The 57,671-nt window shown below is 59.0% G+C and carries 49 protein-coding genes, 3 tRNA genes and 1 pseudogene (2 of these 53 only partly in view); 33 read left to right on the top strand and 20 right to left on the bottom strand.

Features of this window, described 5'->3' with window-relative positions; translation table 11 throughout:
- Positions 1-177: the 5' end (the start) of a MaoC family dehydratase gene (locus RCH91_RS01875; RefSeq protein ID WP_306532823.1), read on the bottom strand. Its footprint begins 252 nt before the window's first position; 177 of the gene's 429 nt are visible here — the first part of the coding sequence; the start codon lies at positions 175-177; its stop codon lies off the left edge, out of view.
- Between the two features lie 483 nt (positions 178-660).
- Complete coding sequence (locus RCH91_RS01870; protein ID WP_306532822.1) at positions 661-1,188, bottom strand: hypothetical protein; 528 nt, start codon at positions 1,186-1,188, stop codon at positions 661-663.
- Between the two features lie 223 nt (positions 1,189-1,411).
- Between RCH91_RS01870 and RCH91_RS01865 the strand changes: the two genes are divergently transcribed.
- From RCH91_RS01865 to phaC, 3 genes are all read left to right on the top strand, one after another.
- Positions 1,412-2,041: a helix-turn-helix transcriptional regulator gene (locus RCH91_RS01865; protein WP_306532821.1), complete on the top strand. Its 630-nt coding sequence runs from the start codon at positions 1,412-1,414 to the stop codon at positions 2,039-2,041.
- A gap of 304 nt (positions 2,042-2,345) precedes the next feature.
- Positions 2,346-3,647 carry a poly(R)-hydroxyalkanoic acid synthase subunit PhaE gene (locus RCH91_RS01860; protein WP_306532820.1) on the top strand — a complete coding sequence of 434 codons (1,302 nt, stop codon included), beginning with the start codon at positions 2,346-2,348 and terminating at the stop codon, positions 3,645-3,647.
- Positions 3,648-3,658: 11 nt separating this feature from the next.
- Positions 3,659-4,774 (top strand): class III poly(R)-hydroxyalkanoic acid synthase subunit PhaC, encoded by a 1,116-nt coding sequence (gene phaC, locus RCH91_RS01855; RefSeq protein ID WP_306532819.1) that lies wholly within the window; start codon positions 3,659-3,661, stop codon positions 4,772-4,774.
- Between the two features lie 84 nt (positions 4,775-4,858).
- On the opposite strand, the gene RCH91_RS01850 is transcribed toward phaC, so the two are convergent.
- The 6 genes from RCH91_RS01850 to RCH91_RS01825 form a co-directional block, all read right to left on the bottom strand.
- Positions 4,859-6,028 carry a Xaa-Pro peptidase family protein gene (locus tag RCH91_RS01850; protein ID WP_306532818.1) on the bottom strand — a complete coding sequence of 390 codons (1,170 nt, stop codon included), beginning with the start codon at positions 6,026-6,028 and terminating at the stop codon, positions 4,859-4,861.
- 38 nt (positions 6,029-6,066) lie between these two features.
- The gene (locus RCH91_RS01845) at positions 6,067-7,110 is read right to left on the bottom strand and encodes an acyl-CoA thioesterase (RefSeq protein ID WP_306532817.1); all 1,044 of its coding nucleotides are present in this window, start codon (positions 7,108-7,110) and stop codon (positions 6,067-6,069) included.
- An 87-nt stretch (positions 7,111-7,197) separates the two neighbouring features.
- Positions 7,198-10,446 carry a fused isobutyryl-CoA mutase/GTPase IcmF gene (icmF, locus tag RCH91_RS01840; RefSeq protein WP_306532816.1) on the bottom strand — a complete coding sequence of 1,083 codons (3,249 nt, stop codon included), beginning with the start codon at positions 10,444-10,446 and terminating at the stop codon, positions 7,198-7,200.
- Positions 10,447-10,601: 155 nt separating this feature from the next.
- A complete protein-coding gene (locus tag RCH91_RS01835) occupies positions 10,602-11,171 on the bottom strand; it encodes a DUF6125 family protein (RefSeq protein WP_306532815.1) in 570 nt (189 codons plus the stop codon).
- Positions 11,172-11,252: 81 nt separating this feature from the next.
- Complete coding sequence (locus RCH91_RS01830; RefSeq protein WP_306532814.1) at positions 11,253-13,232, bottom strand: cation acetate symporter; 1,980 nt, start codon at positions 13,230-13,232, stop codon at positions 11,253-11,255.
- An 11-nt stretch (positions 13,233-13,243) separates the two neighbouring features.
- Positions 13,244-13,549: a DUF485 domain-containing protein gene (locus RCH91_RS01825; protein ID WP_306532813.1), complete on the bottom strand. Its 306-nt coding sequence runs from the start codon at positions 13,547-13,549 to the stop codon at positions 13,244-13,246.
- A 457-nt stretch (positions 13,550-14,006) separates the two neighbouring features.
- Here RCH91_RS01825 and RCH91_RS01820 point away from each other — a divergent pair, with 457 nt between their 5' ends.
- Both RCH91_RS01820 and RCH91_RS01815 read left to right on the top strand, forming a co-directional pair.
- Complete coding sequence (locus RCH91_RS01820; protein WP_306532811.1) at positions 14,007-14,411, top strand: MerR family transcriptional regulator; 405 nt, start codon at positions 14,007-14,009, stop codon at positions 14,409-14,411.
- A 136-nt stretch (positions 14,412-14,547) separates the two neighbouring features.
- Positions 14,548-16,551: a transglycosylase domain-containing protein gene (locus tag RCH91_RS01815; protein ID WP_373694359.1), complete on the top strand. Its 2,004-nt coding sequence runs from the start codon at positions 14,548-14,550 to the stop codon at positions 16,549-16,551.
- 86 nt (positions 16,552-16,637) lie between these two features.
- Here RCH91_RS01815 and RCH91_RS01810 read toward each other — a convergent pair whose 3' ends face one another.
- Entirely contained in the window at positions 16,638-17,033 is a 396-nt protein-coding gene (locus tag RCH91_RS01810) for a PaaI family thioesterase (RefSeq protein ID WP_306532809.1), read from the bottom strand.
- On the bottom strand, positions 17,024-17,200 hold the full coding sequence (locus RCH91_RS01805) for a hypothetical protein (RefSeq protein WP_306532807.1): 177 nt from the start codon (positions 17,198-17,200) through the stop codon (positions 17,024-17,026). The genes RCH91_RS01810 and RCH91_RS01805 overlap by 10 nt, the downstream gene beginning before the upstream one ends.
- A gap of 184 nt (positions 17,201-17,384) precedes the next feature.
- On the opposite strand from RCH91_RS01805, the gene glpK reads away from it, so the two are divergent.
- Together glpK and RCH91_RS01795 are read left to right on the top strand one after the other, a co-directional pair.
- Complete coding sequence (gene glpK / locus RCH91_RS01800) at positions 17,385-18,875, top strand: glycerol kinase GlpK (protein WP_306532806.1); 1,491 nt, start codon at positions 17,385-17,387, stop codon at positions 18,873-18,875.
- A complete protein-coding gene (locus tag RCH91_RS01795; RefSeq protein WP_306532805.1) occupies positions 18,872-20,443 on the top strand; it encodes a glycerol-3-phosphate dehydrogenase/oxidase in 1,572 nt (523 codons plus the stop codon). The genes glpK and RCH91_RS01795 overlap by 4 nt, the downstream gene beginning before the upstream one ends.
- Before the next feature lie 140 nt (positions 20,444-20,583).
- Here RCH91_RS01795 and RCH91_RS01790 read toward each other — a convergent pair whose 3' ends face one another.
- From RCH91_RS01790 to RCH91_RS01775, 4 genes are all read right to left on the bottom strand, one after another.
- A complete protein-coding gene (locus RCH91_RS01790; RefSeq protein WP_306532804.1) occupies positions 20,584-21,402 on the bottom strand; it encodes a hypothetical protein in 819 nt (272 codons plus the stop codon).
- Entirely contained in the window at positions 21,399-22,091 is a 693-nt protein-coding gene (locus RCH91_RS01785; protein WP_306532803.1) for a peptidoglycan-binding protein, read from the bottom strand. Before RCH91_RS01785 ends, RCH91_RS01790 begins: the two co-directional genes overlap by 4 nt.
- A 148-nt stretch (positions 22,092-22,239) precedes the next feature.
- Positions 22,240-22,506 carry a hypothetical protein gene (locus tag RCH91_RS01780; protein WP_306532802.1) on the bottom strand — a complete coding sequence of 89 codons (267 nt, stop codon included), beginning with the start codon at positions 22,504-22,506 and terminating at the stop codon, positions 22,240-22,242.
- An 83-nt stretch (positions 22,507-22,589) separates the two neighbouring features.
- Positions 22,590-23,300, bottom strand: coding sequence for a M23 family metallopeptidase (locus tag RCH91_RS01775; protein ID WP_306532801.1), 711 nt, complete (start codon positions 23,298-23,300; stop codon positions 22,590-22,592).
- A gap of 618 nt (positions 23,301-23,918) precedes the next feature.
- Between RCH91_RS01775 and RCH91_RS01770 the strand changes: the two genes are divergently transcribed.
- The 3 genes and pseudogenes from RCH91_RS01770 (at position 23,919) to RCH91_RS21385 (ending at position 25,676) form a co-directional block, all read left to right on the top strand.
- A complete protein-coding gene (locus RCH91_RS01770) occupies positions 23,919-24,950 on the top strand; it encodes a hypothetical protein (RefSeq protein ID WP_306532800.1) in 1,032 nt (343 codons plus the stop codon).
- 58 nt (positions 24,951-25,008) lie between these two features.
- Positions 25,009-25,345, top strand: a pseudogene (locus tag RCH91_RS21390) (type II toxin-antitoxin system RelE/ParE family toxin).
- Positions 25,346-25,349: 4 nt separating this feature from the next.
- Positions 25,350-25,676: a DNA-binding protein gene (locus tag RCH91_RS21385; protein ID WP_373694356.1), complete on the top strand. Its 327-nt coding sequence runs from the start codon at positions 25,350-25,352 to the stop codon at positions 25,674-25,676.
- Positions 25,677-25,768: 92 nt separating this feature from the next.
- On the opposite strand, the gene hisG is transcribed toward RCH91_RS21385, so the two are convergent.
- Both hisG and hisI read right to left on the bottom strand, forming a co-directional pair.
- On the bottom strand, positions 25,769-26,644 hold the full coding sequence (hisG, locus tag RCH91_RS01760; RefSeq protein ID WP_306532798.1) for an ATP phosphoribosyltransferase: 876 nt from the start codon (positions 26,642-26,644) through the stop codon (positions 25,769-25,771).
- Positions 26,641-27,018 carry a phosphoribosyl-AMP cyclohydrolase gene (hisI, locus tag RCH91_RS01755; RefSeq protein ID WP_306532797.1) on the bottom strand — a complete coding sequence of 126 codons (378 nt, stop codon included), beginning with the start codon at positions 27,016-27,018 and terminating at the stop codon, positions 26,641-26,643. Before hisI ends, hisG begins: the two co-directional genes overlap by 4 nt.
- A gap of 359 nt (positions 27,019-27,377) precedes the next feature.
- Between hisI and recC the strand changes: the two genes are divergently transcribed.
- From recC to RCH91_RS01640, 23 genes are all read left to right on the top strand, one after another.
- Complete coding sequence (gene recC, locus RCH91_RS01750; protein ID WP_306532796.1) at positions 27,378-30,551, top strand: exodeoxyribonuclease V subunit gamma; 3,174 nt, start codon at positions 27,378-27,380, stop codon at positions 30,549-30,551.
- A gap of 2 nt (positions 30,552-30,553) precedes the next feature.
- Positions 30,554-34,156 carry an exodeoxyribonuclease V subunit beta gene (gene recB, locus RCH91_RS01745; protein WP_306532795.1) on the top strand — a complete coding sequence of 1,201 codons (3,603 nt, stop codon included), beginning with the start codon at positions 30,554-30,556 and terminating at the stop codon, positions 34,154-34,156.
- Positions 34,146-35,924, top strand: coding sequence for an exodeoxyribonuclease V subunit alpha (gene recD / locus RCH91_RS01740; protein ID WP_306532794.1), 1,779 nt, complete (start codon positions 34,146-34,148; stop codon positions 35,922-35,924). The genes recB and recD overlap by 11 nt, the downstream gene beginning before the upstream one ends.
- A gap of 75 nt (positions 35,925-35,999) precedes the next feature.
- Positions 36,000-36,076 (top strand) — tRNA-Met (locus RCH91_RS01735).
- Positions 36,077-36,161: 85 nt separating this feature from the next.
- Positions 36,162-37,565, top strand: a complete 1,404-nt coding sequence (gene tilS / locus RCH91_RS01730; protein WP_306532793.1) for a tRNA lysidine(34) synthetase TilS — start codon at positions 36,162-36,164, stop codon at positions 37,563-37,565.
- Positions 37,566-37,665: 100 nt separating this feature from the next.
- Positions 37,666-39,492 carry an ATP-dependent zinc metalloprotease FtsH gene (gene ftsH / locus RCH91_RS01725; RefSeq protein WP_306532792.1) on the top strand — a complete coding sequence of 609 codons (1,827 nt, stop codon included), beginning with the start codon at positions 37,666-37,668 and terminating at the stop codon, positions 39,490-39,492.
- The gene (folP, locus tag RCH91_RS01720) at positions 39,492-40,376 is read left to right on the top strand and encodes a dihydropteroate synthase (RefSeq protein ID WP_306532791.1); all 885 of its coding nucleotides are present in this window, start codon (positions 39,492-39,494) and stop codon (positions 40,374-40,376) included. The genes ftsH and folP overlap by 1 nt, the downstream gene beginning before the upstream one ends.
- A gap of 61 nt (positions 40,377-40,437) precedes the next feature.
- Entirely contained in the window at positions 40,438-41,205 is a 768-nt protein-coding gene (cdaA, locus tag RCH91_RS01715; protein ID WP_306532790.1) for a diadenylate cyclase CdaA, read from the top strand.
- The gene (locus RCH91_RS01710) at positions 41,202-41,597 is read left to right on the top strand and encodes a CdaR family protein (RefSeq protein ID WP_306532789.1); all 396 of its coding nucleotides are present in this window, start codon (positions 41,202-41,204) and stop codon (positions 41,595-41,597) included. The genes cdaA and RCH91_RS01710 overlap by 4 nt, the downstream gene beginning before the upstream one ends.
- A gap of 21 nt (positions 41,598-41,618) precedes the next feature.
- Complete coding sequence (gene glmM / locus RCH91_RS01705) at positions 41,619-42,974, top strand: phosphoglucosamine mutase (RefSeq protein ID WP_306532788.1); 1,356 nt, start codon at positions 41,619-41,621, stop codon at positions 42,972-42,974.
- Positions 42,975-43,694, top strand: a complete 720-nt coding sequence (locus tag RCH91_RS01700; RefSeq protein ID WP_306532787.1) for a pyridoxine 5'-phosphate synthase — start codon at positions 42,975-42,977, stop codon at positions 43,692-43,694. It begins immediately after the preceding gene.
- A 7-nt stretch (positions 43,695-43,701) separates the two neighbouring features.
- Positions 43,702-44,082, top strand: coding sequence for a holo-[acyl-carrier-protein] synthase (locus RCH91_RS01695; RefSeq protein WP_306532785.1), 381 nt, complete (start codon positions 43,702-43,704; stop codon positions 44,080-44,082).
- A complete protein-coding gene (locus RCH91_RS01690) occupies positions 44,079-45,632 on the top strand; it encodes an NAD(P)H-hydrate dehydratase (RefSeq protein WP_306532784.1) in 1,554 nt (517 codons plus the stop codon). The genes RCH91_RS01695 and RCH91_RS01690 overlap by 4 nt, the downstream gene beginning before the upstream one ends.
- Positions 45,633-45,643: 11 nt before the next feature.
- The gene (locus tag RCH91_RS01685; RefSeq protein WP_306532783.1) at positions 45,644-46,093 is read left to right on the top strand and encodes a CBS domain-containing protein; all 450 of its coding nucleotides are present in this window, start codon (positions 45,644-45,646) and stop codon (positions 46,091-46,093) included.
- Positions 46,094-46,099: 6 nt separating this feature from the next.
- Positions 46,100-46,582 carry a tRNA (adenosine(37)-N6)-threonylcarbamoyltransferase complex ATPase subunit type 1 TsaE gene (tsaE, locus tag RCH91_RS01680; protein WP_306532782.1) on the top strand — a complete coding sequence of 161 codons (483 nt, stop codon included), beginning with the start codon at positions 46,100-46,102 and terminating at the stop codon, positions 46,580-46,582.
- Between the two features lie 68 nt (positions 46,583-46,650).
- On the top strand, positions 46,651-47,868 hold the full coding sequence (locus RCH91_RS01675; protein WP_306532781.1) for an aspartate kinase: 1,218 nt from the start codon (positions 46,651-46,653) through the stop codon (positions 47,866-47,868).
- Between the two features lie 107 nt (positions 47,869-47,975).
- The gene (gene cimA / locus RCH91_RS01670) at positions 47,976-49,562 is read left to right on the top strand and encodes a citramalate synthase (protein ID WP_306532780.1); all 1,587 of its coding nucleotides are present in this window, start codon (positions 47,976-47,978) and stop codon (positions 49,560-49,562) included.
- 20 nt (positions 49,563-49,582) lie between these two features.
- Positions 49,583-50,119, top strand: a complete 537-nt coding sequence (locus RCH91_RS01665; RefSeq protein WP_306532779.1) for a helix-hairpin-helix domain-containing protein — start codon at positions 49,583-49,585, stop codon at positions 50,117-50,119.
- Positions 50,120-50,508: 389 nt separating this feature from the next.
- Positions 50,509-51,576 (top strand): bifunctional oligoribonuclease/PAP phosphatase NrnA, encoded by a 1,068-nt coding sequence (locus RCH91_RS01660; protein ID WP_306532778.1) that lies wholly within the window; start codon positions 50,509-50,511, stop codon positions 51,574-51,576.
- Positions 51,577-51,666: 90 nt separating this feature from the next.
- Complete coding sequence (gene rph, locus RCH91_RS01655) at positions 51,667-52,383, top strand: ribonuclease PH (protein WP_306532777.1); 717 nt, start codon at positions 51,667-51,669, stop codon at positions 52,381-52,383.
- On the top strand, positions 52,380-52,982 hold the full coding sequence (locus RCH91_RS01650; RefSeq protein ID WP_306532776.1) for an XTP/dITP diphosphatase: 603 nt from the start codon (positions 52,380-52,382) through the stop codon (positions 52,980-52,982). Before rph ends, RCH91_RS01650 begins: the two co-directional genes overlap by 4 nt.
- Positions 52,983-53,026: 44 nt before the next feature.
- Positions 53,027-53,104 (top strand) — tRNA-Pro (locus tag RCH91_RS01645).
- 5 nt (positions 53,105-53,109) lie between these two features.
- A tRNA-Arg gene (locus RCH91_RS01640) sits at positions 53,110-53,186 on the top strand.
- A gap of 44 nt (positions 53,187-53,230) precedes the next feature.
- On the opposite strand, the gene RCH91_RS01635 is transcribed toward RCH91_RS01640, so the two are convergent.
- The 4 genes from RCH91_RS01635 to RCH91_RS01620 all read right to left on the bottom strand — a co-directional run.
- On the bottom strand, positions 53,231-53,341 hold the full coding sequence (locus tag RCH91_RS01635) for a glucokinase (protein ID WP_306532885.1): 111 nt from the start codon (positions 53,339-53,341) through the stop codon (positions 53,231-53,233).
- A gap of 149 nt (positions 53,342-53,490) precedes the next feature.
- On the bottom strand, positions 53,491-55,599 hold the full coding sequence (gene glgX / locus RCH91_RS01630; protein ID WP_306532775.1) for a glycogen debranching protein GlgX: 2,109 nt from the start codon (positions 55,597-55,599) through the stop codon (positions 53,491-53,493).
- Between the two features lie 99 nt (positions 55,600-55,698).
- Positions 55,699-56,988, bottom strand: coding sequence for an ATP-dependent 6-phosphofructokinase (locus tag RCH91_RS01625; protein WP_306532774.1), 1,290 nt, complete (start codon positions 56,986-56,988; stop codon positions 55,699-55,701).
- A gap of 67 nt (positions 56,989-57,055) precedes the next feature.
- Positions 57,056-57,671: the 3' portion of an AAA family ATPase gene (locus tag RCH91_RS01620; protein WP_306532773.1), read on the bottom strand. It continues 74 nt past the right edge of the window; only the last 616 of its 690 coding nucleotides appear in the window; its start codon lies beyond the right edge, outside the window; its stop codon occupies positions 57,056-57,058.

Here is a 57,671-nt window from a genome sequence, read left to right as displayed (position 1 = left end):
CATGCCATGGGCAATGCGTGTTTTAAAAAAAGTCTTCTGTGCGTAGACTTCGTTTGTGTGTGCGGGATTCAAATCTCCTGTAATTCCGGCATACATGTAGATGTCGGATTCGGATACGGTCCTGGCAACTTCTGCTGCGTCTCCAACCTTAATTTCGTTGATTGTTTTTCCAATCATGCAAACGCCTTTCCTTATTTGTTAGAATATGCTGTCCGACAATTCTTCGGACAGGTACAAGCGTACAATCGTTGAGTAAAACGAGTTAGTCGAGTATAGAGCACTTTCTGGGAAAATCCAGTGAGGCACAACGTTTTGAGGGAGATAGAGCACAAGATGCCCCAAAGGGCCTGCTTGAGGATTTACCGAGCCAACGCCCATTCTCCCAGGGAAAGCCGGGATATATCCTCAAGAGCCGCTCAATCAATGAGAAGGATGTCTCGGAATCTGGTGCTGAAGGCTTGGCTGGGTTGGGGGGGAAACACTGCTGAACAGACGGGAGTTTCTTGCGAGCCTTTGCAATTGGGCTCTTAGCATGGCGGCCTGCTGTATCGGGCGGATAAAGAAAGCCCCCTGTTTGCTCAGGCCGCAATCGACCGCGATGGTCGATTGTGGCATTGGTTGCTGAGGCAGGGGGCCTGTCTTGACATATGGAACAAAGAGTTACTTGGCGGCTTTCGGCTCGGCAGTCGGGACAACAACGGAAACGTCAGCCATGATCTTCTTCGCCAATTCGAAATTTTTGTTCACGCAGCTCTGAAAGGTTTCGAAACCGCTATTGACGGAATCGTTCCAGAAGTCAACGATTGATTTCGCTTCCTTAGGAAGCTGCTTGGTGGCCTTTTCGACCAATACCTTTGTCTCATTCCTGATTTCGACGGCTTGGCTAAAAGCGTCTTTGCAGAAGGCTTCCATCGCCTCCAGGTTCTTCACTGGCGCATCCTTGGCCGTCCAATCGAGTTCCAGACCGCTTTCCGCATGCTTCTTCAGGCTGGCCAGACCCTTTTGGCCTTGCTTGAAGTAAATGCTGACGGCTTTTTTCCCTTCCTCGGGAACGGAGGGAATTGTTCCCAGAAGGGTGTCAGTGGCTACTGCGGCCTGACCGGAGAAAGCGCTCAGTGCATCGAAGCTCATTTTGATCACGTTTTTGTTGAAGGCCAAGATTTCTTTGTTGAAATTCTGTGCTTCCATTTTTTGTCTCCTTTTCTGGCTGGTTGTTTTGACTACATCTTAATTTGTCTAAACAAAACTTAAACAGGAATTAAATAATAGTCAAGGGGCAATTTGAAGAAATGTTTAAACATTGCTTTTTGGCGTGAATAAATATACAGTACGCCCAGTCTTGGCAGCTCGTAAAGGCGCCCCAGAGCAGATTTCCGTACACTATAATCACAAAGAAAGCGATTACTTGAATATGATCACCAAAGAACAGAAAGACCTCTTCCGAAAAGCGGTTGGCAAGATCCTTGAGAAACGTCGGCTGGAAAAGGGGATGAACCGCAAGGAGCTTGGCGTTGCATTGGGCTACGAAGGCAACAGCGCGGTACAGGTGGTGGCTCGTTTCGAGTCGGGCCGCGCCGGCGTTCCGAAGGCGAAGATCGAGAAGTTGCTGGAGATTCTGGAGATCACGAACAAAGATTTTGGCCTTGTCGGTTCCAAGTCGTTGAAGAATTTCATCGCCGCCAGCGGCTTTTTCAGTTCCCCGGTGGCGCCTTGGAGCAACGCCATGGTTGATTTCATGGAGGCCACCGAGGCCAGCTTAATGAAACAGGCACTCGCAGAGGAAGACAGCACAGATGAGCAGCCAACAGATTCCCAGGCCGACATGTACCAGGATGTCATCCGCATCATGAGACTTTATCGGGTGCAGAAAATGGAGGCACACCTAACCCTTTTTGAGCGGTTGGATCTGCTGGACAGCCTAAGCGAAGGAGATGAGGACAGACTTGCTGAAATGCTTGTGACCCTGAAAATTAACCCGGTTGAGGCTTATAGGGAGATCGAGGAGCACTTGATGGAGCGGTTGAAAGGGGCGAAGAAGTAAGCCTGCCTTTCGGCTCTTCGGAGGATGTAATTCCCCGTCCTTGTCTCACCATTCCGTTTCGACGTCGCTACTATCCACGACAAGAGCCGTGCACCCCTGCCATTTCACCCCCACCCGCGAAGCCTTCCCCAAAACTGCACCACCGACTGAACGTTGTTTAACCCTTGTTTTGTTTTTCCCACTTTTTGCTTGCTTAAAACAATAGTGACACCTATAATTGTTTAAATTTTGTTTATCAACCTGTCTGACCAGTGTGGATATGGTATTCAGAGACAGTCAAGATGCGATTAGAGGGGACACATACATGCAGGATTTTTTTGAACAGCAGACAGATTGGCTCAAGAAGTGGCAAGAGAGTCAGGAAAAGTTGACGAAACAGTATGCCGTGTGGAGCGAGGAGTGGACGGAAAATATGCTCGGCAACAAGAAAAACGAGCCCGATTTTTTCGAAGGCTGGTTCAAGTCCCAAAGCGATTTACAGGAACAGTTCAGAGAATTCAGCCAGCGCCTTAACGAACTGATCGCTAACGTTTGGAGTGACAAGATCCCCCCTGATGTGATGAAGTTTATGAACATCTCCTTCTTCGAGGAGTTCTACAAGAACTGGCTTTCCAACCTCGAGTTGCCGGGAGGCATAAAGAATCCCCTGGGCATGGATGGCGGTTGGCAGCAAGCAGCCAGCTTTCTTCGTTCTTTCCTGGAAAAAGATAACCCCTTTTTCTCCTCTTTCAGCAACACCAAATTTACCGACCAAATGAGCCGGGTCTTCGGGATACTGCAAGGCGCTTTGGGGCAAGAAGAAAGCGCTTTCAGCACTATTTTGACCGGTTGTCAGGATATATTCAGCAATTTGTTCGAATCCACCACGGCCCAAGGCGCAGAGAAGCTGGCCGAAGGTTTCGAGACGTGGGCGAAAGAGATGGAAAAGTATTTTTCGGCTCCGAAACTGGGGATCAACAGAGAACTGGTCCATGACATGTCCCAGGCATTGGTGATGTCACAGAATTACATTCAAACGTACATCAAAATGGCGCGGCTTGTTGAAGCAACCTCACGCAAGTCGGGAATCCGCTTTCAGACCAAATTGAGCGAATTGGCCCTCAAAAACAAACCGGTGAATAAGTTCTCCGACTTTTGTGCGCTTTGGGCGGTTGAACACGAAACCGTCTTTCTTGAGGTTATGGGGAGCGAGGAGTTTGCCAAACTTCAGGGGGATTTTGTCAACGCCGGGCATCAGCTGAAGATCCAGTGGAATAAGCTGGCAGAAAAGGCGCTGGAGCCGACCCCGATTGCCCTCAAGCGGGACCTTGACCTGGTGATTGCAGAGATACATCAACTGAAACGAGATATGAGAATCGTCCAGCGCGAGTTGAAAGAAAAGGGAAAAGAGGTGCGGGTGGCGCGCGAGGCGCAAGCCGCAGCGGAAGAAGAAGCGAAAAAAGCAATAACCGCCGCGAAAGCCGCCGAAGCTGCTGCACGAGATGAGGCAAAAGAAGCAAAGGCTGCCGTGAAAACTGCCGAGTTCGCGAAACAGGCGAAAGCCGCTAACAAAACCGCCAAAGCCGCAACCGGGGCTACCACCAAGACCAAGGCCAAGAACGTTTAGGAGAAGTTACGATGTTTACTTTCCCGGATAAAATCAAGGAATCTCTGGAAGATTTCAACACGTTCGCCGCGAACCTTAAAAAGGGGGTGGAGAACCTGGCATCGATCGATGAAATCATGGTTGGTCACTCTGATCACCATGAAAGCTGCGGAAGCTGCCGAAAGTGCCTCAGAGGCTGTACAGAAAAGGAATTGGTGTATAAGGATGGCAAGCGCAAACTGTACCGCTACAAGCAGCGTGCGAAAAAGGTTTGCCATGTGCCCATGCTGATTGTGTATGCACTGGTCAACCGTTACACCATGCTCGACCTCCAGCCCAATCGCTCCATGATTCGCAACCTGCTCGATCTTGGCCAGGATGTGTACCTGATCGACTGGGGGTACACCGACCGCATGGATCGTTTCATGACCATGGAGGATTACATCGACGGGTTTATCAATGACTGTGTTGATTTCATCCGCGCGCAGCATCAGCTTGATGCAATTAACCTGTTGGGGGTTTGCCAGGGGGGGACCTTTTCCGCGATTTATGCCGCGCTCTACCCGGAAAAAGTAAAAACTTTCATTCCAATTGTAACGCCCATCGACTTTGACACCAAAGATGGCCTGCTGAACGTATGGGCCACCTCGTTCGACGCCGATCTGATGGTGGATTCCTACGGCAACGTTCCCGGTGAATTGATGAACAGTGCGTATATGCTTCTTCAGCCCTTCACTCTCAGCGTACACAAGTACATTAACATGGTGCAGATTATGGAGGACGCTAACAAATTGGCCGACTTCCTGCGCATGGAAACCTGGATTTTCGACAGCCCCGACCAACCTGGCGAGACGCTGCGCCGCTTTATCAAAGATTTTTATCAAGGCAACAAACTGGTGAAAGGGGAGTTTACGCTGGGCGGGCGCACGGTGGACCTGAAAAACATCACCATGCCGGTGCTCAACATTTATGCCGAGCTCGATACGCTGGTCCCGCCCGTCTCCGCCAAGGCGCTGGAGAAGCACGTCGGCAGCAAGGATGTACAGGAGTTGACCTACCCCGTAGGACACATCGGCATGTTCGTTTCCGGCAAGACGCAGAAAACGCTGGCGCCGAAAATAGCCGAGTGGATCAGCGAAAGAATGTGAGTCTACTGCTGACCGTTCACACAATAAAAACCTGCGAGGCTTAAGAACCTCGCAGGTTTGACAGGCCTCTTTGGCAAGCCCTTCCTAAAGAAAGACGATATCGTCTTTCAGCTTCGTTATCCGCACACCACCGTTATCACTGACCGCAAAGTCATTCTCAATTCCGATCACCCCCAGACCGGGGAAGACGAATTTCGGCTCTATTGCTATGACCTGTCCGGCCTGCAGCGGCACTTTGAACCCCTGTGCGATGGCCGGAAACTCGTCCAGTTCCAGGCCAACACCGTGCCCGACGAACTTGGCGTTCTCCCCGGGCGCCCCCATGAAGTTTTTTGCAAGTCCTGCTTTTTCAGCCCTTTCCAGCGCGCCGGCGAATAGCTCTTCGCAGATGCAGCCAGGTATCAGGTTTTCCGCTACGTATCCCTGAATCTCCAAGGCCGTATCAAAGGCGTGCTGCATCTCCTGCCCGAGTGATCCGAAGACGAAAACCCTGGTCATGTCCACGATATAGCCGTTAAAGATGCCGGTGTAGTCCATCACGATCGGCACGTTACGCTCGATCACTTCAGCTGATGATCCAAGAGGAGAGGCGGCTGAGAGGCCGCGTCCGGTGACCGGCCCATCGAAGAAACCTGGCTGCGCGGCATGCATGCCGGATACGGCAAGCCCCTGAAACAGTTCCAGGTTGAAGGCCCGCATCCGGACATACCCTTCGCTTCCCGCCTTGCGTAGCCTGCACTCGAATTCGGCAGCCAGGTCAATCTCCCTCATCCCCGGTTTCAGGAACTGGGGAATCTGGGCAAATACCTCGCAGAGCCGGTCGCCGCTGGCATGCATCTGCTCTAGTTCCCAAGGGGATTTCACCGACCGCAGTTCACGGTTTATCGCCGAGATGTCGACAAACTCACGCCCCGGCAGGAGCTTGACATAGTAGTTGTATTGCTGCACCGGTGCCACATCGAAGGTGAAACCGACTTTCTTGACATCTTCGCCGAACAGGGCGGGGAATTCCTTGCTGGACGGGAAGGGGAGGATCTCATCGATGGGGCTTTCCTCTCGTGCCCGAATCAGGCTTTTACGCACGAAGAGCACCGGCCTCCCTTCAGCTGGCACCCACAAGGTAGCGGTCTGTCTGGTGCCGGTGAAGTAGTAGACATCGATGGGGTAGATGATCAGCGCGCCGTCGATCCCTTTGGCGCGCAGTTCCGTTTGCAGGCGGATGATCCGCTGTTCCGATTCCATTTTTGTCAGCATCGGTGATTCTCCCGTTCAGGTAGAGTTGGCGAAGAAATTCAGATCATCCGGTAGTGGCCGGCGAGGGCCTGGTAGCTCCGGTACGCCTCCAGATAGCGGGAATCTTCCCGGTAGGTGGCCGGGTAGATAGGGGGGACCGGGCGATGATTCAGTTCCCGGTCCACATTGACAAAGGTGAAGAGGCACGAGTTGGAGAGAGCATGGGCGGCGCGGTCGCGGCTGATCCGCTCGATGCTCGCCTCGACGCAGACAAAGCTCTCGTTGGTATAAACCACCCGGCTGGTGAAGTGGAGCTTGTCCCCAAGTCGCACCGGGTGGAAGAAGTTGATCCGGTTCACCGCCGCGACGATGGAGCGGTCCGGCGCCACCAGCTCGGAGCAGATGGCCGACAGCTCATAGGCCCGACGGATCAGGTAGCCGCCGAAGATCCGTTGGGGGACGTACTCCTGCTCCGGGTACATCCGTTCCCAGGCGTCGGCCACCAGCCGGCTTGCCCTGCAGCCGGCAAAACCGGGCTCCTCCTGGGCCCGGTGCAGCTGGTCAAGCATTTCGTATTCCTCCCGGCTGGGGGGCTCCCGGAGCGAAGCCTGCTGCCGGCGGTATTCATCCCGGCCGGCAATGGCCTTGGCGGCCCGCTCTTGTTCCAGATCGTCAAGGTACTCAAGGGGGGGGAGGGGGATGCTCTCGTCGGCCCCCTCGCCGCCACGGGCAACCATGGTGAAATAGCAGGAGGCGATATGGGTGACCGGGTCGCCGGCATGCTCCACCCGAATCCCCACTTCCAGGGAAGAACGGCCCACATGGTTGATCCGGGCGTGAAAGACGATGTCACGGGTAACGTCCACCACATGGCGCACCATGATATTGTCGATGGCCGCCGTAACGACCCGGGCTTCGGGATAGAAGCGCCGGACATAGGCAAGGGCCGTCTGTTCGGCGAGAATATCCAGCTCTTCCAGCAGGAGGCCGAAGCGGAAGTTGCCGGGTATATCCTCGTCGATCACCATGAAACGTCGACGAAGCTTCAGGTCGCTGCCCAGAGACAATGTCCGGTAGGATGAAGTTTCAATGGGGGTAGTCATTGGATGCCTCCAGTGTTTAATGAGTTTTGTGCCTCATCCAGTTTACCCCCCATTACTCAAACGTAAAGTAGAAACTTACCTTCCCAATCACATATTTCTCCGGTATTTGCCCCCCACTTCGTAGAGGGCATGGCTGATCTGCCCCAGGGACGCCACCTTGGCGGTCTCCATCAGTTCCGCAAAGATGTTGCCGCCGCTGATGGCAACATCCTGGAGCCGCTTCAGGGCCGCCGGCGCTTCATGCCGGTGCCGCTCCTGGAAAGCCCGCAGGTTGGCGATCTGCTGCTCCTTCTCCTCTTTGGTGGCCCGGGCCAGTTCCCCCGGAACCTGGTACCCCTCCTCACCGGCCCGGGGATTGAGGAAGCAGTTGACCCCGATGATGGGGAGCTCGCCGTTGTGCTTCTTGTGCTCGTAAAGCATTGATTCGTCCTGGATCTTGCTCCGTTGGTACTGGGTCTCCATGGCGCCCAATACGCCCCCCCGCTGGTCGATGCGCTCGAATTCGGCCATCACCGCCTCTTCAACCAGGTCAGTCAGTTCCTCGATGATAAACGACCCTTGGCAGGAGTTCTCGTTTTTCGCCAGGCCGAATTCGCGGGTGATGATCATCTGGATCGCCATGGCACGGCGCACCGACTCTTCGGTGGGGGTGGTGACCGCCTCGTCGTAGGCGTTGGTGTGGAGGGAATTGCAATTGTCGTAGATGGCCATGAGGGCCTGGAGCGTCGTGCGGATGTCGTTGAAATCCATCTCCTGGGCGTGGAGCGAGCGGCCGGAGGTCTGGATGTGGTACTTGAGCTTCTGGCTCCGGTCGTTGGCGCCGTATTTCTCCCGCATGACCACCGCCCAGATGCGCCGCGCCACACGGCCGATGACCGTGTATTCCGGGTCGAGGCCGTTCGAGAAGAAGTAGGAGAGGTTCGGGGCAAAATCGTCGATGTGCATGCCCCGGGAGAGGTAGTATTCCACGTAGGTGAAGCCGTTGGAGAGAGTGAAGGCCAGCTGGGAGATGGGGTTTGCCCCCGCCTCGGCGATGTGGTAGCCGCTGATGGAGACCGAGTAGTAGTTGCGCACCTTCTGCTCGATGAAATACTGCTGGATGTCCCCCATCATCCGGAGGGCGAACTCGGTGGAGAAGATGCAGGTATTCTGCCCCTGGTCCTCCTTGAGGATGTCTGCCTGCACCGTGCCCCGGACCGTTTGCAGGGTGCAGCTCCGGATTTCACCGTACTCGGCGTTGTTGGGCCCGCGGCCGTTCTTCTCCCGGAACTTCGCCACCTGCTGCTCGATGGCGGCGTTGAAGAAGAAGGCCAGTATCATGGGTGCCGGGCCGTTGATGGTGATGGAGACGCTGGTGTTGGGGGCGCAGAGGTCGAAGCCGGCGTAGAGCTTCTGCATGTCCTCCACGGTGCAGATGGAGACGCCGCTCTCGCCCACCTTGCCGTAGATGTCCGGCGGGTAGTCCGGGTCCTCGCCGTAGAGGGTGACGCTGTCGAAGGCCGTGGAGAGGCGCTTGGCGTCGTCGTCCTTGCAGAGGTAGTGGAACCGGCGGTTGGTCCGCTCCGGCGTTCCTTCGCCGGCAAACTGGCGCTTCGGGTCCTCCTCGGCCCGCTTGAAGGGGAAGACCCCGGCGGTGTAGGGGAAGAGTCCCGGTGCGTTCTCCAGCATGGACCAGCGAAGGATTTCCCCGAAGTCGGCATAGTCCGGCAGGCAGACCTTGGGGATGCGGGTGCCGGAGAGGGTGGTGGTGTAGAGGTCGCTGCGGATCTCCTTGTCCCGCACCCTGGTCACCAGCTGGTCCTGGCGGTAGGCCTCCTTGAGGCAGGGCCAGTCGGCGAGTATCTTCTTCGGCTCCTCGTGGAGCTTTTCCTCGTGCAGGGCGATCTGCTGGTCCAGTTCACCGGTGGCCGGCGACTGGCCCAGAACCTCCCTGGCCCCCTTCAGCTGAAACAGCCGCCGGGCAACCCCCACCTGCTCCTGTACCCGCTTGCGATAGCCCCGCACGGCGTGCACGATCTCGCCCAGGTAGTGAATCCGGTCCGGCGGGATGATGTACTGCTTGAGGCTCTCCTTCTCCGTGATGATCAGGTTCGACTGCAGTCCCGCCCCCGTTTTGGCGTTCAGGGTGTCGATCAGGGCACGGTAGAGGACGTTGGTGCCGGGGTCGTTGAACTGGGCGGCGATGGTGCCGAACACCGGCAACTCCTCATCGGCCGACTCGAACAGGTTGCGGTTGCGCCGGTACTGCTTGCGGACGTTGCGCAGGGCATCCTCGGCCCCTTTCCGCTCGAACTTGTTGAGGGCGATCAGATCGGCGAAATCCAGCATGTCGATCTTCTCCAGCTGGGTGGGTGCGCCGAACTCGCAGGTCATTACGTAGAGGGAGATGTCAGCGATGTCCACCACCCGGGCATCCCCCTGGCCGATGCCGCTGGTCTCCACGATGATGAGGTCGAAACCGGAGGCTTTCACCACATCGATGGCGTCTTTGATGGCCGCCGACAGCTCCGAATGGGATTCGCGGGTTGCCAGCGACCGCATGTAGACCTTGCTGGTGTTGATGGCGTTCATCCGAATCCGGTCCCCCAGGAGTGCCCCGCCGGTCCGCTGGCGGCTCGGGTCCACCGCCAGGATCGCCACGCTCCTGTCAGGGAAATCCCTCAAAAAACGGCGCACCAGCTCATCGGTGAGGGAGCTCTTGCCGGCGCCGCCGGTACCGGTGACCCCCACCACCGGCACGGGGCGGGTCATGGCTCGGATTTTTTCCCGCAGGAGCCCATAGCCGCCGGAGTGGTCGTGCACATCCTGCTCCGCCAGGGTGATGAGGGTGTTCACCGCCCGGATATCCTGGTGCTGCAGCTTGGCAATCTCATCGTCGATGTTTCGCTGGGGCGCAAAATCGCATTCCTGGAGCATCAGGTTCACCATCCCCTGGAGCCCCATGCGGCGGCCATCTTCGGGGGAGAATATCTTCGAGATACCGTAGTCCTCCAGATCCCGGATCTCGTCCGGGATGATCACCCCGCCGCCGCCGCCGAAGATCCGCACCTGCTCCGCCCCCCGCTCCCGCAGCTGGTCCTTGATGTACTTGAAGAACTCCAGGTGCCCCCCCTGGTAGCAGGAGACCGCGATTCCCTGGGCATCCTCCTGGATGGCGGCGGTGACGATCTCGTCCACGGAGCGGTTGTGCCCCAGGTGGATCACCTCGGCGCCGGACGCCTGCAAGATGCGGCGGATGATGTTGGTGGAGGCGTCGTGGCCGTCGAAGAGGCTCGTGGCGGTGACGAAACGGACCTTGTGGGTGGTTTTGAAGGGTGCTGCGGCAGCGGTATGCATAGCGTTTCTCCTCATTTGCAAAATGTACAGCCAGTTCAGAAACGAGGATTTTTTCGTCCTGGCAAGGCTGTCGAGAAATTGCGCGGAGGCGTAGCAGCGCTACGCCGCACAAGCGATTTCGATGACTTACGCCGCCAGGGCGGAAAAAGACCGTTTCACAGGGAGAACTCCCAGGCGCACCAGAAGGCTTCAGGGTGCCCGTCGGGAGGGCAGGCGATACAGGTTGTTTTGATGCGCGGGTCGACGGTCCTGGCAAATTCGGCGTACTCCACGAGACCGACGCTCTTGCAGGGGAAGTCGGCAAGCCCCTTGCGCCGCCGGGCCGACTGCACCCGGCAGTCGAGCATCCTGAAGACGACCCGGTTGTCGCTCTGCTCGATGACGTCCTGGAGGTTGAGGCGGGCGTAAAGCCGGTGCTTCAGGCATTCCACCAGGGCGGGGATGCCGCCGCCGGGCTGCATCCCGAGGCGCTCCATGATCCGCTTCGCCTCGATAACCGTGAAGGAGCGCCATGCATCGGTGTCCGCCTCGATAGCCACGTCGATCCCGTAACGTTTCTCCACCGCCTGGAACCAGAGGCCGTCGTGGGCGAGCCAGTTCTTGGCGTCATCGACGATAATCCGTACCAGTTCTTCCTTGCTCAGGCTGTTCAGGAGTTGAATCCCCTCGTCGCCTGCGCCGGTGGATGCCACGCTGTAGCGTTTGAAGTCGTTCTCTGTGCTCAAGGGAAGCCTCCTTACGTTTACGTGCAATGCCTATTATGGGTCAGAAAAACCCCCCGCGCCGAAGCACGGGGGGGGCTTGGCCTAGTGGTCCGAAGCCTTCGCGATGCCCAGGCCGGTAATCTGCCGAACTTCGATCTCGTCGAACATCTCCTCCGCGCGACGGTCCCTGAACAGGAATGTGCAGATAATAGCCGCCAGGAGGCCAAGGGGGAGGGAGACAATGGCCGGATTCTTCAGGGGGAAGAGCGGTGCCTTGAGGCCAACCATGGAGGTGCCACCGTCGTTTTTCTGGAGGTCTGTCCGGGCCTTGTCCAGCGCCTTGGCGTCCTTTTCAGCCAGGACAACCCCTTCAGCCTGCTTTGTCTCCAGGGTGGTGATTACCTTCTTGGCGTCATCGGCAATCTTCTGCGGATAGGTCATGACCGGCGAGATCATGACCAGCGACAAGGCCGACACGGTGCCGACCACCAGGGCGCCCACCACGCCGGCGGTGTTGAAGCGCTTCCAGAACAGCGACATCATAACCGCCGGGAAGTTGCCGGACGCGGCAACGGCAAAGGCCAGGGCCACCAGGGCGACGACGTTTTCCTTCTCGGCGGCCAGACCCATAATGATGGCGGCGATGCCGACGAACAGCGAGGTGATCCGGGCTACCCGCACCTGGGTCTGCTGGTCCGCCTTGCCATCCTTGAAGATGTTGACATAGACGTCGTGGGCGATGGCGGCCGACGCGGCAAGGACTAGGCCTGACACGACGGCCAGGATGGTGGCGAATGCCACGGCGCAGATAAAGGCAAGGAACAGATCGCCCCCCAGGGAGCCGGCTCCGCCACCCAGTTTCTGGGCCAGGAGCAGGGTCGCCATGTTGCCCCCCTTGTCCACGGAGCTGATGAGCTGCGGGGTCAGGTAGAGGGCCGCGCCGAAGCCGATGAGGTTGATGAGGAAGAAGAAGGTCGAGTTGATGAACAGGGCGACGACGATGGACTTGCGGGCCTCCTTGGCGTTGGGAACCGTGAAAAACCGCATCAGGATGTGGGGCAGGCCGGCGGCGCCCAGGGCCCAGGCAATGCCCAGGGAAATCTGGTCAAGGGGGTTCTTCAGGAAGAGGCCTGGCTCCAGGAACCGCTGGCCGTAGTCGAAGCCTTCCTTGGGAACGGCATCCTTCAGCACGTTCATCCGGACATGGTCCTGGATCATCTGACTCCCCACGATGTCTGAGAAGAAGTTGATGGGGTTCATGCCGGCCTTCACCATGACCAGTATGGCAAGGAGCACGGTTCCGGTCATCAGGAGCCCCGCCTTGATGATCTGCACCCAGGTGGTGGCCTTCATGCCGCCGAAGACCACGTAGCCCACCATCAGGACGCCGACGCCGATGACCGACACCCGGTAGGGGATATCGAGGAGAACCTGCATCAGTTTGCCCGCCCCGACCATCTGGGCGATGAGATAAAAGAGCGATACCGTCACTGTGGAGATGGCGGCGACGCCCCGAACCGTCTTGGGCGAGGCCCGGAAGGAGAGGATATCGCCGAGGGTGAACTTGCCCGCGTTGCGGCACGGTTCCGCCACCACCAGGAGGATGGCGATGAACGAGAACATGGGGCCCACCGCGTACATGAAGCCGTCAATTCCGTAGAGGGAGATGAGGCCCGACATGCCGAGGAATGAGGCGGCCGACATGTAGTCGCCGGCGATTGCCCAGCCGTTCTGGAGGCCGGTGATCCCGCCCCCCGCCGCGTAGAAATCGGAGGCTGACGTGGTCTGCTTGGCCGCCCAGATGACGACACAGAGGGTGACGGCAATGATGACCATGAACATGGAGATGGTGATGGCCCGGTTGGGTCTGACCTTTGTCGGTGTTGCGGGAGCCACCGCCTGTGCCGTCTGAGCCGATTGGCCTCCGGCCGGTTGAGAAGCGGTAGGGGGGCCGGTCTGCTGGGCAGCGGGTGCGGAGGCAACTGGTGAGGACGGGGCGGGAGACTTTGCAGGCTCGATGGCCAGGACGGCCGTAGCCAGGAACAGCGAAAGAATCAGTGCCGAAAGTGATTTTGCAAGCATACAACCCCCCCTTACTGGATTTCCCTGACGAGTTCGTCGGTCAGTCGGTCGAATTCATTGTTTGCTACCCGGGTGTAGATGAAGGCCACGAAAAACGCCGCCACGAACTGAGACAGGATGAACAGATAGCCGAAATTGACCACGCCGATGATCTTGATCTTGAACAGTTCAGGGAAATACCCCGACAGAATTGGCAGCAGAAAATAAAATGCTGACGATACTGCCCACCAGCCGAACAGAAATACCCGCTTTTTCCGCTTGAGCTCCAGATACTTCGGGTTGCGAGCGATTTCGCTCCAGTTATAGGTCGTTGCCATGTCGCATGCCTCCTTTCAGTTGTTCGTGCCGTTGCCGCCGATGGTTTCCGGCGAGGTGTTCCATGCCTTTCCGCCAGATATTCAAAACAGGGTTTGCAGGGGTGTTGTTCGGGAATTCTTGCCAGCTCAAAATGTCGCATTAACTATGCGGTTTTTACGGATTCGCATGCCATAAATTTACGTTGACGTTCCATGTCTATTGATGTGTACCGCATAACATCATGTGCTGGCTGGCTGTCGACCATTGTGGTTCGGATTTTGGTGAAAGATACATCTACTTTACGTGCATGTCAACAAATACTAAAACACTTTTATATTGAGTTGTGATGTGCGATCGAATGACCTATAATTGCAGGGTATAATGGTTCAGGGTGGCTTGTCGAATGATTGACAGGGGACGGGAATGGGCGTATTGATATTTAAATTAATTCACGTAAAGGTGAGAATGTGAGGCGTTATGGCTCCCGAACTGGAAAACGAGCAACTCATTACCATCGGTGAAGTTGCAAGAATGCTGGATGTGACCACCAGGACCCTCAGGTATTGGGAGGAGATGGGCGTGATCGAGGCCTCCCACCGTTCCGAGGGGGGGAATCGGCTCTATACTCCGTACATGGTTCGACGGATGAGGTTTATTCTTAAACTCAAAGAGCTCGGCTTGACGATCAAAGAGATGCAGGATCTCGGCACGGCGTACGGAGATGCAAAAAAAACGGAAAACATGATCCCGCGCCTGGTCGAAATACTGGACAGCCATATCAATAAGGTCGACGAAAAAATGGCAAAGCTGGCCTCTCTGCGTAAAGAGATTGTCGACTACCGCTTTCGCATGGTCGAGAAATTCAATCTCAGCAGAAAATGATTTTTTCCATTTGTGTTGGATGCAACTTGACGATCAGCAGCAAAAAAGAGCTTTACTTTCGCAATAATTTCGCCAATTCTGATGCAAAAGTGTGCATTCTGGTGGAGTTATGTGTCCGAATCCTGTTTGCAGTTCTGTGGTTTCTGGTTTGTCTTCGACATCAAAGCATTTGATATATTGTGCCTCCGTGGCCCTTTTCCTGATCTTGACTCTGGTCTCCTCGGCCCGGGCCCAGGAAAAATTTGCCACTCATCCCCTCCTGTCGTCCGGTTATTCTTCCATCAAAATCTTTGACCGCCAAGGGCGGTTCGCAGGCCGGATACTTCCCGAAAAACGATACTGGGTCTCTATCGACCGCATTCCCGCCTTTCTGCAAAAGGCTGTGGTAGCCGTTGAAGACGCCCGATTTTATGAGCATAGTGGGATTGATATTAGGGGGATAGCCCGGGCCCTGGTGAAGGATGTGGTCAAGGGAAAACTGGTCGAAGGGGGTTCGACCATCACCCAACAGCTAATCAAAAATAAATATCTGTCTGGGGAAAAAACCATTGACCGGAAGATTGAAGAAGCCCGTATGGCCATGGAGTTTGAAAAGAAATATACCAAGAAGCAGATCCTTGAGATGTATTTCAACGAAATCTACTATGGCAATGGGGCTTGGGGCATTGCCCAGGCTGCCCGTCTCTATTTCGACAAAAACCCGGAGGAACTGACCGAGGCCGAATGTTCCCTGTTGGCCGGAGTGCCCAAAAACCCGGGCCGCTACAATCCCTTGGGGGATCCATCCAAGGTTGCAATGCGGAGGGACGTGGTCCTCAAGCGGATGGCGGAGCTGAAAATGATCACTCCGCGGCAGAGACAAAAACTGAGGGCCCAGCGGGTCACCTTTACGCAACCCGGGCAGGCCCCCTATTATCTGGCCCATATCAAGAGCAAGCTGATCGAGCGGTACGGCAAGGAGATCATCGAACAGGGGGGGATGGAAGTAACCGCCGCCATGGATCTGAACCTGCAAAAGCTGGCGGAAAAAACCTTGCGTGAAGGGGTTAAACGGGTTTCCCCCCAGCTTCAGGGGGCATTGGTGAGTCTGGATCCTGCTACGGGGGACGTTTTGGCGGCCGTAGGGGGAGTTGATTTCACGAAAAGTCCCTATGACCGCGCCTTTCTTGCCAGGCGTCAGCCCGGGTCAGCCATCAAACCGCTGATTTACGCAGCGGCGCTGGAAAAGGGGGTTACTGCAAGCAGCATCTGGGATGATACGCCGGTGGCCTACAATCGCGGGAACAATCAAACCTGGAAACCTCTGAACTATGGAAGAGAGCAGTATGGTGAACTTACCCTGAGGCAGGCCCTCGCATACTCGAACAATGTCATTACGGTAAAGGTGCTGGAGGCCGTCGGAGTTCCCTATTTTGTCGATTTTGCCCGGAATATGGGGCTTCCTTTACGCCAGCACAACGATCTCTCCCTGGCTCTTGGCACTGAAGAAGTCACCTTGCATGACCTGGTACAGGCTTACACCCCCCTGGCCAACGGGGGGCTCAGGTCCGAACCACGAACCATTATCCGTATTTATGATAAAAATCGTCGTGCGTGGACGCAAAATCCTCCGTCAGTCACCCCCGTCCTTTCTCCGGCGGCCGCTTTCGTCACAACCCGGATGCTCAAGGACGTCATGGTGTATGGAACCGCTAAATCTCTGAAGAAATTGAGCCAGGAACGTCCGTCCGCCGGAAAGACCGGCACCACCGATGATTATCGGGATGCCTGGTTTGTCGGCTATACCCCCCAGGTGATAACCGGCGTCTGGGTGGGATACGACAAGCCCCGACCAGGGGGGAAAGGGTTTACCGGAGGGGCTGTCGCTGCCCCCATCTGGGAACAGTTCATGCGCCCGGCTTTGGCATCCAGGCAGGCTGTCGATTTCCCGAAGCCGGATACGGTCGTTTCCGTAACAATCGACCCTGCGACGGGATACCTGGCGACGGCTGACTGTCCGGAAAAGCGGGATGAATTCTATGTTGTGGGCACAGAGCCAACCGGCTACTGTCCCAGGCATGGCGGAGATGCTCTCAAACCTCAATCTCCGGAGCTCCCGCCACCGGACGCGGAGGGAGAGGGGGCCGACATCACTCTTTAATGCGTCTCTCTGGTATCGAATGCCGGGCATATCCTGGAGGACGCCCTCAACGCCTCGATCAATTCTCCCTTCGCGAAGCTTAACTACTAAACCGTTTTGAACATGATGACTTCGGCTTCGGCCATGAGCTGACCGTCCAGTTCGATGATCCCCCGCACGTCGATGAGCCGGCGCCGGTCGCCCACGATCTCGCCGGTCACGGTTACCTCGGTGCCGGTGGGCACCGGTTTCCGGTAGCGCAGGCGCAGTTCACTGGTCACCACCTGGAGCCCGCGGGCCATGCAGGCCTGGGCGCAGACTTCGTCCAGCAGGGCCGAGAGGATGCCGCCGTGGACCACCCCCTGCCACCCCTGGAAGTGCTCTGGAATGCGGACGCGGGTCTCGGCCCGACCCTGATCCGGATCGGTCGTGAAGACGGCGTGGAGTCCGATGGGATTGTGACTGCCGCAGATGAAGCAGTGGTTGTCATCGATTACCTGCATGGGGTCTCCTGTAGTTTCTCTGTTTGACACTCCGCAATCCAGTAGATCTGCTTGTGATGGGAGCGGGTCAGGGCAGCCAGTTGGCGTTCGGCGGCAGCGCGATCGGGATAGGCGCCGACCAGGAACCGGTTGCCGTTGTCGTCCTGGCGCCAGAGTTCAAAGGCCATGACTTTTCTCCTTGGGCTTTCACCCATTCCTACCAGAGAGTTTCCCGTGAATCCAGGCAATTTTGGTGACGGATAGCTGAATTCCGCGGAAGAAGCCGTTGAAAATATTCCCAACTCCCCTTGCGCAACCCGGCTCTTCACGGGACAATTGCGAAACTACATCCGTCTGTTCCGCGAGGTCGTCATGAGCTACATCCTTGCCCTGGATCAGGGGACCACCAGTTCCCGCGCCATTGTCTTCGACAGCGCCGCAACGATCCGCGCCATTGCCCAGCGGGAGTTCCGCCAGATATTCCCCCGACCCGGCTGGGTGGAACACGACGGCCGGGAGATCTGGGCCACCCAGGTCGGCGTCGCGGCCGAGGCCCTGACCCGGGCCGGCATCTCTCCCCGGGACGTGGCCGCCATCGGCATCACCAACCAGCGGGAAACGACGCTCCTCTGGGACCGGCGCAGCGGCGAACCCCTCCACAATGCCATCGTCTGGCAGGACCGCCGCACCGCGGAGCTCTGCGACCGACTCAAGGCCGATGGCCTGGAGCCGCTCTTCCAAAAGAAGACCGGGCTGGTGCTGGACGCCTACTTCTCCGGCACCAAGCTATCCTGGCTGCTGGACACTATCCCCGGTGCCCGCAACCGGGCCGAAGCGGGGGAGCTGGCCTTCGGCACGGTGGATTCCTGGCTGACCTGGAACCTCTCGGGGAGGCGGCTCCACATCAGCGATGCCAGCAATGCCTCCCGGACGCTGCTGTTCAACATCAGCACCCTTGACTGGGACGACGAACTGCTGGCGATCCTCGGGATCCCCCGGGCCGTGCTGCCGCAGGTGGTGGATTCCAGCGCCATTTACGGCGAGACCGCCGGGGACCTCTTTGCAGCGGCAATTCCCCTTGCCGGCATGGCCGGGGATCAGCAGGCGGCCCTCTTCGGTCAGGCCTGCGGCTCTGCGGGGATGGCAAAAAACACTTACGGCACCGGCTGTTTCCTGCTGATGCACTGTGGCGATCGTCCGGTGGCGTCCCGGCGCAACCTCCTCACCACCGTTGCCTGGCAATTGGCCGGCCGGGCCGAATACGCCCTGGAAGGGAGCGTCTTCGTGGCCGGCGCTGCGGTGCAGTGGCTGCGGGACGGTCTGGGGATCATCCGCTCCTCCGGCGAGGTGGAGGCCCTGGCGGCCAGCGTCCCGGACAGCGGCGGGGTCTGTCTGGTTCCCGCCTTCACCGGCCTCGGCGCCCCCCACTGGGACCCCTACGCCCGCGGCACCATCGTCGGTATTACCCGCGGCACCACCGCTGCCCATATTGCCCGGGCCACCCTGGAAAGCATCGCCTTCCAGAGTGCCGACCTCCTCACCGCCATGGAGGCCGACGCCGGTATCAGTCTGGCCGAACTCCGGGTCGACGGCGGCGCCACGGCTAACGGGCTCCTGATGCAGTTCCAGGCCGACCTCCTGGGGGTGCCGGTGGTGCGGCCGAGGATCAGCGAGACCACGGCCCTGGGGGCGGCCTACCTGGCGGGGCTGGCGGTGGGCCTCTGGCGCGACCGGCAGGAGATCGCCAGCCACTGGCAGGTGGAACGGGTCTTCACTCCCGCCATGGGCCGGGAGCAGGCGGCAGAGTTAAGGGGTAAGTGGGAGCGGGCGGTGGAGCGGGCCAAGGGGTGGGCGACACCATGAATCGGTCTAATCTGCTGCAGCACCTTGAGGAGGTGAAGCTCTGGGACATGCTTGTGATCGGCGGGGGAGCCACCGGCCTCGGCGTGGCGGTGGAGGGAGCCAGCCGCGGCCACCGGACGCTGCTCCTGGAGCGGGATGATTTCGGCAGCGGTACCTCCAGCCGGAGCACCAAGCTTATCCACGGCGGAGTCCGGTACCTGCAGCAGGGTAACATCTCCCTGGTGCTGGAGGCCCTTCACGAGCGGGGAATCCTGATCCGCAACGCCCCCCACCTCGTCCATAACCTCTCCTTCGTGGTCCCCCTTTACGATTGGTGGGAAGGGCCGTTCTATGGCATCGGCCTGAAGCTCTACGACATGCTGGCGGGGAAGCTGGGGCTCGGGCCGTCCCAGCTCCTCTCCCGTGAGGAGACCCTGCGCCGCATTCCCACCGTGGAGCCGGCAGGGCTTCGAGGCGGGGTCATCTACCACGACGGCCAGTTCGACGATGCCCGGCTGGCCGTGGCCCTGGCCCGCACCTGCGCCGACCTGGACGGAGTTCCCCTGAACCGGATGGAGGTGGTCGGTCTCCTCAAGGGAGGAGGTCTGGTCCGGGGGGTGGCGGCCCGGGACCGGGAGAGCGGCCGGGAGTGCGAGATCGAGGCGCGGGTGGTGGTCAATGCCGCCGGCCCCTTCTGCGACGTCATCCGACAGATGGACGAATCCGGCACTCCCCCTGTCATCGCCCCGAGCCAGGGGGTGCATCTGGTGCTCCCCCGGGAATTCCTCCCGGGCGACAGCGCCATCATGGTTCCCCACACCGACGACGGCCGGGTGCTCTTTGCCGTCCCCTGGCATGACCGGGTGATCGTCGGCACCACCGACACACCGGTGGATCGGGTCGAGGCCGAGCCCCGCCCCCTGGCGGCGGAGGTGTCATTTCTTCTGGAGCATGCATCCCGGTATCTCTCCCGGGACCCCGGCGCGGCAGACATCCTGAGCGTCTTCGCCGGTCTCCGCCCCCTGGTGAGGAGCGGTGACGCGGCCAACACCGCGGTCCTCTCCCGCGATCACACCCTGCTGGTTTCCGCTGCCGGGCTGGTCACCATCACCGGCGGCAAATGGACCACCTACCGCAGAATGGCCGAGGATGCTGTCACCAGCGCGGCCCGGCTGGCGGGGCTGGGGGAGCGGCCGTCGCGCACGGCCGACCTCCCGATCCACGGCTGGCTGGCCAGGCCGGCGTTCGACGGAGAGTGGTCCATGTTTGGCGCCGAAGCCGCCGCCCTTGAGGAACTCTGCGCCGTGCAGCCGGATTTGCGCGCAAAACTCCATCCCCGGCTCCCGTACCGGCTGGCCGAGGTGGTCTGGGGGGTGCGCTACGAGTGGGCACGAAGTGTTGAAGATGTGCTGAGCCGCCGTACCCGGGCCCTCATCCTCGATGCCCGGGCCGCCATGGAGGCGGCGCCGACGGTGGCCCGCCTGATGGCAGCAGAGCTGGGGCGGGATGAGGCCTGGCAGGCGGCAGAGGTTGCGGCCTTCCGGGCCTTGGCCGAGGGGTATCTTCCCCCTGTTGTAATAGATTTCTGACTTCTGATGCTTTTGTAAGAGATTTCCCCCCCCTCCCTTGACGGGAGGGGGCGAGGGGGTGGGTGAAGCTGGAACATGCTGAGGCTAGGGTAGCGTAGCGTACCCCCCACCCTAACCCTCCCCCGCAAGGGGGGAGGGGATCATTGTGACTGTTGCATGTTGCTGGAGACGGGAGGCAGGGTCATTCGCTTCGCCCGAAGCGTTAACGCCCCGTCGGGTCCCACGGACTCCTCCCGGCATTCAATGACGTGCACGTCGCGCCATTTCGGGTCGCGGCAGTGCCGGATTTCCGCACGTTTCCCTCCCGATCTGTCGAAAACCACCACGTCATGGAACAGGTGGTCGCCCGCCTGTTCCCGCGCGCAGTGAAAGGCGAGGCGCCCCCTTTCCGTGGCCACGGGGCCGGGGGCGATGCAGTTTTCCTCCAGCACCGTGCGGTTGCCGGTGGGGGAGGCCAGGATGACCCGCTCCCGCTTCCCTTCCAGGGGATCATCGGCCGCCGGGGAATAGGAGCGGACGATGACGATGCTGCGCCCGTCGGGAAGGGGGTGCGCAGTGGATATCCGGTCCTGCTCCTCCCAATTTACCGCACTCTCCGGGACATGAGCGATGGAGGGGTCCACCGCGGTCATCCGCAGTGCGAGCAGAGTCCCCGGTCGCGCGTCGCAGCGCTTCAGATACGCTTCCTTTGCGGTGGCGCGCATGCGGGAGAGAGCGGCGCGGGCGGCCTTGGCAGATGTGGCAACATCCGGCACCCAGGCAAAGATATTCCTCGTGTCGCCGCAGTCGCCGGTCCGGACAACGAGTCCGTCTGAGGACGTGTAGGCCAATGCCCTGGCCTTCCGCGCTATCCCCGCCGCCGTGGGGTCGCTGGCGCCGACCACGAGCCAGAGCCGCTCCCCCCATGCCGGAAGGGACATGCCGAAAATCAATGCTGCCGCAATGACGGCCCGGATCACAGGCCGCTCTCCCGCTTGACCCGGGCCAGTTCCCCGTTCGGCACCAGCTGCACGTGGGCCCAGTCCCGGAACGTCACCCAATCGCCCCCCCAGACGAGCCCCTGCTTTTTCGCCTCTTCCCCCAGGGCCTTCCAGAATCCCGTCTGCTCCGCCTCCGGCGCCCAGCCGAAGCGGCTGTCAACGACATCCGCCGCGTGGGCGTTGGGGGTGCCGTCGGGGTGCTGGGCGTTGTGGAAGCTGAACTTTACCTTGCTGTTTCCCTTGAAGTAGAGCTGCATCTGGACCGCCACGGAGCGCCAGCCGTAAAAAACCGTGGGCTGAAAGCCCCGCCCCTTGAGGGCCTGCAGCACCGCCTCCACCTTCCGGCGCAGGTCAGGGTGCATGCTCCGGAGCTTCTTCTCCTGGGGCCACCGTGCGCTGTCGCCGCTCCACTGGGAAAGGTCGGGTCTGGCTGCGCCGCCGGTGCCCGCCAGTTTGAGCCACGTCTTACGTCCCGGCTCGATGAGCCCGTCGGGGTTGCTCAGGAACGTGGCCTGGAATTTGCGGATCGCCGCAATGGTGTCCTTGCCGCATACCCCATCCACTCCCTTCGGGTCAAAGCCCTTGGATTTAAGGAGGCTCTGGACCGTCTCCACATCGCTCTTCAGATTCTTCCCCTTTTCGCCGACGGATGACTGGAGTACGCTCATGGTTGCATCTCCTCTTGGCGTGATAAATGTCGTATATGTTAATTAAATCACCGGAATGATTGCAGTCAATGGGCCGATAGCCCCGCAGCGGGACAAAAAAAGGCCAGCCCTTGCGGGCCGGCCTTTGCTGTGCGATGGAGCGGTGTTCCTACTTTTTCTTCTTGTCGGCCTTGGCCTCGATGGTGGCGGCCTTCATGGTGTACTGGACCGTGACCTTGGAACCGACTTTCAGGTCGCCGGTCACCTTGGTGTCCTTGTCCTTGGCGATTTCCCACTTCTCTTTCCCCTTCTGGATGACGATCATGTCGTCCTTCACTTCGAGGACCGGCCCGGTGGCCTGATAAGTCTTGGTGCCGGCAAAGGCCAGGGACGAGGCGAGCATCAGGGCGGCGGTGAGCAGTGCGGTGCGTTTCATGGGATTCCTCCTTGGATGATGTGGGAATTACATTGATGGTTTGTAACAATACTCAATAGAACGCTGTTGTCAATGGGAAGTTTTCACCTGCCGCGACCGGCGCCGACGAGTTCCCGGTAGGGGTTGAGGGGGAGCATCCTGCCGTTGTCGAATGAAAGCGTCATGAAGTGGAGATGGGTGGGAGAACGGCGGGGGTAGGCGTTCTTCCCGGTTCTCCCCAGGGTGCCGACGGGGTCGCCTGCCGACACGATCTGCCCCGGCGCCACCGTCACCGACGACAGGTGGGCATAGTAGTAATAGCGCTCCTCGGCGGGGCTGAAGATCCAGACGTACTTCCCGCCCCGTATGGGGCTCGGGTAGTCCCATGCGGGATTCACGGCGATGACGACCCCGCCCGTGAACGCCACGATGGTGACCGGTTTACCGTCGGCGTCATCGAGGGAATCCTGGTTCCGGTCCCGGACGAAGATATCGTGGGCCGGATGGCCGCCGTGCCGGTTTCCCTGGTAGAAGGCGTACCCCCCAGGGCGGTAGTCATTGCCGTGGCGCCCTCCGATGGCGCTGAAATCATAGCCCGCAACGGGAAAGACCTTTGCCGAACCGGCGGCAGCGGCGCCGTAGGTGTCGAGGAGAAGCCGGTGGAGTTGAGCGATGCGGGTTTTGGCGGAAGTCCGGTCAATCCGGCCGTCGCGGATCTCCTTCTCCAGAAGGTTCCAGTCATCGCAGGGGCTTGCCGCGGACACTCCGTGAAAAGCCAGGAGCACCGCGATCGCCAGGAGGATAATCCGTTTCATCGTGTCATCTCCCGATCAATGTGGATAATGGCATGTGCCAAGGCTGGACTTATAGGGTTTGAGGTGTGATTGTGCAAGGACTTTATTCTCTGAAGAGGACCCTCTGGGTGACGGGGGTCATAAGGGCCTTTCACCTCTTGTGGTCGCCGTAGCGGGATAAATAGAGCCGAGCTAAATTCAAGCATTTTAATTGAATGCCACAACGAGTAAATGTATAGTTTGCAGCACCGAAAAGAACGATATGTCCGGGGTAAAGGAATGGTGCACGCCTTAATGCCAGAGAGGAACCAAGGCACTGGACGAAGAGTATGGCGACGCCCTTGTCTGCGTGCGTTACCGTGATGATGAGACAAGCCGGATCCGCCTATGGTCAGGGTGAATTGGGGATAATGGCCAAAACGATGGGCGGGACATGGAACCCTGACGTCAAGCTCTGGTACATACAGCATGGCAAGATCAAGGGGACAGAACTGGAGAAGCATCTAACTTTAGATGCCTGAGAGATTGTCATAGGCATCTATTATTATATGCATCCCGGCATCTAAAGTTAGATGCCGGGATATAGTGTTAGATACAGGTCCTGTCCGGTCAATCACGAGTTTAATCAAAGAGATAAAAATGGAACAGATAAAATTGAATATAGCGTCATGGAATAGATTTGTTCCCAGAAATTTATCTATTCATCGTGATCTTGTAGGCTCTAAGCATGAATATATTTTTGAAGGACGTCAGATAACCATTAAACTTCCATCTGTCAGACATTTACCATCTGAACCCAATCAAGAAGGCTCCTTGTCATTCAATTGTTGGAGAGAGGTTAATGGTAATAAAATTCCTAAAGAATATCATGTACATTCGGTAGATTTAGAGGTTTCAATTGCAGAAGTAATAGCTTTGCCATCCAAAGTGTTGGAAGTGCCACCATGTGCATATGAGGTAATATCCGAGCCTCAGCAAAAATATTTGAACGACTTGGCAAATAAGCATAGTTCTATAGCAGAAAGAGCCTTTGATCTATGGATAAGGACCCTACGATGGAAATGTGATTACAGCGCAATTGGTAGGCCAGAAATTAGTGGCTGTGAGAGTGGTTGGTCCACTTACCTTGTCGCAAAACCACAAGAAAAACGGGTTTGGATTGCCTCGTCGGTAGACATGGTAAAGGGGGCTAAGACGGTTACTCCGGAAATGTGGGAAGCAGCCGGGGACTCACTTAAAGTAGGATGCTCTCCTCCCGTGTATATCGACCTGATGATGGATGCAGCTGAACACATAAAGCTCGATGATTTCCAGCGAGCAACTGTTGATATGGCCATAGCGTGTGAAACATTTCTTCGTATGCTCGTAGCCAAAAATCTACCCGACAATATTCAACCGTCTGTCGCCAGCTATATTGATGACGCAAATATCAGGCAGGTTCTCGAAAAATTCGTTCCAGAGATATTAGGCAAATCAGGCAAAACAGATCTCGGAAACATTAAAAGTAAACTTCACTCACTTTTTGATACTCGTAATGGAATAGTTCACAAAGGGCGAACGGCGCAATTGAGTAAAGAATTATGTGATACTTATCTGGAAGCCACCAGAAAGTTGCTCAGTCTTGATGTAGGCCAACAAGCTGTGGCAGACGGGCAAGCCGCTGCGCCTTGAGGGCGTTGGTCGCAGAAAAATATTTGAACAATAGTAACATATAAGGTACTATTCGGGCATGGGTTATAGAGTTGAAGAATATATCCGTGAAGATGGAACAAGCCCATATGAAGAGTGGTTTATGGGGTTGGATATGCAAAAATTGCAATTGTGAAGCTCAAGATGGAGCAAGGAAATCTCGCCAACGTAAAATGGTTTGGTGGAATCGGAGAATACCGGCTTGATTGGGGGCCTGGCTATCGCGTCTATATTGGAAAAGACGGTGACAGGTTGATCATTCTTCTCGGTGGAGGACAAAAAGGAGACAGCAAAAGGATATCAATAAAGCAGAAGCTATGTGGAAGGAATACAAGGAACGAAAGGCCAACCAGAAAAAAAATAGATGCAAGGAGTAGAAAAATGGCCCTGACAAGAGATTTCAAAGAAACTATTAAAAAACGGGTCGAGTCTGACGCTGATTTTGCCAAGTCACTGCTTCATGAGGCGATCGATTTAATGCTGGATGGCGACTCAGTAACCGCCAAGCTCGTTCTCCGCGACCTTATAAATGCAACGGTCGGATTTGAGCGATTGGCTGAAGAAGTTCAGAAGCCGAGCAAAAGCCTTCACAGGATGCTTTCTGCTTCTGGAAATCCTACCATGGATAATCTATCAGCCATCTTTGCAACCATCAAAAAAGCTCTGCATGTGAGAATTGATACCAGGGTCAATTCACTCCAAGCATAGGAAACATCACGGACAAGCCAAACACAAACGCCGTGGGCCTCATTCGCAGGGGTTCACGGCGTTTGTGCATCTGCTTTCGTCCATTGAAGTAATCACAGCACCTTGTTCAGCGAGTACTCGATGATCCCCTGGGCGCCGAGGGCCAGGAGCTCCGGCACGATCCGACGCACGTCCTTCTCGTGGAGGATGCTCTCGATGGAGACCCAGTCGGAGTTGTAGAGGTGGGCCACGGTGGGGCGGTTGAGGCTCGGGAGGATCTGGGTGATTGCCTCGACCTTGTCATTGGGGGCGTTCATCTTGAGCCCCACCATCCCTTCAGCGGCCAGGGATGCCTTGAGGAGCGTGGCGATGGTCTCGATCTTCTGCCGCTTCCAGGGATCGGCCCAGGCGGCCTTGTTGGCGATGAGGACCGGCACCGACTCCATGAGGTCGCAGACGATCCGCAGGCCGTTGGCCTTGATGGTGGAGCCGGTTTCGGTCACCTCCACGATGGCGTCGCAGAGGCCGTCCACCACCTTGGCCTCGGTGGCTCCCCAGGAGAACTCCACGTTCACCGGGATGTTGCGCTCGGCAAAGTAGCGCTTGGTGAAGCCGACCAGCTCGGTGGAGATGGTGGCGCCGTGCAGATCCTCGGGCTTCTGCACCGGCGAGTCCTTGGTGACCACCAGCACCCAGCGGGCCGGGCGGCGGGAGACCTTGGAGTAGACCATCTCGCAGACTTCGACCACGTCGGAGTCGTTCTCCCGGACCCAGTCGCGGCCGGCGATGCCGGCGTCGATGGTGCCCCGCTCCACATATTTCCCCATTTCCTGGGGACGGATCAGCTTGCAGTTCAGTTCGTCGTCGTCAACGCCGGGAAAGTAGCTGCGGGAGGAGATGCTGATCTGCCAGCCGGCCTTTTTGAAAAGGTCCACGGTGGCGTTTTCGAGGCTCCCCTTGGGGATGCCGAGGTTCAGGAGGTTGCTCATTTCTTGTAGACCTCCTTCGGATCGAAGAGGGGGTTTGAGTGCTCCACCCACTGGCCGTTCTCCCACCGCACGTAGAAGCAGCTCCGGTTGCCGGTGTGGCAGGCGGCCGGGCCGTTCTGCTTCACCTTGATGACCACCGAGTCGGCGTCGCAGTCGGTGAGGACCTCGATGACCTCCTGGGTGTTCCCCGATTCCTCCCCCTTCATCCAGTATTTGTTGCGGCTGCGGCTGAAGAACCAGGTCTTGCCGGTCTCAAGGGTCAGGTTCAGGGTCTTTTCGTCCATGAACGCCACCATGAGGACTTCGCCGGTTTCGTGGTCCTGGATGATGGCGGGAATGAGCCCACCCATTTTCTGGAAATCGATTTGAATCATGATAGTTTGCGCGCCTCCTCTTGAAAGTGTTCGTGAAAAATAACCTGTGTTTAATACCGTGGCGCCTTAGAGAGTGTCAACAGAAGAAACGCCACCCCGCAGGCTCCTCCCTTCCTTTTCTGGGCAAAAGCGTATAGTCTTATGTTTCCGGTGGCGGCGGCGTCGAGACGTATTGTGACGTATCGCTGATGAATAATCCACTAAAAGCATTGAAACACGGAGCAACGGAGCAACGGAGAAAAATCTGAGGAAATGCGTTCTGTTTCCGGTAAGAAACAAATCACGTAACGTGGTATTGATTGGTTTTCTCCGTGTGCTCCGTTGCTCCGTGTTATTACTCAATCCGTTACGGAGACCCCATGCCCCTTTCCCTCTACTCCAGCAATCGGATGGAGCACCTCGTCGCCCGGCTTGGCGAGGTGTTGCGGCGCCCCCTGGCCGATCCCCTGGCGCCGGAAGTGATCGTCGTCCAGAGCAAGGGGATGCAGCGCTGGCTGGCCATGGAGCTGGCAAAGGCAACGGGGGTCTGGGCCAACGGGGTCTATCCCTTTCCCAACTCATTTGTCTGGGATCTGTTCAGGAATGCCCTGCCGGAGCTTCCCGCCATATCCCCCTTCGATCCGGCGGTGCTGTCGTGGCGGGTCATGGAGCTTCTCCCCGGTTTCCTCGTCCGAACGGAGTTCGCCCCCCTGGCGGGATACCTGGCGGGCGGACAGCGGGAGCTGAAGCTCTACCAGCTTGCCGGCAAGATCGCCGATACCTTCGACCAGTACACCATCTTCCGTCCCGACATGATCGCCCGCTGGGAAAGGGGAGCCGAAAGCAACTGGCAGGCCATCCTCTGGCGGGCCCTCGCGGCTCAGGGGAAGGGGCTCCACCGGGAGGCGGTGCGGAGCGATTTCTTCCGGCGCCTCTCCCGGGGAGAGGTGGACCCGGCCCTTCTCCCGGAGCGGATCACCGTCTTCGGCATCTCGTACCTCCCCCAGTTCCATCTGGACGTCTTCCGGCGCATTGCCGACCTCACGGAAGTGAACCTCTTCGTCATGGGCCCCTGCCGCGAGTACTGGGCCGACATCCTCCCCGAGTGGATCATTGCCCGCCTCTCTCCGGAAGAGCGTGAGGTGCGGATCGAGGGGAACCCTCTCCTGGCTTCCCTGGGGCTCCTGGGGAAGGAGTTCTCGGACACCCTCGTGGAGTTGGGCGCCACGGCCGGCGGCGACACCGACCTCTACGGCGAGGCGACCGATACGTCGCTCCTCGGCATGGTGCAGAACGACATCCTCCGCCTGGAAGGGAGTGGCGGGGAGAAGCGGCCCGTGGACACCGCGGACCGCTCCATCCTTATTTCATCCTGCCACAGCCCCATGCGGGAGGTGGAGGTGCTCCACGACACCCTCCTGAACCTCTTTGCGACGTCAGGCGACCTCTCGCCCCGCGACATCCTCGTCATGACGCCGGATATCGAGACCTACGCCCCCTACATCTCCGCCGTGTTCGACGGGTGCCAGGACCCACGGCTGAAGATTCCCTATTCCATTGCCGACCGGAGCATCCGGAGGGAAGGGGGTCTGGCGGAGACCTTTCTGGCGATCCTCGACCTTCCCGGCAAGCGGTTCCCGGTGACAGCGGTCACGGAGATCCTGGCCTCGCCCCCGGTCCACGACCGGTTCGGCCTCGACGCCGGCAACCTGGAACTGACCCGTACCTGGCTGGAGGAGACCCGCATCCGGTGGGGGATGGACGAGGAGGAGCGGTGCCGGGCCGGATTCCCTCCCTACCGGGAGCACAGCTGGCGGGCCGGCCTCGACCGGCTCCTGCTGGGATACGCCATGCCCGAGGAGGATGGCCGGATGGTGGAGGGGATCCTCCCCTTCGACGCCATGGAAGGGGAGGGGCCGACGGTCCTCGGCCGGTTCGCGGGCTTCGTTGAGGGGCTCCACGCCCTGGTGGACGAACTGGACCGTCCCCGCACCCTGACGGAGTGGGTGCGACTCTGCCGGCGGGTTCTCGATGACTTCTTCGCCCCAGGGGATGAAGGGGCCTTCGACCTTGCCACCCTGAACGGCATTCTCGCCGAGCTGGAAGGGGTGCGGGACGAGGCGGGGTTCAGCGGAGAGGTGGAACTGTCGGTGATCCGGGCCTGGCTCCGGGGGAGGCTCGACCGGGAGGTGCGTGGGCTCGGCTTCATGACCGGAGGAGTCACCTTCTGCGCCATGCTCCCCATGCGGAGCATCCCCTTCACAGTCATTGCCCTCCTGGGAATGAACGACGGGGCATTCCCGCGCCAGAATCGTCCCCCCGGCTTCGACCTGATTGCCCGGGATCGGCGGCGGGGAGACCGGTCCCTGCGGGACGAGGACCGCTACCTCTTCCTGGAGGCCCTCCTCTCGGCCCGGCGGCATTTCATCATCAGCTACACGGGACAGAGCATCCGGGACAACAGCGTCCTTCCTCCGTCGGTCCTTGTGGACGAGTTCCTCGACTACCTGGGGCGCCGCTTCACGGACGGCTCCCCGGATTTTCCGGCGGCCCTCGTGGCGAGGCATCGTCTCCAGCCCTTCAGCCCGGCCTACTTCACCGGAGACGGACCTCTCTTCAGTTACTCGGAGGAGAACCGCCGGGCCGTGGCCCAGCGCCTGAAGGGCAGCATGACCGTGCCTCCCTTCGTCACGGAGCCCCTGCCGGAGCCCCCGGAGGAGCTGCTGACGGTCTCCCTCGCCGGCCTCCTCTCCTTCTTCGACAACCCGGCCCGCTATTTCGTGCGGACCCGGCTCGGGATCCGGCTTGACGAGCTCCCGCCCCCCCTCGACGATCGGGAGCCCTTTGCCCTGGACTCCCTCGACGCCTACAGGCTCAGAGGGGAGATGCTCGAATTGGCCCTTGGGGACAAGGATCCCCTGACAATCTTACCCGTGGCCCGGGCGAGGGGGGTGCTCCCGCCGGCCCGCCAGGGGGAGCTCATGTTCCGGGAGCTCGGCGACGGGGTGCAGGAGCTGGCCCAAAGGATCAGGGGACTGACTGGAGGGAGGGACCCCCTGGGGTCTCTTCCTGTTGACTTGGCGATTGGCCCGTACCGGATAACCGGGACCCTGGTTGACATCTGGCCCGATGCTCTCTTGCGCCATCGCGGTGCGAAACTCTCGGGGCGCGATCAGGTGCGGCTCTGGATCGAGCATCTTGTGCTGAACCTTCTCATCTGTGAGGGGTATCCGACTGCAAGCATTCTTGTTGCAACCGATACCACCATATGCCTTGAGCCGGTGAAGGAGCCCCTCACGCATCTGGAGACTCTCCTCGAACTCTACGGAGAAGGGCTCCGGGAGCCGCTCCGGTTTTTTCCCCGCACGGCGGCCGCCTACGCGCGAAAGAAGGAACTCTCCGCCGCCCGTACCGTCTGGGAGGGGGAACGCTTCCCCGAAAACGACGACCTCTATTACCGGCTCTGCTTCGGCGCCATTGATCCCCTTGACAGGGAGTTCGAGCGGATCGCCCAAGCCGTCTTCGGGCCCCTGGCCGTCCACCGGGGGGAGTAACTATGGAGACCTACAACAATCTGACAATCGCCCTCACGGGGCGCAACCTCATCGAGGCCAGCGCCGGTACCGGCAAGACCTACGCCATTGCCTGTCTCTACCTGCGGCTCGTGGTGGAGAAGGGGCTCACCCCGGAAGAGATCCTCGTGGTCACCTTCACCGAGGCGGCCACCAAGGAACTCCGCTCCCGCATCCGCGAACGGCTTCGGGAGGCCCGCGACGTCTTTGCCGGGGCCGGGACGACGGATGGCTTCCTCTTGGGAATGGGCGACCCCGACCGGGAGGAATGGCCGGGGACGGATATGGCCCTCGGGCGCCTCGACCTGGCGCTGCGGACCTTCGACTGCGCAGCCATCTCCACCATCCACGGTTTCTGTTCCCGGGCCCTGCAGGAGAACGCCTTCGAGAGCGGCTCCCTCTACGATACGGAGCTTCTGACCGACCAGGCCCCCCTTATCCAGGCGATCGTGGACGACTTCTGGCGCCAGACCTTTTTTGGCGCCGAGGCGCCGCTCCTTCCCCAGGCCCTCCGGCTTAAGTGGTCCCCCGAAGGGCTTGCCCGCTTCCTTCGGGGAAAGCTCGGCAATCCCGAACTGGTGCTCGCTCCCCTTTACACCGAGGGGGAAGTCGCGGCGCTCGTGGGGGAGTGCGAGTCAGCCTACACTGAGCTGACCCGCCTCTGGGAGGCGAAGCGGGGGGAGATCGAGGAGATCATCACCACCCACAAGGGATTGAGCCGCTCCCGGAACAACTATCATCCCGAGCTGGTCCCCTGCCTCGTGGACGGAATGGCGGCCTATGCGGCCGGGAGGAACCCCTGGTACCTCTGCGACGGCTTCGGGAAGTTCACCACCACCTTCATCCGCGGTCAGGCCATGAAGCGGAACGAACCGCCGGCGCACCCCTTCTTCGACCTGTGCGACCGGCTGCTCCGGCTTGTGGAAAAGCGCTACGTGGCCCTGAAGGGGAGCCTCTGCGCCCTTGCCCGGGAGCGGCTTCCCCTCCTCAAGGCCGAACGCGCCATCCGCTCCTACGACGATCTCCTCGTGGATCTCTACCGGGCGCTCCAGGGGGCCACGGGGGGCGAACTGGCCGAGCGGCTCAGGACCCGGTACCGGGCCGCTCTCATCGACGAGTTCCAGGATACCGACCCGGTTCAGTACCGGATCTTCCGGCAGATCTACGCGAACGAAACTGCCCCCCTGTTCCTCATCGGCGACCCCAAGCAGGCGATCTACAGCTTCCGGGGGGCCGACATCTTCGCCTACCTGGAGGCGCGGGACGACGTGCCCGCGGCGCTCCGCTTCACCATGGGGGAAAACTGGCGATCTACCCCTGCCATGGTGGAGGGGGTGAATGCCCTCTTCCGCCAGAAACAGGAGTCCCCCTTCGTCGTGGAATCCATCGGCTACCCGGCGGTGACGGCGGCGAAGAAGGAAGAGCCCCTCGTCCTCCAGGGGCGTGATCCGGCTCCCCTCCAGCTCTGGTTCATGGGACGAACCCCGGAGGATGGTGCGTGCATCTCCCTTGGGGCTGCCAAGGGGCGGATCGTTGCTGCGGTTGCCGCCGAGATCGCCGGCCTCCTTGCTGACGGCCGGGAGGGGAGGGCGACCATCGACGGAACAGGGGTCGTGCCCGAGGATATTGCCGTCATCGTCCGGAGTCACGACCAGGCCGCCCTCATGCAGGAGTCGCTGCGGGGGCTCGGCATTCCATCGGTGGTGCAGAGCGCCATGGGTCTCTTCGCAACCCCCGAGGCGGGGGAGATTTGTCGTGTGCTGGAGGCCATCGCCGAACCCTCCAGCGAGACCAGGGTGCGGGCGGCCCTAGCCACGACCCTCTTCGGCGTTTCGGGAAATGCCATCGCCAGACTCCTGGACGACGAGAGGGGATGGGAAGAGCGCCTTGCCGCGTTCCGGGAGTACCAAGATCTCTGGCAGGGGCGTGGCTTCATGACCATGTTCCGGACGCTCCTTGCCCGAGAGGGGGTTCGGGAGCGGCTCCTTCCCCTCGTTGACGGCGAGCGGCGGCTCACCAACGTTCTCCACTGCGGCGAGGTGGTTCACGAAGCCGCCACGGCGGGGGGGCTCGGCATCGATTCTCTCTGCGCCTGGTTCGGCGAGCGGGTGAACTCCCCACCCTCCAATGAAGAGTACCAGATACGGCTCGAGTCGGACGAGAAGGCGGTCCGGATCGTGACCATCCACGTAAGCAAGGGGCTCGAATACCCCATAGTCTTCTGCCCCTTCTCCTGGGGGGGGGTCCGGGATGACGGCGACACGGCCGTCTGCCACGACGGCTACCGGATGGTGGCCGACTTCGGCTCCGACGAGTTCGAGGCCCGCCGCCTGAAGGCACGGACCGAGTCCCTTGCCGAGAACGTCCGGCTCCTCTACGTGGCGCTAACCCGGGCCAGGCACCGCTGCTACCTGGTCTGGGGGAAGTTCCGCTACACAGAAACGTCAGCCCCCGCCTATCTCCTCCACTCACCGGACGATTACGAGAACGACGACATTACCGCGGTCCTCGGGGAGGTGATGAAGGATATCCCCGATGCGACGCTGGTGGCGCGGCTCGCGGAACTGCGGAAGGAAGCGGGAGGGGCCATTGCGGTCACCGTTGATCCTGAACCCGTGGCCGGGAGTTTTCTGAGCGAGCCGAAGACGATCGCCGTCACCGGCTGTCCGCCGTTCCGGAGGCGGATCGAGACCGACTGGCGGGTGACGAGCTTTACCTCCTTTGCGGCCCACCATCGCCCGGAGGAAGAACTCCCCGACCGGGACCAGGCCGCCGCCGTCGTCGCCGAACCCGCACCGGAAGTGGAGGAGTCTGCGCCGGTGGATGGTACTATCTTCGCCTTTCCCCGGGGCCCCCAGGCGGGGATCGTCCTTCACGCCGTCTTCGAGAAGCTCGACTTTACCGATACCCTCCCCAAGAAGGTGCAGGACATAGTTGCCCGGGAACTGGAGCGACACGGCTTCGGCGTCGAGTGGTGCGGGGCGGTCTGCGCCATGGTCCAGAACGTACTGGCGTCGCCTCTCGCAGGGGGGGATAGAGTATTCAGACTCGCCGACCTGGCGCCGAAAAGCTGGCGCACCGAGCTCGAATTCTTCTTTCCCTTGCGGTTCGTGGGTTCCGGGCAGGTTGCCGCGATCCTGCGCCGCTGGGGTGTTCTCCCCGCCGGCGCCGATCTGGGGGAAGTGGCCGCGCGCCTCGATTTCGCGCCGGTGCAGGGTATGGTGCGCGGTTTCGTCGACATGGTCTTCCAGCACGACGGCCGGTTCTACCTTGTCGACTGGAAGTCGAACCACCTGGGGAACCGGATCGAGGAGTACGGCCGTGAGAATCTCGCCCGGGAAATGGAGCGCAAGCTCTATCCGCTCCAGTACCTCCTCTACACGGTGGCCCTCAACCTGTATCTCGCACAGCGGGTTCCGGGGTATCGGTACGAAACCCACTTCGGCGGTGCCCTCTATGTTTTCCTCCGGGGGGTCGACCCGGGACGGCCAGGGTCAGGCATCTATCGTGATATCCCCCCTGCGGGGCTCATCAGCGACCTGACCTCCTGCCTGGTTGCATTCAAGGAGCAGCTCGATGGCGACTGAAACCACCGAATATCGGGACATTGACTACCGTTTCGCCGATTTCCTCTGTCGCCTCGCCCGGACGGAGGGGGGTGACCTGCGCCGGGCCGCGCTCCGCCTAAGCAGCGCCGTGGGGCAGGGGCACATCTGTCTCGATCTCTTCAATGAGGCTGAGGATGGAGAGGAGTGCGGCCGGCTTGCCGCCGCCCTGAAGGCATCCGGAGTGGTGGGTTCTCCCGGCGAGTACGTCCCCCTGGTCCTCGACGATAGCCGCCTTTATCTCTACCGTTACTGGAAATATGAGTCCGAACTTGCCGAAAAAATAATAAAAAAGGCGGCACATCGAAACCCGGTCGATGTGCCCCTTCTCCGGGATGGAATAATCCGCCTCTTTGGCCCCGTGGATGACGGTGAGACCGACTGGCAGCGGATTGCTGCAGCTGCGGCGGTTCGAGGCGGCTTTACGGCCATCTCCGGTGGGCCGGGTACCGGCAAGACTTCGACGGTCGTCAAGATCATTGCCCTTCTCCTGGAGCAGTCAGGCGGTGATGGGATGCGCGTCGCCCTCACGGCTCCGACTGGCAAGGCGGCGGTGAGGCTCAAAGAGTCGATTCGCGGTGCCAGGGAGCAGCTTGCCGATGCAACTCCCGTGAAGGACCTGATACCCGAGGAGGTGGCGACAATCCACCGGCTCCTGGGAGTCATCCCCGGATCTCACCGTTTCCGGCACCACGAAGACAATCTTCTCCCCTACGATGTGGTGGTTGTCGACGAAGCCTCCATGGTGGCACTCCCGCTCATGGCACGCCTCGTGGCAGCCATGGCGCCGGAGGCCCGGCTTATCCTCCTAGGTGATCGGGACCAGCTCGCATCGGTGGAGGCAGGCGCTGTGCTCGGCGACATCTGCGACACGGAGAGCCCCGATGGGTTCTCCCCGGAATTTTGCCGCTTCATCGAAGACACCGCAGGCGAGCATCTGGAAGGAGCCGAAACGGATGCTCCACGTCCCCCCCTCGCGGACTCCCTCATCTTTCTCCGGAAAAACTTCCGGTTCGGCTCCGGCAGCGGCATCGGCGCCCTGAGCCGGGCTGTGAACGACGGGGAGGCGGACGCGGCGCTGGCGATCCTTCGCAAAGGGGGTGCATCCGGCCTAACATGGCGTGAGACACCATCCGTCGAGACACTGGAACAAACGCTCGCATCTGAGGTCGTGGCCGGATACGTCTCGTATCTCTCCCGTGATGACCCCGCTGCAGTCCTCGCCGCCTTTGATCGATTCAGGGTGCTCTGTGCCGTTCGCGAGGGGCGGTACGGTGTCACCGGTTTGAACGAAGCAATCGAGCGGATCCTTGCCGGCAGAGGGCTCATCACTCCAAACAGTGGCTGGTACCGGGGCCGCCCGGTCATGGTGACCGTCAACGATTACGCCCTGCGGCTCTTCAACGGTGACGTCGGCATAACCCTTCCCGACCCGGATAACCCCGGGAGCCTCGCCGTCTTCTTCCCTTCCGCCGGAGAGGGGGTCAGGAAGGTGTCTCCCCTGCGGGTGCCCCGGCACGAAACGGTCTTCGCCATGACGGTTCACAAGAGCCAAGGCTCGGAATTTGACGAGATACTCCTGGTGGCCCCCCCCTACGAGAGCCCGGTGCTGACGCGGGAGCTCCTCTACACCGGCATCACCCGCGCCCGGACAGCCGCCGGACTCTGGTGCGCGGAGGAGATTTTTAGCGCTGCCGTTTCCCGTCGGATCGAGCGCAGGTCGGGGCTCCGGAAGGCCCTGAAGGGGTGATGGAAGCGAGTTTCGCAGGAGAGCTTTTTTCTTGACACACAAAAAAAGATGGGGTAGATAAGACGTCTCTTTTGCGGCGGTGTAGCTCAGCTGGTTAGAGCATACGGCTCATATCCGTAGTGTCCGGGGTTCAAGTCCCTGCACCGCCACCAATTACCTAGAAAAACCCCTCTTCGCCAAAGAGGGGTTTTTTCGTTTCCGCGCCCCCGTAGCCAGGTGCGCCCCTGGAGTGAGCCGATGAAATCGGTCCTCGCGAAAGTTTTCGCCTTTGTCGGCGAGCATTCCCTTTTCTCCCCCGGCGACACGGTAGTGGTTGCCGTTTCCGGCGGCCCCGACTCCGTCGCCCTTCTTGATATTCTCCTCGGTCTCCCTGATCTGCGCCTGAGTCTTGTTGTCGCCCATCTCAATCACTGCCTGCGCGGCGTTGAATCCGACGGAGACGAGCGTTTCGTTGCTGATCTCGCCGAATCCCGCAGCCTTCCTTTCGTAGGTGAAAGAGTCGACGTGCGGGACCTGAGTCTCCGGGAGCGCCTCTCCCTGGAGGATGCAGGCCGCCGCGCCCGCTATGAATTTTTCGACCGGGTGGCGACATGCTATGGCGCCCGGTCCGTGGCGCTCGCCCATCACGCCGACGACCAGGCCGAGACGCTCCTGCTGCGTCTTCTCCGGGGGGCCGGCGTCACGGGTTTGGCCGCCATGTCTCCCCGCAGGGATGGCCGGTACGTGCGGCCGCTCCTCTCCCTCTCCAGGCAGGAGATTGAAGGGTACCTCCACGCCAGGGGGGTTCACTCCCGCATGGACTCATCCAACGCTGATACGGCCTTTCTCCGCAACCGTATCCGCCACGAGCTCATCCCCCATCTTGCCCGTTTCAACCCCGAGATTTCCCGTCGACTTGCGGTCACTGCCGATCTTCTGGCCGCCGACGAGGAGGTGCTTGAAACCGTTGCCGCAGAGGCCCTGGGGCGGACGGTGCGGGAGGAGAGCGCCGGGCGAATGACTCTCGATGTCACCAAACTCCTCAGGGAGTCGAGGGGGGTGCGCTACCGGATCTACCGGCGGGCTTTGGCCCTCATCGGGGGTGGGCTGCAGGGAGTATCCTTCAGCCACGTGAGGCAGATCGACGATCTCGTCCACTCGCGGAAGCCGAATCTCAGAGTCGTTGTGCCCGGGGAGATAACGATCGTCCGAGCCTATGACGTGGTGAATTTCAGTGCGGGTGATGTTGAAGCAGTGTGTGAAGGGGAGTTTCTTGTGGAGGGGCCGGGGTGTTACCCCTTGCCCGCTGGTGGCGAGCTAGTGGTGGAGGTTGCGCCGCCTCCTGATAATGTGGCAACATTGCCCCCCGAACGGGCCTGCTTCGACCTTGACTCTGCTCCGTTTCCCTGGGTGGTGAGGGGGTTCCGTCCCGGCGACCGGATCAGGCCCCTTGGTATGACGGGGACCAGGAAGGTGAAGGATCTCTTCATAGACGAGAAGGTGCCGCTGGGACTTCGTCGGTTGGTTCCCCTGGTTTTCAGTAACGGCGAGCTCGTCTGGGTCTGCGGTTTCCGGACCGGACATCCCGCATGCGTCACCGAAAAGACGGTCCGCACTGTGCTCTGCGAGGTCCGCGCCACCCCGGGAATTGCCTTGAAATGACTTGTCAACCGGCACACGTTATGATAGCTATTTCAATTAATCAGATACATCGTGAATACAATGGCCAACATGGCCTTAGGACACATCCACGGGGGTAACCTTGAACCAGTTCTACAAAAACCTGGCGCTCTGGCTTGTGATCAGCTTGATGATGATTCTTCTCTTTAATCTGTTCAACAAACCTCGTACCACCCATGAGCGTCTGAGCTACAGCGACTTCATTGCCGCTGTGGATGCGGGGAAGGTGAACGCGGTCACCATTCAGGGAAGCGAGATCATCGGCAAGTTTGCCGACGGCAAGGAGTTCAGAAGCTACAAGCCCATGGACGCCACGCTCTCGGATAAGCTTCTCGAGAAGAAAATCAGCATCTCCGCCAAACCGGAAGAGGAGAAGGTCTCCTGGTTCTCCATCTTTATCTCCTGGTTCCCGCTCCTCTTCCTCGTCGGGGTCTGGATCTTCTTCATGCGCCAGATGCAGGGCGGCGGCGGCAAGGCCATGGCCTTCGGCAAGAGCCGCGCGAAGCTCCTCACCGAGGCCCAGGGACGGCTCACCTTCGAGGATGTGGCCGGGGTTGACGAGGCCAAGGAGGAACTGGAGGAAATTATCCAGTTCCTGAAGGATCCTAAGAAGTTCACCAAGCTCGGTGGCCGCATTCCGAAAGGCGTGCTCCTGGTGGGCCCTCCGGGGACTGGCAAGACGCTCCTGGCCCGTGCCGTGGCCGGCGAGGCGGGGGTTCCCTTTTTCTCGATCTCCGGCTCCGACTTCGTCGAGATGTTCGTGGGTGTCGGCGCCTCCCGGGTCCGCGACCTCTTTGTCCAAGGTAAGAAGAGTGCCCCCTGCATCATCTTCATTGATGAGATCGATGCGGTCGGTCGTCACCGTGGGGCAGGCCTCGGCGGCGGCCACGACGAACGGGAGCAGACCCTCAACCAGCTCCTGGTGGAAATGGACGGCTTCGAGTCAAACGAGGGGGTCATCCTCATTGCCGCTACCAATCGCCCCGATGTCCTCGATCCGGCCCTGCTTCGCCCCGGCCGCTTCGACCGCCAGGTGGTGGTCCCCCAGCCCGACGTGAAGGGCCGGGAGATGATCCTCAAGGTCCATACCAAGAAGACCCCCTTGTCGCCCAACGTCAATCTCGGCATCATTGCCCGCGGCACCCCTGGCTTTTCTGGTGCAGATCTGGCCAACGTGGTCAACGAGGCGGCGCTTCTCGCCGCCCGCAAGGACAAGAGCGTGATTGATATGTCGGACTTTGACGACGCCAAGGACAAGGTCCTCATGGGTGTGGAGCGCCGGAGCATGGTCATCTCGGAAGACGAGAAGAAGAATACCGCGTACCACGAGGCGGGCCATACCCTGGTGGCAAAGCTCATCCCCGGAACCGACCCGGTCCACAAGGTCTCTATCATTCCCCGCGGCCGTGCTCTCGGGATTACCATGCAGCTCCCCAGCGAGGACAAACACAGCTACTCGAAGGAGTCGCTCCTCAACCGCGTTGCCGTTCTCATGGGAGGCCGCGCAGCCGAGGATATCATCTTCGGAAGCCTGACCACCGGCGCGGGCAACGATATCGAGCGGGCCACCGAGCTTGCCCGCAAGATGGTCTGCGAGTGGGGCATGAGCGACAAGATGGGCCCCGTCTCCTTCGGCAAGAAGGAAGAATCGATCTTCCTGGGCCGCGACATGTCCATGCACAAGAACTACAGCGAGGCCACTGCGGTTGAAATTGACGGAGAGATCCGCAGGATCGTCGAGGAGAGCTACAGCCGTGTTACGACGCTCCTGAGAAACAACATCGACGTGCTTCACAAACTCTCCTTGCAGCTTATCGAGAAGGAGAACCTGACTGGCGACGAGGTCGACCAGATTATCAAGTCCGTCAGCGGGCCGGCGCCGGTTCCTGAGGGAACTCCCGCCGCCTGATGACGAGCGGTTACAAACAATCAGGCAATGCATCGTTGCCGTCTTCATGGCGGTTAGCGGGGAGATCCCTCGACCTCTCCCAACGTCCCTGCATCATGGGGATCCTGAATGTGACCCCCGATTCCTTTTCTGACGGCAGTCGGTATCTTGATCTTGATCGTGCCGCGGCGCGCGCCTTCCGGTTGGTGGAGGAGGGGGCGGACATTATCGACATAGGGGGCGAGAGTACCCGCCCCAATGTTGCACCGGTGGATGCCGAAGAGGAGTTGCGGCGGGTCGTTCCGTTGGTGGAGAGGCTTTCGGGGCGCATTCCGGTGCCGATTTCGGTGGACACTTACAAAGCGGTTGTGGCCCGCGAGGCGCTCCGGGCCGGCGCCGAAATCGTGAACGACATAAGTGGTCTCACCTTCGACCCGGCCATGGCCACCACGGTGGCGGAGGCTGCTGCGGGACTGGTGGTGATGCACACCCGCGGCAGGCCCGACTCCATGCAGAAGGATACCACCTATGGCGACCTGATCGCCGAGGTTCTCGACTCCCTCCGCAACTCCGTTTCCACAGCTGTGGCCGCTGGTGTTGCGAAGGATCGGATTGTCGTTGATCCGGGAATCGGTTTCGGCAAGAGCGTCCCGGGCAATCTGGAAATTCTCCGGCGACTCGGGGAATTTGAAAGCCTGCACCTGCCCATTCTTGTCGGCACATCACGCAAATCGTTCATCGGCACTGTTCTCGGCCGCGACGTGGATGACCGGCTTTTCGGCACAGCCGCCACGGTGGCCCTTGCGCTCGCTAACGGCGCCTCCATCATTCGGGTACACGACGTGCGGGAGATGCGTGATGTGGCCGACATGACCCATGCCGTGCTGCACCCTGACGCCAGTTGACCCGTTGGACGATCCTTCCGGGCGGTGACTCCGCCGAAATCCCTGCGGTCTGGTGACCACGATGTCCGATTCCCTGCAACTCTTCGGGTGGCGTGACCTGATAGACATTATGGTCGTCGCCTTCGTCATCTACCGGATCATCCTTCTCCTGAAGGGGAAGGTCGCCGCGCGTCTTCTGCTTATCATAGTCATTCTCGCCACGCTCTACTTTCTCACGGGCCTTGCCGGCTTCGATGCGCTCCACTGGATATTGAGCTCGTTGTTCGGCTCGTTCATCCTCATACTGGTCATCATTTTCCAGCATGATCTGCGCCGGGCCCTGGTAACCCTGGGGAGAAGCAGCAAAGGCAGAGAATATGAGATGGAAGAGGCCTCCGAGGCCATCGATGGGCTCATAACCGCCATGACCGATCTTTCAGCCCGCCGGCACGGCGCTCTCATTGTGATTGAGCGCGAAATGGGAGTTTCATCCCATCTGGAAACCGGCACCGAAATCGACGCAAAGATAACGAGCGAGATCCTGGCGTCGATCTTCCTTCCCTATTCACCTATTCACGACGGTGCCGTGGTTATTCAGCGGGGGAAACTGACGCGGGCCGGATGCTTTCTCCCTCTTTCACAGAATCCCACCATCAGTAAGACCCTCGGTACCCGCCACCGGGCGGCGTTGGGGCTGACGGAAGTTGTCGATGCGGTGGCTCTGGTGGTATCCGAGGAAACGGGGCAGATGTCGGTGGTGGCTGGCGGCAAGCTCACCCCCATGCCCGATGGGGGAAGTCTCCGCAAGGCCCTCAAGCGGCTTGTTGAGCCTCGGTGGCTCGTGTCATGAAATGGCATCGTCTTGCCCAAGACTGGGATCTCAAGCTCCTTTCTCTTGTCCTGGCCGTGATCGTCTGGGCCGGTGTTGCCGGTGTGCGCACCGCCGAGGTGGAGATCCGAGTTCCCCTTGAGGTCCGCAACATCCCTTCCGGTCTTTCGCAGGCCGATTCTCCTCCAAAGGAGATCGCAGTGACCGTCGCCGGGCCGAAAATTCTTTTGTTGAAGCTCCGTAGTGAAAGGATTATCATGCCCCTCGACGCGGGGGGGGTAGGCGAGGGAACCGCACTATTCACGGGATTTGAGCGTAGACTCGATCTCCCCCGCGAAGTGACGGTCACGCGGCTCTTTCCCGCAACCGTCGAAGTCAGGCTGATCCGAACTCCCTCCGGACAAAAACCGTAAACTTTGATATCAGGAGTAACCATGAAGAAGCTCTTTGGAACCGACGGCGTACGCGGTGTGGCGAACGTCTATCCCATGACTACAGAGATGGCCATGCAGATCGGCCGCGCTGCCGCGTATCTTTTCAAAAACGGCAATCGGCGGCATCGGATCGTTATCGGCAAGGACACCCGTCTGTCCTGCTACATGCTGGAGAATGCACTGGTGGCCGGCATCTGCTCCATGGGGGTAGATGTACTCGTGGTGGGGCCTCTGCCCACACCCGGCATTGCCAATATCACGTCGTCCATGCGGGCCGACGCAGGGGTTGTCATCTCCGCATCCCACAACGCCTTCCAGGACAATGGCATCAAGTTCTTCTCCCGGGATGGTTTCAAACTCCCTGATGAGATGGAGCTGAAGATCGAGGATCTGATCTTCTCCAAGAAGATCGATTCCCTGCGCCCCATCGCCACCGAGGTGGGAAAGGCCTATCGCATCGACGACGCCGTGGGACGCTATGTGGTTTTTCTCAAGAACACCTTTCCGAAGGAACTCGATCTCACGGGGATGAAGATTGTCCTCGATTGCGCCAACGGGGCCGCCTACAAGGTTGCGCCGGCGGTTCTGGAGGAGCTCGGGGCAGAGGTCATTCCCTACGGGATCAAACCCAACGGGACGAACATCAATGCCGGCTGCGGGTCGCTCCACCCCGAGGTGATCAGCGAGGCGGTAAAGGAGCACCGTGCCGACTTGGGAATAGCCCTTGACGGTGACGCTGACCGGGTCATCTTTGTGGACGAGTTCGGCAACGAGGTGGACGGCGACCATATCATGGCCATCTGTGCAACCGATATGATAAGACAGAAGAAGCTCCGCAAGAATACCCTCGTGGCGACAGTCATGAGCAACATGGGGCTCGATATTGCCGTGAAAAAGGCGGGGGGGAAGGTGGTAAAGACCGCCGTCGGCGACCGCTACGTGGTTGAGGAGATGCTGAAGGGGGGGTACAACCTCGGCGGCGAGCAGTCGGGCCACATGATTTTCATCGACCACAACACCACGGGCGACGGCATGCTCTCCGCCCTCCAGGTTCTCGCGATCATGCGCCGGAGCGGCAAGACCCTCTCCGAATTGGCCGAGGTAATGATTCCGCTCCCGCAGGTCCTCGTGAATGTGCGTGTGGCTGAGAAGAAGGATGTCATGACGATCCCCGAAGTGGCCGCGCTCATTCGGGGTGTCGAAGAAAAACTGAAGGACGAAGGGCGCATCCTGATCCGCTATTCGGGCACCGAGCCGCTGCTGAGAATCATGCTCGAGGGGCAGGACAAATATCAGATTACCGGCTGGGCCAAGGAGATCGCAGACCTGGTCGAGAAGAAAATCGGAGGGAAGTAGGTGGCAAAGCTTGGTGTGAACATCGACCATGTGGCGACGATCAGGCAGGCGAGGGGAGGGGAGGAGCCCGATCCTGTTGCAGCGGCTACCCTGGCAGAGCTTGCCGGAGCCGACGGCATTACCATCCACCTGCGGGAGGACCGCCGTCACATCAATGACCGGGACCTGAAGCTCCTTCGCCAGACAGTGAAGACCAAGCTCAACCTGGAGATGGCGGCAACCGCCGAGATGGTCGCCATAGCCCTTTCCGTAAAGCCCGACATGTGCACGCTGGTCCCTGAAAAGCGCCAGGAACTCACCACTGAGGGGGGGCTCGACGTGCGGATGGCCATGCAGGGGGTCGCCGAGGTGGTGGAAAAACTCCAGGACGGAGGCATCGTCGTAAGCCTCTTTGTGGACCCCGATACCGACCAGGTGAAAGCCTCCAACAAGGTGGGGGCAGATTATATCGAAATTCACACCGGAGCCTTTGCCGATGCCAAGGACTGGAAGGCCGAGCAGGCCGAGCTCGAGCGGATAGAAAACGCTGTTAAACTCGGCGTCAAGCTTGGCCTTGGCATCAACGCCGGCCACGGCCTCAACTACACCAATATCAAGAAGGTGGCAGCGCTGGGCGGAATCGAGGAATTCAACATCGGCCATTCCATCATCTCCCGGGCGGTTCTTGTGGGGCTCGACCGGGCAGTGCGGGACATGGTGGATCTCATCAAGTACGCATGAGGCACGCGTGATTTTCGGCACCGGCATCGACATCGTTGACATAACCCGTTTTGAGCGCCTTTTGGAAGAGGGCAATATCCGCCTGTTCAAACGCCTCTTCACCATCCACGAACAGGAGTACTGCGCGGGGAAGGCCCGGAGCGCCCAGCACTACGCCCTTCGCTTCGCGGCCAAGGAGGCCTTTCTCAAGGCCTGTGGCCTGGGGCTTCGCGAAGGGATGACCTGGCACGATGTTGAGGTGGTCAACGACGCACTGGGGAAACCGGAACTGCGACTCCACGGCAAGGCTCAGCAGATATTCACCGAGATGGATCTCTCCAAGACGTTTGTATCCCTTTCCCACGACGGGAATTTTGCCGTCGCCATGGTGGTTCTGGAGCGGGCATGAAGGTTGTCACCGGTGAAACCATGCAGCGGATGGACCGACGTGCCATCGAGGAGTTCGGTATTCCGGGCATCCACCTCATGGAGAATGCCGGCCGGGGATGCGCTGAGGCCATCATCGAGCAATTCGGTCCGGCGGCTGACCGGCTGGCGCTCATCGTCGCCGGCAAGGGGAACAACGGCGGTGACGGCTATGTGATAGCAAGGGTTTTGCGGGAGGCGGGGTGGGATGTCCAGACCGTCGTCCTTTCCGCCCGCGAAGAGATTTCCGGCGATGCCCGTGTCAACCTTGATCGTCTCGACCCAGCGACGGTTTCCTTTTCTCCTCCTCCGACGGGTCTTGTTCCTTTTGTTTCCCAACTGGCGCGGGCGTCGGTGGTCGTGGACGCCCTTTTCGGTACCGGACTCAGGAGCGACGTGCAGGGCACCATGGCAGAGGCTATCGAATACGTCAATGGCTCCGGGAAACCGATCGTGGCCGTTGACATCCCCTCCGGGATAGACGCGGGGAGCGGCCAAGTACTCGGTAGTGCGGTCAAGGCGGATCTCACCGTTACCTTTGCCCTCGCCAAGTTAGGCCACGTCCTGTATCCCGGCGTTGAGCACTGTGGCGAGCTCCGCGTGGTTGATATCGGAATTCCCTCTAGAGTGGCCGAGGATGCTGAAGGTGTCGATTTCATTGACTGCGAATCGGCGCGTTGTATCGTAAGGCCCCGCGATCGGCGTGCCCACAAGGGGAGCTTTGGCCACTGCTTTGTTATTGCCGGCTCCACCGGCAAGACGGGCGCCGCTGCCATGGCTGCAAACAGTGCAGTTCGTGCCGGAGCGGGTCTTGTTACCCTGGCGGTGCCGGCAAGCCTTAACGCCATCCTGGAGATGAAGACCACCGAGGCCATGACGCTGCCGCTCCCCGACGGCGGAAGCGGTCACCTGTCGGAGGATTCTGCTCCGGCCGTGGTGGAAGCCCTTGACGGCAAATCAGCGGTTGCCCTGGGGCCGGGCATCTCCTGGCATCCTGACACGGCTCGTCTGGTCCGGCATCTTGTCACCGAGATTGAGGCTCCCCTGGTGATCGATGCCGATGGTCTGAACGCCCTGTCCGAAGATCCCGGCTTACTGCTTCACAAACGAAGCAGGTGTCTCGTTCTCACCCCCCACCCGGGAGAAATGGCCCGTCTGACCGGCACTTCCACCGTGGCAGTCGAGGAAGACCGGATCGCAACGGCACGGGCATTTGCTGCGCGGTATGGCGTGTATCTGATACTTAAGGGCGCACGTACGGTCGTTGCTTCTCCGGACGGGCGGGTAGCCATAAACGGAAGCGGCAACCCCGGCATGGCTTCCGGAGGGATGGGGGACGTCCTTACGGGGATTTTGGCATCGCTCCTGGGCCAGGGATACCCCCCCTATGACGCTTGTCGGCTCGGCGTTTTTATTCACGGTCACGCTGCGGATCTGGTGGCTGACGACAAAGGGGAGATCGGCATGTCGGCCGTCGACGTCCAGGAGCGAATCCCCTGGGCATTTCAAAACGCTCACAACATGATGGAATGAAAGGAATTATTATGCAGAATGTTCGAGACATAATGACGACGGATGTCGTTTCGGTCAAAAAGGAAACCACGATCAGGGAGCTGGCAGAGCTTTTTACGAAACATCGGGTTGGCAGCGTGCCGGTTGTGGATGACAACGGAAACCTCATCGGAATCGTGACCGAGTCGGATCTGATTGAGCAGGACAAGAGTCTCCATATCCCCACGGTCATCTCGCTCTTCGACTGGGTCATCTACCTGGAGAGCGAGAAGAAGTTCGAGAAGGAACTCCAGAAGATGACGGGGCAGACGGTTGGCGATATTTACACCGACACGGTGGAGACGGTGACGCAGGACACTCCGGTGAACGACGTGGCTGACCTCATGGCCAGCAAGAAGCTCCATGCCGTACCGGTTGTCGAGGGTAAACGGCTCGTTGGTATAGTTTCCCGTATTGACCTCATAAAAACGATGATCAAATAGCACGCCGTGATTTCCCTTTGTTCGCATAGTGTCGAAGAAACCGTCTCTCTGGGTGAGCGGCTTGGCCAGCTGGTGGAACCGGGGGGCTTCATTGCCCTCTCCGGTGACCTTGGCTGTGGCAAGACCCAGTTCGTCAGAGGGGTGGCCTCCGGCTTGGGGATTGACGATTCAGTTCCCATTACGAGTCCCACGTTTACCCTCCTGAACGAGTACCCGGGGAGGGTCAGGCTCTATCACTTCGATCTCTACCGCCTCCGGGGAGGAGACGATATCGCAGAGCTTGGTTTCGACGAATACTTCCATGGAAACGGCGTCTGTCTCGTGGAGTGGGCTGAGCGGTTGGGTGGTGATCTCCCTGACGAACGGCTTGATATTATGTTTGAGTATGCAGGTGAAACGGAGCGAAGAATCGACATAATCGCCCATGGGTTCAACCATGAGGCTTTATTAAAAAAATGTTTTGACCGTCGTCCTGATTCCTGCTATTAACTGACGACGCGAAGCGGCATATTCATTAGACCTCGACGCACTGACCATACATAAAGGAGGAACTGTAGATGGCTCTGGTGGTCCAAAAATACGGCGGCACCTCGATGGGATCGATTGAACGGATCCGCAATGTTGCCAAGAGAGTCGCCAAGACCTATGATGCAGGCAACGACATGATGGTCGTCGTCTCGGCAATGTCAGGGGAGACCAACAAGCTCGTGGCGCTGGCCAATGAGGTGTGCGAGTTCCCGGATAACCGCGAGTACGACGTCCTGGTTGCCTCCGGCGAGCAGGTCTCCATAGCACTTCTTGCCATGTGCCTCAAGTCCATGGGATATAAAGCTAAATCATACCACGGTTGGCAGGTTCCGATCATTACCGACAGCGCTTTCAGTAAGGCCCGTATTGAGGAGATTCCCGATACCAAGGTCAGGGCTGACCTCAAGGATGGAACCATCGTCATCGTTGCCGGGTTCCAGGGGATCGACAAGGCAGGGAACGTGACTACTCTGGGCCGCGGTGGCTCCGACACGTCGGCCGTTGCTTTGGCAGCCGCAATGAAGGCTGATGTCTGCGAGATCTACACCGACGTTGACGGAGTCTACACCACTGACCCCAACATCTGCGAGGACGCCCGCAAGATTGACAAGGTATCCTACGACGAGATGCTTGAGCTTGCGAGTCTCGGGGCAAAGGTTCTCCAGATCCGTTCGGTTGAGTTCGCCAAAAAGTACAATGTGGATGTGCATGTCCGTTCAAGCTTCAATGACAATCAAGGTACTATGGTTACCAAGGAGGATAAGGATATGGAAGCTGTACTCGTCTCGGGTATCGCCTACGACAAGAATGAAGCCAAGATTGCCGTCATGGGCGTACCCGACAAGCCGGGGATTGCCGCCAAGATTTTGTCGGCCCTTTCTGATGCCAATATCTCGGTGGACATGATTGTCCAGAATGTTAGTGGAGGAGATCTCACTGATTTCACCTTCACCGTCACCAAGGCCGACTTCAAAAAAGCTCTTGCCATTACCAAGGAAGTGGCCACGGAGATCAAGGCAACGGGTGTGACGGCCGACGAAAGTATCTCCAAGGTCTCCATTGTCGGCGTCGGGATGCGGAGCCATGCTGGCGTCGCCACCAAGATGTTCCAGACCCTGGCCCAGGAGGGAATCAATATCCAGATGATTTCCACCTCCGAGATCAAGGTTTCTGTTGTCATTGATGCCAAGTACACGGAACTCGCCGTGAGGGTGCTCCACGAGGCATTCGGCCTTTCCGGCAAATAATTCAGGCCCTTATCAAGCGTAATCGTGTATAGCGTCTAGTGTCCGGTGAACCCCGGTACGCTAAACGCTATATGCGTATCTAATACTTTCATTTCAAAGGTGAAACTATGAGCTTCGTTAAACTCTACGATACCACGCTTCGTGATGGCACCCAGGCGGAAGATATATCATTTCTCGTTGAGGACAAGATCCGCATCGCCCATAAGCTGGATGAGATCGGAATCCATTACATCGAGGGGGGATGGCCCGGCAGTAACCCCAAGGATGTGGCCTTCTTCAAGGATATCAAGAAGGAGAAGCTCGATCAGGCGAAGATCGCCGCCTTCGGTTCCACCCGGCGGGCCAAGATAACACCTGACAAGGACCACAACCTGAAGACCCTTGTGCAGGCCGAGCCTGATGTCTGTACCATATTTGGCAAGACTTGGGATTTTCACGTTCGGGAAGCGCTTCGGATCTCACTTGAGGAGAATCTGGAACTGATCTTCGATTCTCTCGAATACCTGAAGGCGCGAGTTCCCGAGGTCTTCTACGACGCGGAGCACTTCTTCGACGGTTACAAGGCCGATCCTGACTACGCTATCAAAACCCTCAAGGCGGCCCAGGATGCCAAGGCCGACTGCATCATTCTCTGTGACACCAACGGCGGCACTATGCCGTTCGATGTTGTGGAGATCATCCGCGAGGTTCGCAAACACATTTCTGCGCCCCTTGGCATCCACACTCACAATGACTCCGAGTGTGCAGTCGCCAACTCTCTCCATGCGGTCAACGAGGGAATCGTCCAAGTCCAGGGAACCATCAACGGTTTCGGTGAGCGGTGCGGCAACGCCAACCTCTGCTCCATCATTCCGTCTCTCAGGCTGAAGATGAAGAAGGAGTGCGTGAGCGACGAACAACTGAGAAAGCTCCGGGAGCTTTCCCGTTTCGTGTACGAGCTGGCGAACCTCTCCCCCAACAAGCATCAGCCCTATGTGGGTAACTCGGCCTTTGCCCACAAGGGGGGAGTCCATGTGAGCGCCATTCAGCGCCATCCCGAGACATACGAGCACATGCGTCCCGAGTTGGTTGGTAACATGACGCGTGTACTCATTTCCGACCTTTCCGGCCGTTCCAACATCCTCGCCAAGGCCGAGGAGTTCAATATCAACATGGATAGCAAGGATCCGGTTACCCTTGAGATTCTCGATAACATTAAAGAGATGGAGAACCGGGGCTACCAGTTCGAGGGGGCCGAGGCTTCCTTCGAGCTTCTGATGAAGAGAGCCCTCGGTACCCATCGGAAATTTTTCTCGGTTATCGGCTTCCGCGTCATTGACGAAAAGCGCCACGAGGACCAGAAGCCGTTCTCCGAGGCGACCATCATGGTCAAAGTTGGCGGTAAGGTGGAACACACGGCTGCTGAAGGCAACGGCCCGGTTAACGCCCTCGACAATGCACTTCGCAAGGCCTTGGAGAAGTTCTACCCGAAGTTGAAGGAGGTGAAGCTCCTCGACTACAAGGTACGCGTTCTCCCGGCGGGTCAGGGGACTGCATCGTCCATTCGGGTTCTTATCGAGTCCGGTGACAAGGAAAGCCGTTGGGGAACTGTAGGCGTTTCCGAAAACATTATCGATGCCTCCTACCAGGCTCTGATCGACAGCATCGAGTACAAACTCCACAAAGCAGACGAAGCGGAGGCAGTCAAGAAGTGAATTGCCGGGCGCGACTCCTTGTGCTCTGGAGTCTTGCAGCACTGGCAAGTCTTGTTTTGATCATTAAAGGCCGGGGAATGTTACCCACAACGGGGGCATCCTCGGCCTTTTCTCTTGCCGGCCCGGACGTCATTCGGGTCAAGGTCACCGGCGTTCAAGGTAAAGCAGGAGTCTATTGCCTTCCTCATGGTTCGGTGCTAGGGAGCGTCATAAATATGGCGCCTCACGGATTGAATATAGAATCTGCTAAACTTGAGGACTCCACTCGTCAATTGAAGGACGGTGAGTGGGTAATCTTCAACATAACTGGAGTAGAAGCCACCAGAATATCGACAATAATGATGTCCGCTGCAGAGAGGATGCTCTTGGGTGTTCCCCTTGATCCCTCTTCCCTGACTGAGTCAGACTGGGAGCGACTTCCAGGAATAGGTCCAGTCCTTGCGCGAAGGATTGTTTTGGACCGTCAATGTAATGGCGGTTTTAGGTCTGTCAGAGATCTCGAACGAATTCCCGGGATAGGGAGGATAACCGTAGACAGAATAGAACGATACTTTTGAGTTCTTGTATCTCGTTGAATTAGTGTTGTTTATCAGAATCAGGCTCTCTTGTGTATGCATGAATCATAAAATAATGTTCTGGTTGGCATATATGGTGAAACCCCCATAGCACTCACAACAAACTTTACAGTGGGGGGCCGCCAAATGAAATGTCCGAAATGCAAGGGAAGAATGTTCGCGGAGAAGTTTTACGATTTTGTAAGATCATTCGACGCATGGAAGTGCACCTGCTGCGGCGAAGTGATAGACCAGACAATCCTGGCTAATCGCGCGAGGAACTATAACCTCTTCTTGGGCTAGCAGGATATCCCAAGAGGATCCAAAGAGGGGAAAGCAAAGTCTTTCCTCTCTTTTTTTGTCTCTAGTGTGACCCGACAGGGAGTGGTTCCATGATGCACGGGGCTGAAATTCGGGATACGAAGCGTTTCACGGAAGAGATGCTTGACTGGGTCAGGGGCAGAGGGAAGATACTGATTGTAATCCACGATAATCCCGACCCTGACTGCCTTGCTTCGGCCATGGCGCTTCGTCATCTCTTTGTCATGAAGGTAAATCGGGAAGCCACGATTGCCTTTTCGGGGATGATCAGCAGGAGCGAGAACCTAGCCATGGCAAAGGAGCTCGAAATCCCCCTAACCCCCATGGGTGTTGTTGATTTTCGGGAGTTCTCAGTAATCTGCATGCTGGACACTCAGCCGGGGACCGGCAACAACTCTCTACCCTCCGATATCAGGGTTGATATCCTTATCGATCATCATCCAATGAGGGAGGCGAGTCTGAAGTGCAGATGGGTTGATATTCGTGATGATTATGGTGTTACAGCAACCATCCTGTATGAGTATCTCGTGGCACAGGGTGTCTATATGGGAACCAAGCTGGCAACGGCACTCTTTTACGCCATAAAGTCCGAAACACAGGACCTCGGACGGGAGGCGAATAAGCCTGACCGGGATGCCTACATCAAACTCTTTCCTCTTACCAACAAGAAGCTTCTCTACGAAATCACCCACCCGAAACTCCCTACCGAATACTTCCTCATGGTAAATCGGGCGCTCGAAAACACCAAAATCTATGGGAAACTCCTGATAACAAACCTCGCAAAGGTGAGCTTTCCGGAAATAGTTGCCGAAATGGCCGACTTCTTTCTCAAGCTGGAAGGAATCGAGCTGGTGCTTACCATGGGGCACTACGGTGATGGGATGCTATTATCGCTGCGCACGATTCGTCATGACATAAATGCTGGAGTCCTCATACGGCGTCTCGTGGAGGGGAGAGGGTGTGCAGGCGGGCATGGCATGATGGCTGGGGGGAAGATTGACAAGGTGTCCAGCTCGCCAGACGCAATTCATGAAGCAGAAACTTTTCTCACCAAGAGAATCCTTGCAGAGCTCCGGATAACCGACGCTTACCCGCAAACATTTCATGACCTCAGAGAGAAGCGAACTTCGGGCGGTTAGAGTCCGGAGCCGATCCGTCGGGCAGGATTGACAACGTCAAGCCTATCGTTTAGTGTACACAGCCTCATATTACAATGGAAAAGGAGTATTATGCGTTCGGATGGCCGTGGGGCACGTAGCCTCAGAGAGATCAGAGTTACGAGGCACTTTATAAAGCATGCCGAAGGATCCGTGCTTGTTGAGTTTGGCGACACCAAGGTCGTCTGCACAGCGTCGGTGGAGGAAAGCGTTCCTCCCTTTCTCAGGGGCAAAGGTACTGGTTGGGTTACCGCCGAGTACTCGATGCTTCCTCGCTCAACACATACCCGTTCTTCACGGGAAGCCGCCCGAGGTAAAATCGGCGGAAGAACCCATGAAATACAGCGGCTAATCGGTCGTTCGCTCAGGGCCGTCACAGATTTGACGCTTCTTGGGGAGAGAAGTATTCTCATCGATTGCGATGTGCTTCAAGCCGACGGCGGAACAAGGACTGCCTCAATAACAGGCGCCTATGTTGCGCTGGTGGATGCCCTGCGCTTGCTTGTAGAGCGAGGCGTATTACCTGCGGTTCCCTTGAAGGAAGCCGTTGCTGCAGTCAGTGTCGGAATCGTGGACGGCGAAATTTTGTTGGATCTGAATTATGTGGAGGATTCAGCGGCCGAAGTAGACATGAACTTTGTCATGACTTCGTCTGACAGTTTTGTTGAAGTTCAGGGTACTGCTGAATCGGAACCATTTACCGTTGAGCAGATGGACGGTATGCGCTCCGTCGCTATAGAAGGAATACGAATGCTCTTCACAATTCAGGAAGAGGCGCTTTCCCGGTGAACAGCTTGATTGTCGCCACGCGGAATATGGGCAAGCTCCTGGAGATCAAAAAGATCCTTGAGGGGGTCCACTACCGCATATACTCCCTTGCTGACTTTCCCGATCTTCCCGAGATTGAGGAGGATGGTGCAACGTTTGAGCAGAATGCGGTCAAGAAAGCTTCTACTATTGCTAAAATATCTGGAATTCCGACTCTGGCTGATGATTCCGGGCTGGTCGTCGATGTCCTCGGTGGGAGACCGGGCGTTTTCTCCGCCCGCTATGCGGGGCCGGATGCCACAGACGAGATGAACAATGCGAAGCTCATTGAAGAGTTGCGAGGAGTTCCGGTTGAACGTCGTGGGGCGGCTTTCCATTGTGTGATTGCCCTCTGTTTGCCCGAAGGTGCATGCACGACATTTTCTGGTGAATTGAGAGGAACCATCCTCGAAGCTCCGCAGGGTAGAGAGGGGTTTGGATATGATCCTCTTTTCTTTGTGGATGAGGAGGGAGTGTCCCTTGCTGAGCTGCCCCTGGAGAGAAAGAATCGTCTCAGCCACCGCGGCAAGGCACTGGAGTTACTGAAGAAAATTTACCAAGAGATGGCGCTGAATAAATAAAGCTTGCATGCTCTCCAGGGGTGTGCTACTAATGCAGCCTCTTTCGGGGTGTAGCGCAGCCTGGCTAGCGCACCTGCCTTGGGAGCAGGGGGTCGGAGGTTCGAATCCTCTCACCCCGACCATCTCTGCGCCTGTAGCTCAGCTGGATAGAGCAACGGACTTCTAATCCGTAGGTCAGAGGTTCGAATCCTCTCAGGCGTGCCAGAAATTCCCAAATAAAAACTTATAGTTACGAAAGAAAGGCCACCTCAAAGCAAGGTGGCCTTTCTTTTTGGGTGCAGGCCGGGACCGGAGACGAGCCGCTCGGTGCTTACCCGGCCATGCTCGGCCCGCAGGTGGAGGAGCAACTCCGTCTCCAGTTCGTTGCGGGGTGCGAAGTCGGCGTGTCCCCCTTCGCTGGGGAGCGGCCGGTCATGTCGTTCCAGGCCTCATTCCCCGCCCATACGCCGCTATCCTCGTGCTAGATGGTTGCTCCCATGAATGCTCCTCACGTGTATTCTCTGCCGACTCAGCCTGCGCCGGCAGGAGCGCGGGCAAGCATGACCGCCAGAGAGTGCGGCGGCAGTTCATAGGTCCCACTTTTCACCTCTATTGCGTCTTCCATCGGCACGATGTCAGCGGGCGAGGCGAGTGAGGTGTCAATCCAGCGGCGCCAGATGCCGCCGGGGAGTTCACGGGGCGGCGGCAACTCGAAGGCAAGGGCTTCCTGCCAGGCATTGACCATGTAATGGAAGACGAACCGGCCCGACAGGTTCCAGACCGTGAAGGCAGTGCTGTGCGAATCGTGTTCCCAGTCGGGTCTGCCGAGTCTGACCCCGTGCCACTCCAGCCGTGCCTGGCCAAGGAGCTGGTTCAGGGTGAGGCCTGGATCCTTCGCCGCAAGGTTGCGTTTCAGCCGTGAAGCAATCAGAAGACGCACGAAGCGATGGACGTCTGCGTGCCGGTCAAGGAGCCTCCAGTCGAACCAGCTGGTCTCGTTGTCCTGACAGTAGGCGTTGTTGTTCCCACCTTGGGTCCGCCGCATCTCGTCTCCCATGAGGAGCATCGGCGCTCCGAGGGAGAGGAGGGTCAGTGTCAGGAAGTTCTTCACCTGGCGGTTGCGGATTGCCTCTACAACGGGGTCGTCCGCGGGGCCTTCGACCCCGCAGTTCCAACTCAGGTTGTGATCGCACCCATCGCGGTTCTGCTCACCATTGGCCTCATTGTGTTTGCGGTCGTATGAGACCAGATCGTTGAGCGTGAAGCCGTCGTGACAGGTGACGAAATTGATGCTCTGTTCCGGTTCCCGCTCCACGTGGCCGTAAATATCGGGACTGGCCAGGAGCCGTGAGGCGAACCCCGAGATCGTCCCTGCGTCACCCCTGAGAAAGCTCCGCACGTCATCCCGGAACCTGCCGTTCCACTCCTTCCAGAATTCGCCGGCGAAACTGCCCACCTGGTAGAGTCCCGCAGCGTCCCATGCCTCGGCTATGAGCTTGATCCCTGCCAGCACCGGGTCGGTCTCTATGTCGAGGAGGATCGTTGGGGCCTCCATGGGGCAACCATGCTCATCTCGGCTCAGGATGGAGGCAAGATCGAAACGGAACCCGTCCACGTGCATCTCGCTCACCCAGAAGCGGAGGCTGTCGAGGATCATCCTGCGGACAACCGGGTGATTGGCGTTGAGGGTGTTCCCCGTTCCGGTGAAGTTGGCGTAGCGGGAGCGGTTGTGATCCAGGATATAGTAGGCGTCGTTCTGCAGGCCCCGGAAACAGAAATTGGGGCCATGTTCATCACCCTCGGCGGTGTGGTTGTAAACCACGTCGAGGATCACCTCGATGCCAGCCCGATGGAGCGCCTTCACCATATCCCGGAACTCCTCCACCGGGCCCAGCGGGCCGCCGCGCGAGGAGTATCCATGGTGGGGGGCGAAAAAGGAGACGGGGGCATAGCCCCAGTAGTTGAGCCGTCCCGGCGGCGCGTCGTGGGGATCGAACTGGAAAACCGGCAGAAGTTCCACAGCCGTCACACCCAGTTCGGTCAGATAGGGGATTTTCTCGATGACTCCCGCGAAGGTGCCGTGCTTTTCCGGGGAGACGCCGGAACTGGGATGTCTGGTGAAACCCCCAACGTGCATCTCGTAGATCACGGTCTGGGAAAAGGGGCGCTTCAGGGGGCAATCCCCCTCCCAGTCATAGCCGCGGGCATCGAGCACTACGCTCTTCATGGCGACAGCCGCTGTATCACCGGGCCGACAGGCGGCGGACCGGTCGTAGCCGGCCGGTACGGCTATTCCCCTGCCATAGGGGTCGAGCAGAACCTTGTCGCCGTCGAAGCGCAGACCCTGACGGGGGGCCCAGGGACCGTGTGCGCGGTAGGCATAGATCTGCCCCCCTGTCAGTTCCGGCACGAAGACGTGCCAGTAGTGGTAGGTGCGGTGCCGGCCCCGGTCGAGGGGGATAACCCTGGCAGGCACCCCATCGTCTGCCCGGTCGAACAGCAGCAGTTCCATGCCGGTGCTGTCTTCGGAGTAGACCGAGAAATTCACTCCATCCCGGTGAACCGTGGCCCCGAGGGGCGAGGTGTTCCCCCTTGTCTGCTCTCCGAAAGCCGTGCATGTCCCTTCAGTGGGCCTCATCAACTATTTTCTTCCTTTCTGGTTTGACCTGCCTTTGTTTGGGCAGTCTCGTCCATGGATGCAACCGCCTCTTTCAGCTCTTGATTTGCACCTTGTATCTCAAAGCATTTCCAGGGGCTGGCCGGTGGAGGCCAGTACGCTGTTCCAGAGCCACCCCGAGGGATCGATCTTCTTCCGGGCGCTGGTGGCCAGGGCGATCGGCACATGGGTGAACTGGTGGTTCCAGAAGCCGACCACCATATTGGTGCGCCCGCCCATGCCGGCATGGACGGCATTCTGCCCCAGCAGCAGGCAGAGGACCGAGTCGTGGGGATTGGCCGGCAGGCTGCGGATGATGTAGCTCGGGTCGATGTACTTAAGGTTGACCTCCCGACCGGCGCGGGCAAAGTGCCCCTTGATTGCGTCCCGGAGGAAGGTGCCGATGTCGCCTAGCTTGACGTTGCCCGATGCGTCGCGCTCGGCCGAGGCTGAGAGGAGTTCCTGTCCGGCCCCCTCGGCAACCACCACCACGGCGTGGCCCCGGTGCGTCAGGCGCTCCTCCAGGCACCGCAAAAGCCCATAGAGGGAGAAGGGGACTTCGGGCACCAGGCAGTAGTTTACCTGGCTGTCCACCAGGGACGCGTAGGCGGCGATGAAGCCCGAGTCGCGCCCCATAAGCTTCACCAGGCCGATGCCGTTGCGAGCCCCCTGGGCCTCGGCATGGGCGGCGGAGATGGCCCGCTGTGCCTCGGCCACGGCGGTTTCGAAACCGAAGGTTTTCTGCACGAAGGAGATGTCGTTGTCAATGGTCTTGGGGATGCCGATGACGCTGAGGGGGAGCCCCCGCCGACGGGCCTCCGCCGCAATGGCGCTTGCCCCCTTGAGGGTTCCGTCACCCCCCACCGTGAAGAGGATTCCGATCCCCACCTCCGCCAAGTAGTCCACCATCTCGGCCGGTTCCTGGGGGCCTCGGGAAGAGGCGAGGATTGTCCCCCCCAGTTCGCCGATCTGGCTCACCGTCTCGGGAGTCAGCTCCAGCGGGGTGTGGCCGAGGCGCTTTACAAGCCCCTCGTAGCCGTACCGAAAGCCGTAAATTTTGCGCACGCCATAGTGGTGGTGCAGGCTCAGGGTCACGGAGCGAATCACGTCGTTGATTCCCGGACAGAGGCCGCCGCAGGTGACGATGCCGCAGGCGATGGCCGACGGATCGAAGAAGAGCCGCTCCCGTGGCCCGGCCAGCTCCAGGGCCGGCGGCTCCTTGCCCGCTTCGATGTACCGCCTGACCTCAGTGGGACTCGTGTGGTACAGGATCCGCTCATCGTCGCCGGTGAACCGCATTCCCTCCATGGGGGAGGGAATGCGGCACGGACCGAGTCGCTCGATGGTAAAATCGAGATTTGGATCGTTCATGGGGTGTCCTCTCTGAATATTTTTCACCCCCCTGGTAGTTGCTCATCCGGAAACTCCGGATGAGCAACTATTTCACGACATAGTCGGCAATACTCTGAACGATCTTCTGGTTCTTGACCTTGCCGTTATTGAAGATCAGATGGTAGTACCGGGGATCGCGCTCGTCTGCGTCCAGGAGTTTTCGGATGACCCTGTTCCGTTCTTTCTGCTGTTCTACGACGAGGAGTTCAGCATCCTGTTTCGACAGGTTCATCCGCCGGGCCATGGATTGGACCTTGAAGTTCTGATCAGCAATCAACCGGAAATGGTGACAGTTTTTCATGTGCTGCGTTATGATTGCCGCCCCCAGACCGACGAAGACGGCGTTTCCTGCCGTGGCGATCGACACGACCTGCTCGACGAGGAATTGATAGTAGTCGCGGTCGCTTTTCCACTTCGGGGAAAGTGTGGCGAACATATCGTCAAGCCAGCGGGGTTTTTGCCCAAGAGAGCGTATGATGTCCTCGGAGATGTTTTTCTCCTTGGCGACCTCGTCGAGGAGCGACTTGTCGACCAGTATCCACACTTCGTCGGTCATCCTCTCAAGCAGTTTTACCAGCTCTTCACCAACCGGGAACGCCTCGCAGCCGAATTCCCGGGAGAGGGTGATGGTCGGTTTCTGTGGAGCACCCTTCACCAGCGTC

The organism is Geobacter sp. (assembly GCF_030834625.1).
In the GTDB taxonomy this organism is placed as follows: Bacteria; Desulfobacterota; Desulfuromonadia; order Geobacterales; family Geobacteraceae; genus Geobacter.
Note: the sequence above shows the minus strand (reverse complement) of the source record. Positions and strands in the feature narration are given on the sequence as shown.

Excerpts from the sequence above, each read along its gene's own strand:
- RCH91_RS01865 (WP_306532821.1), top strand. The coding sequence starts at position 1,412 with ATGATCACCAAAGAACAGAAAGACCTCTTCCGAAAAGCGGTTGGCAAG.
- RCH91_RS01660 (WP_306532778.1), top strand. The coding sequence starts at position 50,509 with ATGATGCACGGGGCTGAAATTCGGGATACGAAGCGTTTCACGGAAGAG.
- glpK (WP_306532806.1), top strand. The coding sequence starts at position 17,385 with ATGAGCTACATCCTTGCCCTGGATCAGGGGACCACCAGTTCCCGCGCC.
- RCH91_RS01870 (WP_306532822.1), bottom strand. The coding sequence starts at position 1,188 with ATGGAAGCACAGAATTTCAACAAAGAAATCTTGGCCTTCAACAAAAAC.
- recC (WP_306532796.1), top strand. The coding sequence starts at position 27,378 with ATGCCCCTTTCCCTCTACTCCAGCAATCGGATGGAGCACCTCGTCGCC.
- RCH91_RS01830 (WP_306532814.1), bottom strand. The coding sequence starts at position 13,232 with ATGCTTGCAAAATCACTTTCGGCACTGATTCTTTCGCTGTTCCTGGCT.
- RCH91_RS01850 (WP_306532818.1), bottom strand. The coding sequence starts at position 6,028 with ATGCTGACAAAAATGGAATCGGAACAGCGGATCATCCGCCTGCAAACG.
- folP (WP_306532791.1), top strand. The coding sequence starts at position 39,492 with ATGACGAGCGGTTACAAACAATCAGGCAATGCATCGTTGCCGTCTTCA.
- RCH91_RS01770 (WP_306532800.1), top strand. The coding sequence starts at position 23,919 with ATGGAACAGATAAAATTGAATATAGCGTCATGGAATAGATTTGTTCCC.
- phaC (WP_306532819.1), top strand. The coding sequence starts at position 3,659 with ATGTTTACTTTCCCGGATAAAATCAAGGAATCTCTGGAAGATTTCAAC.
- recD (WP_306532794.1), top strand. The coding sequence starts at position 34,146 with ATGGCGACTGAAACCACCGAATATCGGGACATTGACTACCGTTTCGCC.
- RCH91_RS01780 (WP_306532802.1), bottom strand. The coding sequence starts at position 22,506 with ATGAAACGCACCGCACTGCTCACCGCCGCCCTGATGCTCGCCTCGTCC.
- RCH91_RS01825 (WP_306532813.1), bottom strand. The coding sequence starts at position 13,549 with ATGGCAACGACCTATAACTGGAGCGAAATCGCTCGCAACCCGAAGTAT.
- RCH91_RS21385 (WP_373694356.1), top strand. The coding sequence starts at position 25,350 with ATGGCCCTGACAAGAGATTTCAAAGAAACTATTAAAAAACGGGTCGAG.
- RCH91_RS01675 (WP_306532781.1), top strand. The coding sequence starts at position 46,651 with ATGGCTCTGGTGGTCCAAAAATACGGCGGCACCTCGATGGGATCGATT.
- RCH91_RS01845 (WP_306532817.1), bottom strand. The coding sequence starts at position 7,110 with ATGACTACCCCCATTGAAACTTCATCCTACCGGACATTGTCTCTGGGC.
- RCH91_RS01690 (WP_306532784.1), top strand. The coding sequence starts at position 44,079 with ATGAAGGTTGTCACCGGTGAAACCATGCAGCGGATGGACCGACGTGCC.
- hisI (WP_306532797.1), bottom strand. The coding sequence starts at position 27,018 with ATGATTCAAATCGATTTCCAGAAAATGGGTGGGCTCATTCCCGCCATC.
- RCH91_RS01685 (WP_306532783.1), top strand. The coding sequence starts at position 45,644 with ATGCAGAATGTTCGAGACATAATGACGACGGATGTCGTTTCGGTCAAA.
- RCH91_RS01775 (WP_306532801.1), bottom strand. The coding sequence starts at position 23,300 with ATGAAACGGATTATCCTCCTGGCGATCGCGGTGCTCCTGGCTTTTCAC.
- RCH91_RS01820 (WP_306532811.1), top strand. The coding sequence starts at position 14,007 with ATGGCTCCCGAACTGGAAAACGAGCAACTCATTACCATCGGTGAAGTT.
- RCH91_RS01785 (WP_306532803.1), bottom strand. The coding sequence starts at position 22,091 with ATGAGCGTACTCCAGTCATCCGTCGGCGAAAAGGGGAAGAATCTGAAG.
- rph (WP_306532777.1), top strand. The coding sequence starts at position 51,667 with ATGCGTTCGGATGGCCGTGGGGCACGTAGCCTCAGAGAGATCAGAGTT.
- glgX (WP_306532775.1), bottom strand. The coding sequence starts at position 55,599 with ATGAGGCCCACTGAAGGGACATGCACGGCTTTCGGAGAGCAGACAAGG.
- RCH91_RS01810 (WP_306532809.1), bottom strand. The coding sequence starts at position 17,033 with ATGCAGGTAATCGATGACAACCACTGCTTCATCTGCGGCAGTCACAAT.
- glmM (WP_306532788.1), top strand. The coding sequence starts at position 41,619 with ATGAAGAAGCTCTTTGGAACCGACGGCGTACGCGGTGTGGCGAACGTC.
- icmF (WP_306532816.1), bottom strand. The coding sequence starts at position 10,446 with ATGCATACCGCTGCCGCAGCACCCTTCAAAACCACCCACAAGGTCCGT.
- RCH91_RS01860 (WP_306532820.1), top strand. The coding sequence starts at position 2,346 with ATGCAGGATTTTTTTGAACAGCAGACAGATTGGCTCAAGAAGTGGCAA.
- cimA (WP_306532780.1), top strand. The coding sequence starts at position 47,976 with ATGAGCTTCGTTAAACTCTACGATACCACGCTTCGTGATGGCACCCAG.
- RCH91_RS01710 (WP_306532789.1), top strand. The coding sequence starts at position 41,202 with ATGAAATGGCATCGTCTTGCCCAAGACTGGGATCTCAAGCTCCTTTCT.
- recB (WP_306532795.1), top strand. The coding sequence starts at position 30,554 with ATGGAGACCTACAACAATCTGACAATCGCCCTCACGGGGCGCAACCTC.
- cdaA (WP_306532790.1), top strand. The coding sequence starts at position 40,438 with ATGTCCGATTCCCTGCAACTCTTCGGGTGGCGTGACCTGATAGACATT.
- RCH91_RS01805 (WP_306532807.1), bottom strand. The coding sequence starts at position 17,200 with ATGGCCTTTGAACTCTGGCGCCAGGACGACAACGGCAACCGGTTCCTG.
- RCH91_RS01625 (WP_306532774.1), bottom strand. The coding sequence starts at position 56,988 with ATGAACGATCCAAATCTCGATTTTACCATCGAGCGACTCGGTCCGTGC.
- tilS (WP_306532793.1), top strand. The coding sequence starts at position 36,162 with ATGAAATCGGTCCTCGCGAAAGTTTTCGCCTTTGTCGGCGAGCATTCC.
- RCH91_RS01795 (WP_306532805.1), top strand. The coding sequence starts at position 18,872 with ATGAATCGGTCTAATCTGCTGCAGCACCTTGAGGAGGTGAAGCTCTGG.
- hisG (WP_306532798.1), bottom strand. The coding sequence starts at position 26,644 with ATGAGCAACCTCCTGAACCTCGGCATCCCCAAGGGGAGCCTCGAAAAC.